This window comes from Streptomyces sp. NRRL S-31 (genome assembly GCF_000718775.1).
In the GTDB taxonomy this organism is placed as follows: Bacteria; Actinomycetota; Actinomycetes; order Streptomycetales; family Streptomycetaceae; genus Streptomyces.
This window is the reverse complement of the sequence record NZ_JOCB01000006.1, coordinates 1-57,671: the sequence shown is the minus strand read 5'-3', so window position 1 is coordinate 57,671 and position 57,671 is coordinate 1. Positions and strand designations below refer to the sequence as shown.

Genomic DNA, 57,671 nt, shown 5'->3' with positions numbered 1-57,671 from the left:
ATCGACCCGTGCGAGAACGAACCGATGATCCGGCGGCGGCCGTTGGGCGAGAGGTACCGGGCGGCCCACACGTTGCACATGCCGGTGTCCACCGTGAACACGGCGTCGTCGTCGGCGACCTCGTCCAGGACGGCGGCCACGTACTCGGGGTGGATCGGGATGTGCTTGTCCACCTTGCGGGTGTAGGCCCTGACCACACCCTCCAGCGCGTCGGCGTGCTTCTTCAGCATCCGGTCGAGGAAGCGCCGGTCCGTCTTCTCCCGCACCCGCGGGATCAGGCACCGCAGGGTCTCGCGCACATCACCCCAGACGGCGAGGTCGAGCCGGGAGCGGCGGCCCAGCACCTCGGGCCGCACGTCGACCTGGGCGATCCGCACGTCGTCCGGCAGGAAGGCGTTGTACGGGAAGTCGGTGCCGAGCAGGATCAGCAGGTCGCACTCGTGGGTCGCCTCGTAGGCGGCGCCGTAGCCGAGCAGTCCGCTCATGCCGACGTCGTAGGGGTTGTCGTACTGGATGAACTCCTTGCCGCGCAGCGCGTGCCCCACCGGGGACTTGACCTTCCCGGCGAACTCCATCACCTCGGCGTGCGCCCCGGCCGTGCCGCTGCCGCAGAACAGGGTGACCTTGCCGGCCGTGTCGATCATCTCCACGAGCCGGTCGATCTCGGCGTCGCCGGGACGCACGGTGGGCCGGGAGGTGACGAGCGCGCTCTGCGGGGCCTTGTCCGGGGCGGGCTCGCCGGCGATGTCACCGGGCAGGGAGACCACGCTCACCCCGCGCTGCCCGACCGCGTGCTGGATGGCCGTCCGGAGCAGCCGGGGCATCTGCCGGGGACTGGAGATCAGCTCGCTGTAGTGGCTGCACTCCAGGAACAGGCGGTCCGGGTGGGTCTCCTGGAAGTAGCCGAGGCCGATCTCGCTGGACGGGATGTGCGAGGCGAGCGCGAGCACCGGGGCCATGGAGCGGTGGGCGTCGTACAGGCCGTTGATCAGGTGCAGGTTGCCGGGGCCGCAGGAGCCCGCGCAGGCGGCCAGCCGCCCGGTGATCTGGGCCTCGGCACCGGCCGCGAACGCGGCGGTCTCCTCGTGGCGCACGTGGATCCAGTCGATGGCGGCGTTGCGGCGGACGGCGTCCACGACCGGGTTGAGGCTGTCGCCGACGACCCCGTAGAGACGGCGTACCCCGGCCCGGACGAGGATGTCGACGAACTGCTCGGCTACGTTCTGTTTGCCCATACCCCCATGGAGTCACAGGGGCCGCGATCACGCCTCCCACACGGCCGCCGCCGTACGGTCGTCGGCGTAGCCCTTCACCCGCACCTGGGCGTCGGCGAGGAAGGCGGCGAGACCGGGCGGGGTACGGCCGGACCAGCGGCGGGCCAGATAGGCGCCGAGGCCGGGTTCGCCGCGCAGCGGGTCGGCGAGGCCCTCCGTGCACAGCACCAGCGCATCACCCGGCCGGGCTAGCGAGGCCCGGAACCGGAACGGCTCGCGAGGTGGTCCCGGCGCCGGCCCGGACGGCTCCGGCGGGGCCGGGGCACCGGGTGACGCGGCCGGCCGGTCGCGCCCGGCGGTCCCGTCCGGTGGCGGGCCGGAGCCGGTGGCGGGGGCGTCCCCGGTGCCGTCGGTGCCGTCGGAGGGCACGCGCGGCTCGATGTCCTGCCAGTCGCCGTCCCGCAGCCGGAACAGCCCGCCGGCGCCGACGCCGAAGAACACCCGGGTGCGGCACTCCGGGTCGGCGGGCAGCAGCAGGCAGCGCAGGTCCGCCGGGTACCCGCCGGTGCCGGGGTCCGGTCCTGCGGCGCCGGTCCGGAGCCTGCCGAGGCTGTGCTCGGTGAGCCGGTGCAGACCCGACTTCAGGTCGTCGCGCCGGGCCGCCCGGAGGTCCTCCACGAGCCGCCGGTGGCTGCGGCCCACGGCCCGCGCGATCGACCGGCACGCCTCGGCCGCCGCCAGGTGCGCGCCCGGCACGGCCCGGGCGCCGGTCGCCATCGCGACCAGCACCAGCGCCTGCTCCCCCGCTCCGAACCGCACGGTGAGCAGCGAGTCCCGGCGGGGCTCGCCCCGGTACCGCGCCGAGTCACCGCGCAGCGACACGGCCCGCAGCGTGCACGCCCCGCACCGGGCGCCGTCCAGCACGGTGTCCGCGACCAGCTCCCCCAGCCCGTCCGGGTCGGCGGGCGGCAGCGCGGTGGGCTCGGGGTCGTAGGTGGGCGGCCGGGTGCCGACGTACTCGACGGCGTCGGCCCCCGCCCCGGCGCCCTGCGGGGCCCCGTCCGCCGGCGGGGTCCGCTGCGCCGGCACCGCCGCTCTCGACGGCGCCGGATCCGGTTCCGGCTCCGGGGTCCGCGGTGGTTCCCCCGTCACCGCCTTCCGGGCCGAGGCGAACCGGTCGTCCAGGGAATCGGACGCCACCGTGGCACCCGTGTCCTGCGGGGAGTCGTCGTACAACTCCCCCCACCAGTCGTCCTCATGACGGGCGGGTCGTCCCCCCTGCTGGCTCATGCCCCCGATTGTCCACCGCACGGGCCGTGGGCGGACGGGGCATCGGGAAAACGCGGCGCATCGGCGCCGTAGCACGGCGTGTCGGGTGAGCGGCCGAACGGCCGTACGGAGAACGGTTGATGGCCGCCGGGCGGCCCCACCCCCCACGGGAGGACCGCCCGGCGACGTTCGAGGCGGCCGGCTGCGGCCGGACCGCGGGGCTGTCCACGGGTTCCCCGGGACGCGCCCGTGAACCGTGCCACCGGCCGCGCGCCCCGCGGTACGGCCACCTTGGCAGACCCGCCCCCGGTACGGCGATGATGTGCGGCGGCGGGTTTGTGCCGTGGCCGACATCCGCCACGCCGTCCCGCTTCCACCGGTGGTGCGCGGGGAAGGACACGGGGCGATGCTGGCAGCGATAGGCCTGGACGAGACGCACGAGGCGGCGTACCGGGCGCTGGTGTCCGTGGGCGCGGCCGACGTGGCCGATCTGGCGCGGCGCCTGACGCTGGCCGAGCGGGACACCGAGCGGGCGCTGCGCCGGCTGGAGCGGCGGGGTCTCGCCGCCCAGTCCCCGGCGCGGCCGGGCCGCTGGGTCGCGGCGCCGCCCGGGGTGGCGCTGGGCGCCCTGCTGACCCAGCGGCGGCACGAGCTGGAGACGGCGGAGCTGGCGGCGGCGCTGCTCGCCGAGGAGTACCGGGCGGCGGCGGCCGAACCGGCCGTGCACGACCTGGTGGAGGTGGTGACCGGTGCGTCGGCGGTCGCCCAGCGCTTCCTCCAGCTCCAGCTGGGCGCGACGGAGGAGGTGTGCGCGCTGGTGACCGCCGGCCCGACGGTGGTGTCCGGGATGGAGAACGAGGCGGAGGCGCGGGCGGTCGCGCGCGGGGTGCGCTACCGGGTGGTGATGGAGCGCGCGGTGCTGGACCTGCCGCACGGGCTGACCGAGCTGACGGCGGCGCTCGGCCGGAGCGAGCGGGTCCGGGTGGTGGACCGGGTGCCGACGAAGCTGGTGGTGGCCGACCGCTCGCTCGCGATGGTGCCGCTGACCGCGAGGTCCGTGGCGCCGGCCGCGCTGGTGGTGCACTCCAGCGGGCTGCTGGAGCTGCTCGCCGGGCTGTTCGAGTCGGTGTGGCGGGAGGCGCTGCCGCTGCGGCTGGGCGCCTCGGGGGTGACCGAGGAGCGGCCGGACGGCCCGGACGCCACCGATCTGGAGGTGCTCTCCCTGCTGCTGGCGGGCCTGACCGACGCGAGCGTGGCCAAGCAGCTCGACATCGGCCTGCGGACCGTACAGCGCCGGGTGCGGCGCCTGATGGAGCTGGCGGGGGTGTCGACCCGGATGCAACTGGGCTGGCACGCCTGGGAACGGGGCTGGCTGACACGGGAGGAACACCCCTGACGGAACACCGCCGCCTACCGGGAAGCACGGACGACACCGGCTCGGCACGGGTGCGGGGCGGGCGGAGGGACGGGGGCGCGGGTGCGGTGGCGCGCGGGCAGCCGGGATGCGCGGGTACCTGGCAGGACGCGAGGCCGGGGGCGGGGCGCGCGTGCGCGCGACGGGGCGCGAGGCCGGGCAGGCGACCGGGACGCGCGCGGCTACGTGGCGGGGCGCAGGGCTCGGCGGGCGACCAGGTCACACGGGTGCCCGACGGTGCGCGAGGCCGGCGAACGACCAGATCGCGCGGGCGCACAGCGGGGTGCAAGGCCGGGCAGGCGACCGGGACGCGCGCGAGCGCGGCGCTGCGCAGGGCTCGGCGGGCGACCAGGTCAACGGGTGCCCGACGGTGCGCGAGGCCGGCGAACGACCAGATCGCGCGGGCGCACAGCGGGGTGCAAGGCCGGGCAGGCGGCCAGGGCGCGCGGCTACGTGGCGGGGCGCAAGGCCAGCGGCTGATCGGGACGCGCGCGTGCCCGGCGGGGCGCGGAGCCCGGCGAACAGCCAGGTCACGCGGGTACCTGGCGGGGCCGCGAGGCCGAGCGGGAGCCGAGACGCACGCGTGCCCGTCGGCGCCCAAGGCCAGGCGGGAGGCCGGGGCGCGCGGCCACGTGGCGGGGCGTGAGGTCCGGCGGGCGGCCAGGTCACGCGGGTGCGCGGCGGGGCGTGAGGCCAGGCGGACAACCGGCCCGCACGTACCCGGCGGGGCGCAAGGCCAGGCGGGCGGCCAGGTCACGCGGGTGCGCGGCGGGGCGTGAGGCCCGGCGGGCGGCCGGCGTGTGCGTGCCCGGTGGGGCGCGAGGTCGGGTGGGCGGTCGGGGTGCGTGGCTGCGTGGCGGGGTGCGAGGCCCGGTGGATGGGCAGGGCGCGGTGGACGGTGTCGGCCACGACGGTCATGCCGGTGTCGTTGAAGTGCAGGTGGTCGCCGGGGTCGTAGGCGGGCAGCAGGCGGGTGGGGGCGGCCGGGTCGCGGACGGCGGCGTCCGCGTCGGCGACGGCGTCGAAGGCGCCGCCGGTGCGGATGAAGGCGTTCACCCGCTGCCGTACCGCCTCCCCGGCGGCGGTCCAGGCGGGGTACCCGCCGTACGGGGTGAGGGTGACGCCGACGACCGGGATGCCGCGGGCGTGGGCGCGCGCCACCAGGGCGCGGTACGCGTCCGCGTAGGCGGCGGCGTCGCTCACCTCCGGGGTGCCCTTGATGTCGTTGATGCCCTCGAACACCACCAGGGCCCGCACCCCGGCCCGGTCCAGGGCGTCGGCGTCCAGGCGGGCGAGGGCGCTCGGCCCGGTGCCGTCGCGCAGCAGGCGGTTGCCGGCGATACCGGCGTTGAGGACGCCGAGCCGCCGATCGAGCAGCCGGTGCGCGAGCCGGTCGGGCCAGCGATGGTTGGTGTCGGGGGTGGAGCCGTTGCCGTCGGTGAGCGAGTCCCCGAACGCGACGACGCTGCCGGCGGCCGGGCCGCGGACGTCGACTCCGGTGACGTAGTACCAGCGGCCGGTGGTCGCCGAGTACGCGCCGCCCGTCTCGTCGGCGGCGCGGCCGGCGCCGTCCGGGGCCAGGTAGCTGGTCTGGAGGGCGGTGCGGTGGTAGGTGGCGGGCCCGGAGTCGTCCGGGGTGTACACGGTGACGAGCAGGTCGGCGGCGGAGGGAACGGCCAGCGGCACCGGATCGGTGAGCGTGTCCGCGCCCGGCGGGACGGTCGCCTCGGGGGCGCCGTGGAAGGTGGCCGTGCGCAGGGTGCCGGGTACGGCGTCGGGGCCGGCCGCCCGGCGCAGCGCGACGGTGACCGCGCCGAGCCGCAGCGGCCGGGTGCCGAGCCGGTTGCTGAGCCGGACCCGGACGGCCGTGCCGCCGACGCTGAGGTGGACGACGTTGCGGACGGCGGCACCGGGCAGCGCGGCGGCGGTGCCGGAGGGCGCGGTCTCCCAGCTGCCCGTCCAGGGCGGCGGGGCCGGCAGCGCGGCGGCGGGTGCGGTCAGTCCCGTCGGCAGCGTGGGGATCGTCAGCAGCGCGGGGAGGAGGACCGCGAGGAGCCGTGCCGGCCTGCCCATGTGTGCCCGCCCTTCCAGGAGGCCGTCGGGGACGTCCCGATGCCCCGTCGCAGGCACCGTGCCACACGGCCGGTCCGCGCGACCGCAGCGCCGACGCCGGTCCACCCGGTCGGCGTAAGACGCGCCGCGCCGCCGAAGGCCCCCGCCCGGGGGCACTTGAGGGGTGGACCGGGGTGATCCGGCCCGGTCCGCCCCGGCCGTTCGTCACGCCCCCGGTTCCACCAGCGGTTCCGCCTCCGGTTCCCGCGCCGTGCGCGGCCGGGGCGCGAGGACGCCCTCCAGGGTGAGCAGCCACACCTTGCGCTCAAGTCCCCCCGCGTATCCGGTCATCGCCCCGTTCGCGCCGATCACCCGGTGGCAAGGGCGCACGATCAGCAGGGGGTTGGCGCCGATCGCCCCGCCGACGGCGCGAACGGCCGCGCGGGGCGCGCCGATCCGGGCGGCGATCTCCCCGTAGGTGGCGGTGACGCCGTAGGGCACCTCGTCGAGCGCGGCCCACACACGCTGCCGGAACGCGGTGCCGCTGGCGCGCAGCGGCAGCCGGAACGCGGTGAGTTCGCCCGCGAAGTAGGCGGCGAGCTGTCCGGCGGCGGCGCGGAACGGCCCCGGGTCGTCCCGCCAGCCGTCCCGCACGGTCCGCCCGCCCTTCTGCCCGGGCACGGACAGCGAGGTGAGCGCGCCGTCCGCGTCCGCGGTGAGCAGCAGGGGCCCGACGGGGGAGTCCAGGTGGGTGCAGTAGACGGTGCTCATCGGACCGGCTCCCCCGCGACGCTCAGGTGCCGCACGGCGTACGACCGCCAGGGCCGCCAGTCGTCGGGTACGCCGGTGCCGGGCGGGGCGACGTCCGGATCGCCGAGGGCGCGGACGCGGAGGGTGGCGACGGTGTCCGGGTCCATGCCGGGCAGGACGAGCAGGGCCTCCTCGGCGCGCTGCCGGTCGGCGCCCGGGTCCAGGCGTACCGTGCCGTCGGCGAGGGCGGCGGCCAACGCGCCCAGCGGTCCGCCGGGCGCGGCGCCGGCGAGCGCGGCGGGCTCCGGGAAGAGGCGGGTGAGACCGCCGTGGGGCGCGTCGAGCGGCTTGCCGTACCGGCGCACCAGTTCCCCGGCGCCGCGGCGGCCGGCCAGGGCGCGTACGGCGGGTTCCAGCGGGTCCACGGCGCCGGGCGAGCGCAGTCCGGGCCGGGCGGCGACCAGCGGGGCCAGCCGGGGGTCGGCGCCGAGCCGCTCGTCGACGGCGTACGGGTCGGCGTCCAGGTCGAACAGCCGGCGCAGCCGCTGCACGGCGGTGGTCAGGTCCCGGGGGTCGGTGAGGTGCAGCCGGGCCTCGAGCCAGCCGCCCGGACGGGTGCCGGTGCGGGTGCGCGGGGACCGGGTGCGTTCCCGGACGGCGGCGATCCCGGTGCCGTAGGGCAGTCTCAGGGTGCGCCGGTAGGTGCGGGCGCCGGGGGCGCCGGTCACCTCCTCGACGCCCGGGACGGCTTCCCGGGCGAGCTGGTCGAAGACGTCGGCGGCCTGGTAGGGGCCGCGGTGGGCGAGCCGGAGCGGGATGCCGGCGCCGGGCGCGGCCCGGTGGGCGGCCCGGCCCCGGGGGGCGGTGGCCCGTACCTCGGTGGGTGTCGCGGCGTACACCTCGCGGACGGTGTCGTTGAACTGCCGGACGCTGGCGAACCCGGAGGCGAACGCGATCTCGGTGACCGGCAGGTCGGTGGTGCGCAGCAGCACGCGCGCGGTGTGGGCGCGCTGGGCCCGGGCGAGCGCCACGGGTCCGGCGCCCAGCTCGGTGGTGAGCTGCCGCTGCACCTGCCGGGCGCTGTAGCCGAGCCGCGCGGCGAGTCCGGCGACGCCTTCGCGGTCCACGACGCCGTCGGCGATCAGGCGCACGGCCCGGCCGACGACGTCCGCGCGGACGTTCCACTCGGCCGAGCCGGGCACGGCGTCCGGCCGGCACCGCCGGCAGGCCCGGAACCCGGAGCCCTGCGCGGCGGCGGCCGTCGCGAAGAACCGCACGTTGTGCCGTTTCGGCGTCACGGCCGGGCAGCTCGGGCGGCAGTAGATGCCGGTGGTCTCGACGGCGAAGAAGAACACGCCGTCGAACCGCCCGTCCCGGCTGCGCACGGCCTCGTACCTGCTGTCCTCGTCGTTCACGGGGTCCAGTGTGAGCCGGTCGAGGGCAGCCGGGCCAGCGGAAATCGGACCTGGCGTTCCCCACCGCTGGCGGCCGGCGACGCCCCGCGGCCGGGCCGGGGGGCGTTACGACCAGTGGCCGCGCTTCGCCTCCATCGCCGCCTTGCCCTCCGCTCCCCTGCGTTTGAAGGTCTTCTTGAGTTCGGCCCGCAGGCGCGCGTCCGTCTTGGCCACGATCCACTGGTTCTCCCGCATGAGCTTGCGGTAGCTCTCCAGCCGTCGGTCGGCGAGTTCCCCGCTCTCCACGGCGGAGCGCACCGCGCAGCCCGGCTCGCTCTCGTGGGCGCAGTCGTGGAAGCGGCACCGCTCGGCCAGTTCCTCGATCTCGGCGAACACCTGTCCGACGCCGGTCCCGGCGTCGTAGAGGCCGACGCCCCGCAGCCCGGGGGTGTCGATGAGCACCCCGCCGGAGGGCAAGGCGAGCAGGTTGCGGGTGGTCGTGGTGTGCCGGCCCTTGCCGTCGACGTCACGGGCGGCCCGCACGTCCATGACGTCGGCGCCGACGAGCGCGTTGGCGAGGGTGGACTTGCCCGCGCCGGACTGGCCGAGCAGCACGCTGGTACCGGAGCCGACGAGCGCGACGAGCACGTCGAGTCCGTCGCCGTGCAGGGCGCTGACGGTGAGCACGGGCACTCCGGGCGCGCTGCCCTCCACGTCCTGCACGAGGTGGGCCAGGGTGACCGGGTCGGGCACGAGGTCGGCCTTGGTGAGGACGACGACGGGCTGGGCGCCGGACTCCCAGGCGAGGGCGACAAAGCGTTCGACGCGGCCGAGGTCGAGTTCCAGGGCGAGGGACACGGCGACGACGGCGTGGTCGACGTTGGCGGCGAGGATCTGCCCCTCGGACCGCTTGGAGGAGGTGGAGCGGACGAAGGCGGTGCGGCGCGGCAGCCAGGCGCGCACGTACCGCGGGTCGCCGTCGGCGTCGAGGGCGACCCAGTCCCCCGTGCACACGACCTTCGTCGGATCGCGGTCCACGACGAACTCGGTGTCGGCGCGGACGGTGCCGTCCGCGGTGACGACGTCGCACCGGCCGCGGTCGACGCGGATCACCCGGCCGGGCAGCAGCCCGTCGGCGGCGTACGGGGTGAACGCGTCGGCCCAGGCATCGTCCCAGCCGTAGGGGGCCAGCGCGGAGAACACATGAGAGGTGGAAGTCAAGGGAGACCCTTCACAGGGTGGCCCCGGGCAGGCGCGTACGTGCGCGGTCGGTTCAGCCGGTGGCCACGGAGGTGGACTTGAGGAGTTCCTGGAAGAGGGCAGCGCCCAGCACAGTGACAGCCATCGGTCGACACCTCCTCGTCCTCGCTCGCGTCCGCGCACACCACCTCGGTGTGTGCGGCAACTCTAGCCCGCGGGCGGGGCGGTACGTCAACGCGTTTTCCGCGCCCCCGGTCGCCCCTCCTTCTCCGCCCGGTGCCGCGTTCAACCGGCGGCGCAGGGCGTCCCGTTGAGGCGGAAGTCGTCCGGCGGCCGGTTCCCCTCCCGCCTGGTGCCGAGGAAGCCGAAGGTCAGGGCGGTGTGCGCGGCGACCGTCCCGTTGTAGTCGACGGCGGTGGCGGTGACCCGGGAGCCGTCCTGCCGGACCGAGGCGTCCCACGCCCGGCCGGCCCGCTGGCCGTCGCGGAAGGTCCAGGAGACCTGCCAGCCGGCGAGCGCCCGGTCGGTGGTGACGGTGACGGTGGCCTGGAAGCCCTCGGGCCACTGGCTGTCCAGGTGGTAGGCGACCCGGCAGCCGGCCGTCCGGGCGGTGAAGGGCGGGCGGGCCGGGTCCGCTCGCCGGGTGGTGGAGGTGCCCTCGGGCTCGGGGTCGAGGCCGGGGTCGGCTTCGGGGCCGGGGCCGGGGTCCTTGCCGGCGGGCACCGGCACGGTGGCGGTCGCGGCAGGCGGGGCGGTCACGGAGGGCGGGGCGGCGGGTACATCGCCCCGCGTGGGACGGGCCTTGGTGCGGGGGGCGTCCGGGTCGGCGACCGGCCACCGGTCGTCGTGGGCGGCGGCGGTGTCACCGCCGGAGCCGTCGAACGGCATCATCGACACCCCGAGCGCCAGCACCGACAGCAGCACGGCGGTGGCGAGCAGCCCGCCGCGCAGCACCCGGCCGCCGCCGGCGTCCTCCTCGGGGCCGGTGGGGGCGGCACGCCTGGCGTCGGGGACGCCCACGCCGAGCCGGACCCTGGTGGCGCGCCGCCGCCGCTCCAGGTAGGCGAGGCCGCCCCAGCCGATGACCCCGTCGGCCAGCGCGGCCGGCAGTCCGCCGCCGCGCGGGCGCAGGCAGGCGGCGGCCTCGGCGCAGCCCGCACAGGTGTCGAGGTGGCGGGAGAGGTCGGCGGGGGCCTCGGCGGCCGGCGAGCGGGTGACCGCGTCCAGCAGCCGGGCGTAGCCGCGGCACCCCGGGTCCAGCGGGGACTCCAGGTGGGCGCGGTGGCAGCGGTCCCGGAACAGGGCGCGGACCTGCTCCAGTTCACCGGCGACGGTGGCCGGGTCCAGGCCGAGCCGGCGGGCCGCGGTGGGCAGCGGGAGCGCTTCCACCTCGGCCAGCCACAGCAGTGCCGCGTCCGTCTCCGGCAGGTCGCGCAGGCCGCGCAGCGCGACCGGGCGCCGCGGCGGCGGCCCGGCGAACCGGGCGGCGCCCTCGGAGTGGAGCCACAGCCGCAGGTCGGGGTCGAGCCGCTGCCCTCGGCCGTCGGCCTCCCAGGCGGCGGCGGTGTCGCGTACGGCGGTGAGCAGCGCCGGGATCGACGGCTGCCGGGTGGGCGGGGGCGGTCCCGCCTGTGCGCGCTGCCGGGCGTGCGGGAGGCCGGCGGCGTGCACCCCGGTGCGGGCGGCCTCGCGCAGGCCGAGCGCGAACGCCTCGGTCGCCAGGCGATGGGCCGCCGCCGACCCGGAGGTGCACAGGTCCGCGTACGAGAGCACCGCGTCCCAGCACTCCGGGAACAGCGCGGCCTCGGTGTCGTCCTGGGGGGTCGGCAGGTCGGGCATGGGACTCCTGCATCCACGAGCGAGGTCAACTCACCAAGGGCAAAGGGGGAGTTGCGGGAACCCCGCGGGAGGCACCGAGCCTTTCACGTCCTCGACACGACTGACAAGCGGCCTGTTCACTTCCGGTTACCCACGGTGGCGGCCCGGGCCGGGCCCGGGTACCCCACGACTTCCGCCCTCCGGTACGGACGCGGACGCCGTCGTGTTCAAGGGGTCCTACGCCGGTGTCCCGGCCGTCTCCCCGGCGGTCTCGTCCGCCGGGAGGCTGTCCATGAAGGAGCTGACGGAGAACACGGCACGGCCGGGGCCGGGCGGGCCGTAGCCGGGCGGGGAGGAGAGGCCGAAGTCGTCCATGGTCTGCCGGTAGGCCTGGAGCAGCCGGATGTGGTACTCCAGCGGGGCGCCCTGCGGGTTGGCCTTGCCGAGCGGGGTGGTGGGCTCGGGGCACCAGGTGGTGAAGCGGGGCGTGATGCCGTGCGACATGAAGAAGCGCAGGCCCTCGGTGGTGGAGGCGATGGCCTCGTCGACGGTGGTGAAGCCGAACGGCTCGGCCATCTCCACGCCCGCCACGAAGTTCGGGATCACGTTGCGCGCCCCGAACACCTCGGCGGAGTCCAGGATGCGGCGGTGCCACTCGTCCCGGCCGACGTAGCGCTCCTTGCCGGGGCAGTACAGCTCGAACAGCCGGCGGTCCCACACCTCGAAGTTGGGGTGGTAGATCTGCACGCCGTAGTCCTTGAAGCGCTGCACGTCCGCCTTGGGCAGCGCCTGGGCGACGACCTTGCCGATCCAGCGGCCCGGGAAGCGCTCCTCGATGGCCTTGGCGTAGTGGCCGTAGAAGTCGGCCTCGTCCCGGCCGGCCACCTTGGAGGTGATCGCGCCGCCGGTGAGGGTGTAGGCGGTGGACGCCTTCTGGGTGTCGTACCGGTCGATGATCTCCAGGGCCTCGAGGACCTCCTCGACGTCCTTCACCCCGGTGTACGGCCGCCCGGCCGCCTTGTGCTGGCGCCAGTTGTGGTTGATGTCGCAGTACTGGCACTCCTCCTTGGCGCCGAAGTACTGGCAGACCCGGAAGACGGTGAGGTAGATCAGGTAGCCCCACTGGATGGTCGGCGCGACCTCCATCACGGACTTCCCGTTGGAGAGGGTGTGCCGGTAGTACTCGGGCATCGGCGGCACCCCGACGTCGGCGATGCGCCGGCCGTCCAGGTACAGCCCGAGCAGTCCCTCCTCGTCGGCGGCGACCCGGTACGGCGAGGCGGGGTTCACCCGGACGGAGACGACCGTGCGCCGCAGGTCGTAGGGGCCGCCGGTCAGGATGATCTCCTCCGGGGGCCGGCGCAGCGCGGCCTCGCCCAGCTCGGGCAGGGTGCCGTGGTCGAAGGAGAAGATGAAGTACGACTTCGGCTTGACGTCACCGGCCGCCTCGTTGGCGGTGTCGCTCAGGGCGGACTTGTCGAAGGCGACACCGCCCCGCAGCAGGTCCTCCTTGAAGACGGCCTCCCGCGGTACCCCCGGGAACCGCTCCATCAGATCCTCGACCAGCGCGGTACGACTGCCCATCCGTCTGTCTCCTCCCGGTTCAGGCGTACGTCTCTCACCGTATGCCCCCGCCGCCGGGGAGGCCGTGCCGGGTCCCCGCACGCCGCGCGGGGTCGCCGGTACGGCGGTGCCGGCGGGCGGGGGACCGTCCCGCGGCGGCGCCCTCAGGCCGTCCGCTCCAGTGCCGCGTGGTCGACGGTGTGCAGCAGCGCGCCGCCGGACGCCAGCCGCTCCGCCTCCTCCACCACCACCCGGCCCAGGCGGGCCAGCTCGTTGCCCTGCGAGCCGGCCAGGTGCGGGGTGACGAAGGCGTTCGGCAGGTCGTACAGCGGGGAGTCGGCGGGCAGCGGCTCGGGTTCGGTCACGTCCAGCACGGCGCTGAGGCGTCCCGCGCGCACCTGGTCGACCAGCGCCCCGTGGTCGACCAGGGCGCCGCGCGCGGTGTTGACCAGCACCGCGCCGTCGGGCATCAGCGCGAGTTCGCGGGCGCCGATCAGCCGGCGGGTCTCGGGGGTCTGCGGGGCGTGCAGGCTGACCACGTCGCTGGTGCCGAGCAGCTCGTCCAGCGGCAGCAGCGGTACGCCGAGGCGGGCGGCCTCCGCCGCATCCACGTACGGGTCGGCGAGCGTGACCGCGAGGTCGTGCGGACGGAGCAGTTCGATCAGGCGGCGGCCGACCCGGGAGGCGCCGACGACACCGACCCGGCGGCCGTGGTTGCCGACGCCGGTGAGGATGCCGTCGTAGGGGAAGGCGCGTCGCTCGCGCAGCCGGTCGCGGAGGGCGAAGACGTCCTTGCCGGCGAGCAGGATCACGGCGAGGGCGTACTCGGCGACGGGCAGGGCGTTGGCCTCGGCGGCCGAGGAGACGGCGATGCCCCGCCGCCACACCTCGGGGGTGGCGAAGCCCTTGACCGAGCCGGCCGCGTGCAGCACGGCGCGCAGGCGCGGGGCCGCGTCCAGGGCGGGCGCGTCCAGGCGGGGACAGCCCCAGCCGGTGATGAGCACCTCGGCGCGGGCGAGGGCCGCGCGCGCCCGGGGGCCGGTGAAGTCGTCCGCGACCAGGGAGCGGTCGATGTCCACGCAGGCCCCCAGCCGGGCCAGCAGTTCCGCCGGGAAGACGAGCGGCAGGTTGCGCGGTGTCATGGCGAACAGGGCCTGGGGACGCTCGGGCAAGGTCGTGACCTTCCGGGCTCGGTGACGCACGGCGGCGGCCGTTCTCTACGGTAGGCGGCGGCGGATGAGAGGGTCAACGCACACACTCGCGGTGGGAGGCGGGATGACAGACGCGGCGCGGAAGGTCACCAACTGGGCGCGGAGCATCACCTACGCGGTCGGGGAGTTCCACCGTCCGGACACGTTCGACGCGCTCCGGAGCGTGGTGGCCGGCAGCGCGAAGGTGCGGGTCCTGGGCAGCGGGCACTCCTTCAACCGGATCACCGATCCCGGTCCCGAGGGGGTGCTCGTGTCGCTCGCCGGTCTGTCGCCGCTGATCGACGTGGACACCGCGGCGCGTACGGTCCGGGTCTCCGGCGGTGTCCGGTACGCGGAACTCGCCCGCGCGGTCGACGCGCGGGGTCTGGCCCTGTCCAACATGGCGTCGCTGCCGCACATCTCGGTGGCGGGCTCGCTGGCGACCGGCACCCACGGCTCCGGGGTGGGCAACGCGCCGCTGGCGGCGGCGGTGCGGGAGGTCGAGCTGCTCACCGCCGACGGCTCGACGGTGTCGATCGGCCGCGGGGACGCCGGGTTCGACGGGGCCGTCACCTCGCTGGGCGCGCTCGGCGTGGTCACCGCACTCACCCTGGACCTGGAGCCGGCGTACCGGGTCGAGCAGTACGTGTTCACCGAACTCCCGCTGGAGGGACTGGACTTCACGGCGGTGGCGGGGGCTGCGTACAGCGTGAGCCTGTTCACCGACTGGCGGCGCCCGGGGTTCCGGCAGGTGTGGGTCAAGCGCCGGACCGACCAGGCGCCCGTGGACTTCCCGTGGGCCGCGCCGGCCACCGAGGCCATGCATCCGGTGCCGGGGATGCCCGCGGCCCACTGCACCGCGCAGTCCGGTGTGCCGGGGCCGTGGCACGAGCGGCTGCCGCACTTCCGGGCGGAGTTCACGCCCAGCAGCGGCGCGGAGATCCAGTCGGAGTACCTGCTGCCGCGCTCGGCGGCGACGGCAGCGCTGCACGCGGTCGACGGCGTGCGGGAGACGGTCGCCGGGGTGCTCCAGATCTGTGAGGTGCGGACGGTCGCCGCCGACGCGCAGTGGCTCAGCCCGGCCCACGCACGGGACTCGGTGGCGCTGCACTTCACCTGGGTGCGGGACGAGGCGGCGGTGCTGCCGGTGGTGCGCCGGCTGGAGGAGGCGCTGGCCCCGTTCGAGCCGCGCCCGCACTGGGGGAAGGTGTTCGGCATCCCGGCCGCGCGGCTGCGCGACCGGTATCCGCGGCTCGCCGGCTTCCGGGACCTGGCCCGTTCCCTGGACCCGGCCGGGACGTTCACCAACGCCTTCGTGCGGGACCTCCTCGACGGGTGACAGCCGTGCCACGACGGCTCCGTCCGGCCGGCGGCGCCGGAGTCCGCCCGGCCCGGGGCCGTCCGGGGGTTTCACCCGCCTCCCGTTCCGGCAGTACTTCCTCGGGTTCCCCGAGGGGCCGGAGGGTGCGGCGCGGGGCCGAAGGGAGCGGCCCGAGAGCGAAAGGGGGCGGCGCGGTACGGGGAACCAGCGGACCGGCACCACGGGATGAGCGAGGAGATGCATGTCGTTGCGCACGACCACCGAGTACGTCGAGGACGTCTCACCGGGTTCCGGGGCGCTGCCGCCCCGCGCCCGGTACGCCTCCTCCGACGCCCTGTCCCTCTCCCTCAACGGCAGTTGGCGCTTCCGGCTGTCGGACACGGCCGACGCCGAGGACGACTCGTTCGCGGCGACCGGGTACGACGCCGGTGGCTGGGCCGAGCTCCCGGTCCCCGGCCACTGGGTGCTCCAGGGCCATGGCTCGCCCGTCTACACCAACCACCGCTACCCGTTCCCGGTCGACCCGCCCCGGGTGCCCACCGAGAACCCGACCGGTGACCACCTGCGCGCCTTCGACCTGCCCGGCGACTGGCCCGCGGACGGCGGCGCCGTGCTGCGCTTCGACGGTGTGGAGTCCTGCGCCCGGGTCTGGCTGAACGGCACGGAACTCGGCGAGTTCAAGGGCTCCCGGCTGCCGCACGAGTTCGCCGTCGGGCACCTGCTCAGGCCGCGCGGGAACGTCCTGGCGGTCCGCGTCCACCAGTGGTCGGCGGGCTCGTACCTGGAGGACCAGGACCAGTGGTGGCTGCCGGGCATCTTCCGGGACGTCACCCTGCTGCACCGGCCGCCGGGCAGCGTCCTCGACTTCTTCGTGCACGCCTCCTACGACCACACCACGGGCGAGGGCACGCTGCGGGTCGACTCCGACGTGGACGGCCGGGTGACCGTCCCGGACCTGGGCGTCGACATCGCCACCGGCGAGCCGGTGACGGTGCCGGTCCGGCCGTGGTCGGCGGAGACGCCGAGGCTGTACGATGGGGTGCTGGCCACCGCGGGCGAGCGGGTGCGGCTGCGCATCGGCTTCCGCACGGTGGATCTGGCCGACGGCCTGATCAAGGTCAACGGCAGGGCCGTGCTGTTCAAGGGCGTCAACCGGCACGAGTGGCACCCCGAGCGCGGCCGGGCGCTGGACGTCGACACGATGCGCGAGGACGTGCTGCTGATGAAGCGGCACAACATCAACGCGGTCCGCACCTCCCACTACCCGCCGCACCCGGCCTTCCTCGACCTCTGCGACGAGCTGGGCCTGTGGGTGATCGACGAGTGCGACCTGGAGACGCACGGCTTCACCGAGCAGGACTGGCGGGACAACCCCGTCGACGACGACCGCTGGACCCCGGCCCTGCTCGACCGGGCGGCCCGGATGGTCGAGCGGGACAAGAACCACCCGTCGGTCGTCCTCTGGTCGCTGGGCAACGAGGCCGGCACCGGCCGGGGCCTGACCGCGATGGCCGACTGGATCCGTGGCCGGGACCCCTCGCGGCTGCTGCACTACGAGGGCGACCGCGGCTGCCGGGACACGGACGTGTACGCGCGCATGTACGCCGGCCATGCCGAGGTCGACCGGATCGGCCGGGGGCTGGACGGCGGGCCGCGCAGGCGCCGCGAACTCCCCTTCATCCTCTGCGAGTACGCCCACGCCATGGGCAACGGCCCCGGCGGACTCGCCGACTACCAGTGGCTCTTCGAGTTCCACAACCGGCTCCAGGGCGGCTTCGTCTGGGAGTGGATCGACCACGGCATCGCCCATCCGGAACTGGGCTACGCCTACGGCGGTGACTTCGGCGAGGAGCTGCACGACGGCAACTTCGTCTGCGACGGTCTGCTGTTCCCGGACCGGCGGCCCTCCCCCGGCCTGATCGAGTACAAGAAGGTGATCGAGCCCGTCGCCCTCACCGGCGACGGCACGCCGGGCACCGTCCGCGTCACCAACAAGTACGACTTCGCGGACCTGTCGGCGCTGGCGTTCACCTGTTCCTACGAGGTCGAGGGCGAGCCGGTGGCGTCCGGCGCCCTGCCGGTGCCCGCGCTGGCCCCCGGGGAGTGGGCCGACGTCGCCCTGCCCGCCGTACCCGCCGGGGCACCGGCCGGCGAGGCGCACTGGACGGTCCGGGCCCGGCTCGCCGCCGACACCCCGTGGGCAGCGCGGGACCACGTCGTCGCCTGGGGCCAGATCCCGGTGGCGCCGCGCCGGGTGCCGTACGTCGCCGCGACCGCCCGGCCGGTGACCGGCGACGGCGTGATCACCCTGGGTCCGGCCGTGTTCGACGCCCGGACCGGCGCGCTGCGGGGCGTCGGCGAGGTGCCCGTCACCGGTCTGCGCCTGGACGTGTGGCGGGCGACCACCGACAACGACGACGGCGCCGCCTGGCAGGACGACCCGCGCCACGGGCTGCTCTGGCGCGAGCTGGGCCTGCACCGGATGCGGCACCGCCTGGACGCGGTGGAGGCGGGCGGGCACGACCTGACGGTCCGCACCCGGGTGGCTCCGGCCGCCCGGGAGCTGGGGCTGTCGGCGGTGTACCGGTGGACGTCGGACGGCGACCGGCTCCGGCTGACGGTGTCCACGGTCCCGGACGGCGACTGGACCGTCCCGCTGCCCCGGCTCGGCATCCGCTTCGGCCTGCCGGCGGCCGACCGCGTCCGGTGGTACGGCGGCGGCCCGGGCGAGGCGTACCCGGACACCAGGGCGGCGGCGCTGACCGGCCGCTGGCAGTCGACCGTGGACGAGCTCCAGACGCCGTACGTGCGCCCGCAGGAGAACGGCGCCCGGATCGACGTCCGCTGGGCGGAGCTGGGCGGTCTGCGCGTCGAGGGCGACCCGGTGTTCCACCTCACCGCCCGCCGCTGGACCACCGAGCGGCTGGACGCCGCGACGCACCGCACCGACCTGGTGCCGGGCGACACGGTGTGGGTCAACCTCGACCACGGGCAGCACGGCATCGGTTCCCAGTCCTGCGGACCCGGCCCGCTGCCCCGGTACCACCTGCGGGCCGAACCGGCCCAGTTCTCGTTCGTCTTCTCCGTCCCCGCCGGGTAGGCGCCGGGGGGCCGCGCGTCCGCCGGCCGGACCACCTGCCCACTTCCTAGATGGCCTAGGATCTCGCCTGGACATCCAAGGAGGTGGGCGGGTGGCCCGTGCGGGACTGAGCGCGCCGCGGCTGGTGGCGGCCGCCGCCGAGATGGCGGACGAGGTCGGGCTCGACAACGTCAGCGTCTCCGCGCTGGCCCGCCGCTTCGGCGTGAAGGACGCGAGCCTGTACTCGCACGTCCGCAACCTCCAGGACCTGCGCACCCGGCTCGCGCTGCACGCGGGCGGCGAACTGATCGACCGGATCGCGGCGGCCGTGGCGGGCCGGGCGGGCAAGGAGGCGCTGACGGCGTTCGCCGGCGCCTACCGGGAGTACGCCCTGGAGCACCCGGGCCGGTACGCGGCCACCCAGCTCCCCATCGACCAGGCCCTGATCGCTGATTCCCCCGCGCTGCGCCGCACCGCCGAGATCACCTACGGCATGCTGCGCGCCTACGGCCTCGGGGAGCCGGACCTGACCGACGCGGTGCGCCTGCTGCGCAGCACCTTCCACGGCTACTGCGTGCTGGAGGGCGCGGGCGGCTTCGGCGCGGAGCGGGACGTGCGCGCCTCCTGGGACAAGGCCGTCGACGCCCTGCACATCGCCCTGACCCACTGGCCCCGGGAGCGCGGCGACGCCGACTGACACCCCGTACCACGAGGGCCACGGGCAGCGGTCCGGTGCCGCCGCTCGCACGGGCGGAGCCGCGCCGCCCGGGGCCCGTCCCCCGATCGGCGGGGCGCCACCGGCACCACCGACCACGCGGAAGGCGGCGACCGGGCCGCCCGCCCGAGGCCACCCGCACCTCCCCGTCCCCCGGCGGGCCGCCGGCCTCCCGTTCCGCCACGGACACCGGCTCCCCGTCCCCGACCGCCAGGGAGCGGGCCACCACCGGCAGGTCCGCTTCGACTAGCGTCGTGACATGACCAGCGACATCTCCCCCAGCCTCGCCGACGCCCTCGCCGCCGGGACCGTCGTGCTCGACGGCGGCCTGTCCAACCAACTGGAGTCGGCCGGGCACGACCTGAGCGACGCGCTCTGGTCGGCGCGGCTGCTCGCCGAGCGGCCAGAGGCGGTCACCGAGGCCCACCTCGCGTACTTCCTGGCGGGCGCGAGCGTGGCGATCACCGCCAGCTACCAGGCCACCTTCGAGGGCTTCGCCCGGCGCGGCATCGGTCGCGCGGAGGCCGCGCGGCTGCTCGCCCTCAGCGTGGAACTGGCCCGCACGGCGGCCCGGCGGGCGGCGGACGCGGGCGTCGGGCGCCCGCTGTGGGTGGCGGCTTCCGTCGGCCCGTACGGGGCGATGCTCGCGGACGGCTCCGAGTACCGGGGCCGGTACGGGCTGAGCGTGGCGGAGCTGGAGCGGTTCCACCGGCCCCGCGTCGAAGCGCTGGCCGCCGCCGCGCCCGATGTGCTGGCGCTGGAGACCGTCCCGGACACCGACGAGGCCGCCGCGCTGCTGCGGGCGGTACGGGGTGCGGGGGTGCCGGCCTGGCTGTCGTACACGGTCGACGGCGCGCGGACCCGGGCCGGGCAGGGGCTGGAGGAGGCGTTCGCCCTCGCCGCCGACGCGGACGAGGTGATCGCGGTCGGGGTGAACTGCTGCGCGCCGGCGGATGTCGAGCCCGCCGCGCGGATCGCGGCGCGGGTCACCGGCAAACCGGTCGTCGTCTACCCCAACAGCGGCGAGGGCTGGGACGCCGGGACACGGACCTGGCAGGGGCGTACGACGTTCAGCGCGGCGCAGGTCACGGCGTGGCGGCAAGCGGGGGCCCGCCTGATCGGAGGCTGCTGCCGGGTGGGTCCCGAGGCGATCACGACGATCGCGTCGCACGCGACGTGAGGTCCGTGGGCGCGCCGGGGGGCCGGGGCGCCGTGCGGGAGCGTCCGGTTCAGGACGCTCGGGTGCGCGGGCGCGGGCGTCGGCAGGCGTGTGGGGTGCGCGCGGTGGCGATGGCCGCCGATGCCGGGCTGCCGGGGCGTCCGTGCGGGGCTCAGCGGCGCAAGGCGCCCACCGAGCGGCGGAGGCGGCGCATCGCGGCGGCGAGTTCCGCGCCGGGGGCGCGGGGCACCGTGTGCGGCGGCCGGGGCGGCGGCGGAACGGTGGCGGCGGTCGTCCACAGGGCGACCTCCGCGTCCCGGGGGCCGTACGCGATGTGCGGATCGCCGTCGCCGAACACCTGGACCGGGTGGGTGGCGTCCCACACCGCCCAGCCGGGGTCCCCGGTCGTCGCGAACCGCACCCACGCGGCGTGCATCGCGTCGCACAGTTCCTGCGGCGCCCCCTCACCGGCCAGCTTCCTCGACTCGGGCAAGTCCCCGGTGGCGAAGACGAAGCCCAGCTCCAGGGCGTGGCAGGCGCCCAGGCCGGGCAGCAGGGAAGGCCACGCGAACTCGTACACGTAGGCCGCCCCCGTGCGGGCGTCGGCGAGCCGGTGCAGCGGTACCCGCAGCAGGTGGTCGGTGACCATCTGGCCCACGGTCTCGGCGGCCCCGGCCTCCGGGTGCAGGACGCGGTAGCCGCGCGGTATCTCGTGGCCCGCGTGGCAGCGGGCCATCGCCCCGGCCAGGGCCACCGCGCCGAGCCGGTCCACGCGCTCCACCAGCCCGCCGGGCACCAGCCACAGCCGGTACTCGTCCCGGGTCCAGCCCATGAGCAGGTCGACGTCCCGGGCGGCGGTGCCCTCGGTCAGCGCCTTCAGCGGGTCGCCGGGCACCACGTCCCCGTCCACGACGATGCCGAACGCGGGGCCGCCCAGTACCGGACTGCCGAGCCGGCCGACCTCGGCCTGGGTGCGCAGCAGGAGGTCGCGGTCGACGGCGGCGAACGCCTCGGCGGTGGCGGGGATCCTCAGCCGGGCCGCCATCCGCCGCACCATCCGCCGTACCTTGTCGCGGTCCGACACCTCGGGCGGTCCGCTCTGGAGCACCGCCCGCCGGACCAGGCCCTGGGTCTGGGGCGCGGCGAGCAGGACGCCGGCACTGATGGCACCGGCCGACTGACCGCACAGGGTGATCCGGCCGGGGTCGCCGCCGAACGCCTCGATCGTGTCGTAGACCCAGCGCAGCGCGGCGAGTTGGTCGCGCAGGCCGGGGTTGGGCGGCGCGTCCGGGAACAGCCCGTAGCCCTCCACCCCCAGCCGGTAGTTCAGCGAGACGCAGACGACGCCGTCCCGCGCGAAGGCCCCGCCGCCGTACACCGGTACGGCCGAGGAACCCCTGGTCAGCGCTCCTCCGTGTAGCCAGACCAGCACCGGCAGCCGGGCGCCGGGCCCGGGCTCGGGGGTCCACACGTTGAGGTTCAGGCAGTCGTCGCCGGGGATGTCCGGGTCGGAGAGGTACTGGGCGAACGCCTCGGAGTACGGCGGCTTCGGCGCGGTGGGCCCGAAGGCACCGGCGTCCCGCACCCCGTCCCAGGGATCGGGCGGCTGTGGCGGACGGAACCGCCAGGGGCCGACGGGCGGCGCGGCGTACGGGATGCCCCGGAAGACCGCGATCCCCCGCTCGTACCGGCCGCGCACGGCCCCGTGGGGCGTTCTGACCACGGGGTCCGTCTGGTCTGCCGTCATCGCCCACCAGCCCTTCGTCGCACTCGCGCACCTGGACAGCGGTGTCGTGCACCGTTCACATCAGAGCACCACACCGCCCTGATGTATTCCCGCGCACGGAACGGATATGGGCCGTTCGGCGGACGTCCCGGCGCCGGGCCCGGTGGGCGGAGCACGGTGACAGCCGGGCTCGGTGACGGCCGGGCACCTCCCGCACGGGGTGTCCGGCCGTCGCCCTGGTCGTTTCCTTGCCCTCGTTCCGTTGTCCCTGAGGCCCTCAGTGCCTCAGTTCCTCAGTTCCTCACTCCTCCTCGCCTCGGCCGTCGGCGGCGACCAGGGCCTCCACCACGTCCACGGCGCTGCCGTCGTGATCGCTGCCGGCGGTGCCGCTGCCGTTCTGGACGTTGGCCGCGCGGTCGATCTCCAGCCAGGAGTCGGCATGGGAGTTGTCGACCACGGTGATCAGGCTCTCGGCGACGGCGGGTACGGCACCGGCTCCGAGGAGCGCGGCGGCGACCGCCGTGGCCATGCCGAGCCGAGGTACGGCACGGGTCACACGCCCACGCCCTCGGGGGCGAGCCGCTCACGGGCGATGTTGCGCTCCAGCAGGGTGGTGGCGGCCTGCACGCCGATCCCGCTCGCGGGGTCCACCTCCGGCAGCCGGCCGTCGGCCTCCTTCAGACCGGAGAGCGCGGAGTCCATCGCCTCGTGCGCGGCGAACAGGCACGGGGTGCTGTAGATGGCGACGTCCACACCGAGGTCGGACAGTTCGCCGAGGGACAGCCGGGGCGACTTGCCGCCGGCGATCTGGTTGAACAGCAGCGGCTTGTCCCCGACGACCTCGCGGATCCGCTTGATCCACTCGACGCTGCGGACCCCGTCGACCAGCACCACGTCGGCTTCGGTGGCGGCCAGCGTCTCGGCCCGGTGCAGGATGTCGTGCTCGTCGGTGGCGTCCGTCCGGGCGACGACGACCAGGTCCTTGCGGGTCTCCAGGACCTTGTGCAGCTTCTCCAGGTACTCCTCCAGGGGCAGCACCTGCTTGCCGTCGGCGTGACCGCAGCGGCGGGGCCGCTTCTGGTCCTCCAGGATCACGCCGGAGGCGCCGATGCGCTCCAGCCCCTCGACGACGTGACAGGCGACCTCCGGGTCGACGTACCCGTCGTCGATGTCGACCAGCAGGTGGTGGTGCGGGAACGCGCCCCGCAGCCGCTGGACGAAGGCCACCATGTCGGGCCAGGCGATGAATCCGATGTCGGGCAGTCCGTAGTACGAGGCCGCGAAGCCGAACCCCGAGACGAACATGCCGTCGTAGTGCTTGGCCGCGATCGACGCGGAGTACATGTCGTACACGCCGATCAGCGGTGTGGTCCCGGGCCCGGCGATCCGGTCGCGCAGCTTCTTCCCGTAAGTCAAGGTCCGGCTCCTCGTGTGGGTGGGTGACACGCGGCGGGATGGGCCGCGCGTCTCGACGCCCTTTGCCAAGACAAGAGCTTCTCTTAATGATCGCGTGACCTTCTGCCTACGCGAGCTTTACTCACCCCAACGGGGGAACCGGTTCACCGCAGAAACGTCACTGGTCGCTCCCGGCGGCCCAGCCGAGCCCGCCGTTCAGGTGAGCCAGGAAGTCCGGATCGCGGTAGGCGTCGGTCGCGTGACCGAGGGCCGTGTAGAACACGCGTCCGCCGGCCGGGCCCCGCTCGCGGCACCAGGAGAGCGGGTGGTCGGCACCCATTCCGCCACCGTCGTACGACGTCTCGTCGGCGCGCAGCAGCACCCGTGCCCGGCCGCCGGGCACCCGGTCGAAGTCGTACCACTCGTCGGTGAACTCCCAGACGGCCGGCAGGTGCCGGGTGGCGGGGTGGCCGGGGTCGGCGACCAGGGCCCGGCCCGGCTGGTGGGCGGGGTGCCGGGTGAAGCGGGCGCCGAGGAGGGTGCCGTAGTACGGCCACCCGTACTCGGTGCAGGCCGCCGCGTGCACACCGGCGAAGCCGCCGCCCGACCCCGTGTACCGCGCGAGCCGCTCGCGTCCGGCCGGGGTGAGCACCTCCCCGCTGGTGGACAGGAAGACCACGGCCGCGAAGGCGTCCAGCGGACGTTCCAGGTCCGCCGGGTCCTCGGTGTGCTCGACGGCGAACCGGCCCAGTGCCCGGACGGCGGCGACGGCGTCCGGGATGGAGTCGTGGCGGTAGTCGGCGGTGCGGGTGAGGACGAGCAGACGAGGTGCCATGCCCCCGGACTGTAGGCACGGGGGGCGAGGCGGTCACCCGCCCTGGCGCACGCCGTTGTCGGGCGCTCCGTCGCCGTACGGCGGGAGGTCGCCGCGCTCGACGAAGCCGGCGCCGTGGGAGCGGGCGGCAGCGGGCCGGCGGGCTCCGCCTGCGTGGGGCGGCGCACGGCGGCCGCGGCCTCGCGCAGGACCCCGGCCGCCACCTTCCGTCAGCCGACCGCGCCCCGGTCCGGGAGCGAGCCCGGCCCGCCACGCGTCACGGCTACGGACGCGCCGGTCCCCCAGGCCCCCCACCGCTCCGGTCACGCCCACCGCTCGGGCCGGTCCCACCGTTCGGGCCCACCCCACCACTCGGACCCGCCCCACCGCTCGGGCCGGTCCCACCGTTCGGGCCGCCCCCAGCGCCGCCGTTTCCGCCGTTTCCGTCGTTTCCGCCCTCGCCGGTGTCGTCCGCGCCGTCCCCGGTGCCGCGACCGCCCGCCTCCGACCCGTGCGCCTTGTGCGGGTGGTGGGGGTTCTTCGCATGGGTGCGCAGCCGGGCCGTGACGTCCTCGGGGGGCAGGAACCGGGACCAGCGTTCGGGGTACTCGGAGGGCATGTCGGGGTCGTCGGGGTCGGTCTCGCGGACCGCCGCCGCGCGCGCCACGTACTCGGCGACCTGCACCTCCCGCATCCGCTCGTTGACCTCGCGTGCGGCGGCCGTGGCGGCGGCCGGCCAGACCCGGTCGATCGCCGCGTTCACCGCGGCGCCCACGAGCACGGCGAAGGCGGACACGCCGATCCACAGCAGGACGGCGACGCTTGCGGCGAGGGAGCCGTAGATCGTGGCGCCCTCGATGGTGTGCGTGAGGTAGATCCGCAGGAGGAAGCTGCCCAGCACCCACATGGCGAGGGCGACCAGGGCGCCGGGCACGTCCTCGATCCACGGGGAGCGGACCGGCACCGAGACGTGGTACAGGGTCGTCAGGAAGACGATCGACAGGACGATCACGACCGGCCAGTACAGGACTTGGACGACCGTCGCCGACCAGGGCACGATCCGCACCACCGCGTCCGGCCCGGCCACCATCAGCGGCAGCGCCACCGAGCCGATCAGCAGCGCCACGATGAACAGCAGGAACGCCATGATCCGGGTCTTCACGATGCCCCGGACGCCGTCCAGGCCGTACATCACGGTGATGGTGTCGATGAAGACGTTCACCGCGCGCGAGCCCGACCACAGGGCGAACAGGAAGCCTATGGAGATGACGTCGGGCCGGCCGCCCCTCATCACGTCGTGCAGGATCGGCTCGGCGATCTCCTTGACGCCCTTGTCGGACAGGACCGTCCGGGAGGCCTCCAGCAGGTTGGTCTCCAGGCTGGAGATGGTGTCGGCGCCGGTCCAGTCGTCGACGTAGCCGAGGAGTCCGATCAGGCTCAGCAGCAGCGGGGGCACGGAGAGCAGCGTGAAGAACGCCGCCTCCGCCGCCAGGCCCAGGATGCGGTACTCCATGCAGGAGTTGACGGTGTCCTTGAGCAACAGCCAGGCGATCCTGCGCTTGGAGACGTTCCGATAGAGGGCTCTGGCCCGGTGGAGCCGGCCGGCCGGCCGCTCGGGGGGTTCACTCGCTGGCTGCACGAGCCAAAGGTATCCGCAGCACGGGACCGCCCTCACCTCCCGGCCCCCACGACCGGCGTCCCGGGGCCCCGGGGACCCGGTCAGGTGCGCCCCGGGGAGCGGCTGTGCCACTCTGAAGGCCATCACCGCGGCCTTCCCGGGTAGGTTCCCACCATGGCAGGCACCCCCACCCACACCGTGACGAACCAGCCGCCCCCGCTGGTCGGCTACGACGTCTTCACCGCGGACCGGGCCCTCGTCGAGGCCGTCGACCGGTACACCGGCCCGGACGTCCGCAAGGAGGTGCGCGCGGAGCTGTCCGCGCTCGGCCGGGCGGCCGGCTCGGCACAGCTCCAGGAGTGGGCGGTGCAGGCGAACGAGCAGCCGCCCCGGCTGCGCACCCACGACCGGTACGGCCATCGGATCGACGAGGTCGAGTTCCACCCGGCCTGGCACCGGCTGCTCGGCAAGGGCGTCTCGGCCGGGCTGACCGGTGCCTGGACGCGGCCCTCCGGGCATGTGCGCCGGGCCGCCGGGTTCCTCGTGTGGACACAGGTCGAGGCGGGCAACTGCTGTCCGCTGTCGATGACGCACGCGGCGGTGCCGGCCCTGCGCGACGCCCCGGAGCTGGCCGCCGAGTGGGAGCCCCGGCTGGCGTCCACCGTCTACGACCGGGAGCTGCGGCCCGCCGGACGGAAGCCCGGCGCGCTGTTCGGGATGGGCATGACCGAGAAGCAGGGCGGCAGCGACGTCCGCGCCAACACCACCCGGGCGCAGCCGCTCGCGGAGGCGGGCACGTACCTGCTGACCGGGCACAAGTGGTTCTGCTCGGCGCCGATGTCCGACGCCTTCCTGGTGCTCGCGCAGGCCCCGGGCGGGCCGACCTGCTTCCTGGTCCCGCGGGTCCTGCCCGACGGCGCCCGCAACGTCTTCCTGATCCAGCGGCTGAAGGACAAGCTGGGCAACCGCTCCAACGCCTCCGCCGAGGTGGAGTTCGACGGCACCTGGGCGCGCCGGGTCGGCGAGGAGGGCGGCGGGGTGCGGACGATCATCGGGATGGTCGCCGCGACCCGGCTGGACTGCGCGCTGGGCTCGGCGGGCCTGATGCGGCAGGCGGTGGCGCAGGCGGTCCACCACTGCGCGCACCGGGAGGCGTTCGGCGGGAAGCTGATCGACAAGCCGCTGATGCGCAACGTCCTCGCCGACCTCGCGCTGGAGTCGGAGGCCGCGACCGCGCTGGCGCTGCGGCTCGCCGCCGCGTACGACGACGGCGGCGAGCAGGAGCGCGCCTTCCTGCGGCTGGCGGTGCCGGCCGCGAAGTACTGGATCACCAAGCGGTGCGCGCCGGTGGCCGTGGAGGCCGCCGAGTGCCTGGGCGGCAACGGGTACGTGGAGGAGTCCGGCCTGCCCCGGCTGGTGCGGGAGTCGCCGCTGAACTCCGTCTGGGAGGGCGCGGGCAACGTGCAGGCGCTGGACGTGCTGCGGGCGTTGCGGCGGGAGCCGGGCGCGCTGGACGCGTGCCTCACCGAGATCGGCCGGGCGCACGGCGCCGACCACCGGCTGGACCGCGCGGTGAAGGACCTGTTCACCGAACTCGCGGATCTGGAGGGCGTCGAGGGGCGGGCCCGGCGGCTGGTGGAGCGGCTCGCGCTGGTGCTCCAGGGCTCCCTGCTGGTGCGGTACGCGCCGTCGGAGGTCGCCGACGCCTTCTGTGCCTCGCGGCTGGGCGGCGACCACGGCGCGTCCTTCGGCACGCTGCCGGCCGGCCTGGATCTCGCGGCGGTGGTGGAGCGCGCCCGGCCCGTCCACTGAGCGACCCGGAGGCCCCGCCCGGGCACGCGTCGTTCAAGCACGCGCCGCCCGAACAGGCACCGCACCCGTGGCTCGTCGGCGCGCCGCGGAGACCGGACCGGTCGCGCCGACCGGCCGCGTATGAACGGCGGTTCCGGCCCGTCCGTCGCCCACGCCCACCGGGCGCGCGCGGCCGTACGGCCGGAGGCAGGGGGGTGGTGCCGCGCCGACACGGCACCACCCCACCTCATGGGCCGGTTGAAGCCCGCGGACGCGTGGCGCGTCGTCGCCAAGTCTCGGCCGCCTCCGGGTGCTTCACCAGGGTTGCGGGGGGTTGCAACTTGTGGAGGCAGGTGTGCGGAGTCTGTGCTTCCGCCGTGCCCGGAACGGCAGTATGAGAGGCACAGTCGGACCGGAAACAGCCGCCCGGACGGCTTGACAAGCGTGTTCGACATCCTTTTCCGGGAGGGCCGCAGTGGGGAACCCGCCGATGAACGTGGCGCGCCTGGCCGCCGTGGACGCGGCGCAGGCGGCGCGAGTGCTGCGTGAGGTGCGCGAGGCCACGCTCGCCGGACGACGTGCGCGGATCGCACCCCGGCCGGTGATCGAGCAGTCCTGGGGACGGATGCTGCGCCGCGGCCTCGACCCGGAACGGGACCGCCGGTCCGGGCTGTTGCCCTCCGAGGAGGTGCGGCGCCGGCGGGAGGAATCTCCGCTGCGGCATGTGCTGCCGGTGTTGCGGCAGGGGCTTCTTTCGGTCGCGGACGTCGCCCAGCACATCATGGTCGTCGCGGACGCCGACGGGCGCGTGCTGTGGCGGGAGGGGGCGCCCCCGGTGCTGCGCAAGGCCGACGGGCTGGGGTTCGAACTGGGCGCGGACTGGCGGGAAGACGTCGTCGGCACCAACGGGGTGGGCACCCCGGCGGTGGTGCGGCGGCCGGTGCAGGTGTTCGCCGCCGAGCACTTCGTACGGTCGCAGCTGTCGTGGACCTGTTCGGGGGCCCCGGTCTCCGATCCGCGGGACGGACGGCTGCTCGGCGTGGTGGACGTCAGCGGTCCGCTGGAGACCATGCACCCGGCCACCCTGGCGTGGGTGGACTCGGTGGCCAAGCTGGCCGAGGCCCGGTTGCGGGAGCTGCACCTGTCGTCGCTGGAGCGGCTGCGGACGGTGGCGGCGCCGGTGCTGGCCCGGCTGTCCGGGCCGGCCGTGGCGGTGGACCGTGACGGCTGGGCGGCGGCGGTGACCGGGATGCCGTACGTGCGGCGCGTGACGCTGCCCGGGACGCTGGCACCGGGCCACCGCTGGCTGCCCTCGCTCGGCTGGTGCGCGGTGGAGCCGCTGGCCGGGGGCTGGCTGCTGCGGGTGGCGGCCGAGCCGGTCGCCACGGCCGCCCGCCGGATCGTGCTGGACCTGGCCCGGCCGGAGCGCGGCACGGTGACGGTCACGGATGCGACGGGTTCCTGGTCGCGGGAGCTGAGCCCGCGCCACGCCGAACTGCTGTTCCTGCTCGCCGAGCACCGCCCGGGGCGCGGGGCGGCGGCGCTGGCCGAGGACCTGTTCGGCGATCCGTCCAGGACGGTCACCGTGCGGGCGGAGATGTCGAGGATCAGGCGGTACCTCGGGGGGCTCCTCCAGCATCGACCGTATCGTTTCTGCGGTGATACGGAAGTGGAAGTAATCCTTCCGGACAATCCCCTTGTCCTGCTGCCGCATTCGACGGCACCGGCGGTGGCCCGGAAGCGGAACGCCAAGCGGGACGACCGGGCCCTGGCCCCCTGAGCAGGGGCGACCATCCGCGCGGGACGACCGGGCCCTGGCCCCCTGAGCAGGGGCGACCATCCGCGCGCACCGGCCCCGCTGGCCCGCCGTCCGCCCATCTGTGAGGTCCGGGCCCTGCCCGGTCCGTTCCTGCCGTAGCATCCGGTACGGGCCTCCCCACCTGCTCCCCCCGTCAACGTACGGATCACCGGGCGCAGTTGGCCCCGCCTCTGGAGGAGAGATGAAGCATCGCGGCAGACACCGCCGACGCAGACGGGGCGCGGCGCTGCGCGCCGCCCTGACCGGGACCGCGCTGGCCCTCACCGCCGCCGCCACCCTGATCAGCACGTCCCAGGCCGAGGTCGGCGAGGATCCGGGCGGGCTCAAGCCGCTGACCTCGGCGGCGGACACCGGACGGCTCCGGCTCCAGGAGCACCTGGTCCCCGCCCGCACGCTGGACCGGCTCGCCGCCGGGATGGGCCGTCCGGTCGGTGTGGACGCCGTACTCCGGGACGCCGACCGCGGCCTGCGCGAGGCGGCCGACTGCTCCGCCGACGACCGGGAGTCCCTGCCGGTCGCACCGGCCGCCGGCCGCGCCTACTGCTGGGACCCGGCCGACACCGCGGGCGCCTGGCGGCCGGCCGCGGTGACCACCTCCGGGGACGCCGACGACGACGGGGCCTACGGTTCGCACCGGGTCGTCCTCGCGGGGTGGTCCCACAGCCCCACGTCCGGCCGCCCCGGTGAGCGGGGCCTCGCCCGGGTCGCCTTCGTCGACGCCGACGACCCCGCGCACCTCGCCTACCGCTGGGCGCTGCTGGTGCTGCCGGTCGACGGCGGCCGGGACTACCGGGGCCTGGCCTCCGGCGTCTCCGGCATGGTCTGGTACGGGAACAAGCTGCTGGTGACCGCCGAGTCCGGCGGCGCCGACGCGCTCTACGTCTACGACCTCGACCGCATCCAGCGCACCACGGTCGACGGACCCGCGATCGGCCGGGTGCCCGGCGGCTGGTCCGCCGACGGCTACCGCTACGTGCTGCCCGCGATCGGCTCCTACCGGTTCGCCGCCGGCCGCTGCGCCCCTTCCGGCCCGCCCTGTCCCGGCACGCTCGCCCTGGACCGCGGTACGGCGCCCGACAGCCTGGTCGCCGCGGAGCGGACCGCGCCCGGCGGCGACCGGCGTGCCCGGCTGTGGCGGTACGCGTTCAGCGGCGACCCGGCGCGCGCCGGACTGCTCGCCACGGACGCCGCCGGACGGGCGAGCGCCGCGGAGGCGTACCGGACCCGGGCCTCCGGCATCCGGGGCGTGCTGGTCTACCGGAAGCCCGGGGCGGATCGGGCGTCCTGGTATGTGGGACGGCTGCCCGGTACGCGGGACGGGCACGGCGAGCTGTGGCGGCAGGACACCGCGGGCGCCCGGGCGGCCCACTGCGGTGCCGACGCCTCGGACCGCTGCTGGGCCCGGGAGGCGGGCTCCTTCTCCTACTGGCCGCAGACGGGTGAACTGTGGTCGCTGTCGGACCGCATGCTGTTCGCCCTGCCGCTGGCCGGCCTCGACCGCTCCCTGGACTGACCCCGGCACCGTCCCGCCGTCCCGCCGTTCGATCGACACGGCGGGCGGCGGGATGGTTCCCTGGCCCGCATGAGCAGCGTTCCTGTCACCACCTGGTCCCTGGAGCAGAACTCCCCGGCCGAGCTCCTGCCCGCCGCCGCCCCCGACGGCGACGTCCGGATCGTCCGCGCCGAGGTGCCCTCCCCCGAGTTCAGCCGCTTCCTGTACGCCTCGGTCGGCGGCGACATCCGCTGGACCGACCGGCTCGGCTGGACGTACGCGCGCTGGCGGGAGTACCTGGAGCGACCCGGCGTGGAGACCTGGGTGGCCTACGACCGGGGCACCCCGGCCGGCTACGTCGAACTGGAGCCGCAGGACGAGGGCGTGGTCGAGATCGTCTACTTCGGACTGCTCCCCGCCTTCCGCGGCCGGCGGATCGGCGGCCACCTGCTGTCGTACGGCACGGCCCGCGCCTGGGACCTGGCCGAGCGGTGGCCGGAGCGGACACCGACCAAGCGGGTGTGGCTGCACACGTGCAGCAAGGACGGCGAGCACGCGATGGACAACTACCAGCGGCGGGGCTTCACTCTGTTCGACACCGTGGTCGAGCTGGAGCCGGAGGTCACCACGCCGGGCCCGTGGCCCGGCGCATACCCCGTCTGACCTGCCAGGACAACCCTTTCGACACGGCATGTGAGCGACAACACCCCCGGTCCATCATCCGAGACACAGATGTCCGGATGACGGACGAAGCTGGACTGTGTCCAGAACGCCGTGACACGCTTCCGTCATGTCCGGAACTGGAATTGCCTTGGTGAGTCGGCGGCACGTCGACCTCGGCCGCATGTCCAGCGCCATCTGTCCGGCGAGCTGACGCCCCAGCACCGCCGCGAACACCCGCACTCCCCACTCCTTGCGCAAGGATGCGCACGCCTGCCCGCGTGCGCGCATCCGTGCAGGTCAGACCTGTTCCCACCGGTCCCGAAGGACGTAGAACCATGGCCGCCAGCCCACAGAACCCCGCTGCCTCAGCGCCCCGCCGCAAGGTGAGCCGTCATCGTGGCGAGGGCCAGTGGGCCGTGGGCCACTTCACGCCCCTCAACGGCAACGAGCAGTTCAAGAAGGACGATGACGGTCTCAATGTGCGGACACGCATTGAGACGATCTACTCCAAGCGCGGCTTCGACTCGATCGATCCGAACGACCTGCGCGGCCGGATGCGCTGGTGGGGGCTGTACACCCAGCGCAAGCCCGGGATCGACGGCGGCAAGACCGCGATCCTGGAGCCGGAGGAGCTGGACGACGAGTACTTCATGCTGCGCGTGCGCATCGACGGCGGCGCGCTCACCACGCGCCAGCTGCGGGTGATCGGCGAGATCTCGCAGGAGTACGCGCGCGGCACCGCGGACGTCACCGACCGGCAGAACGTCCAGTACCACTGGATCCGGATCGAGGACGTGCCCGCGATCTGGGAACGGCTGGAGGGCGTGGGCCTGTCCACGGTCACCGCGTGCGGTGACACCCCGCGCGTGATGATCGGCTCCCCGGTGGCGGGCATCGCCGAGGACGAGATCATCGACGCCACGCCGGCGCTGGAGGAGATGAAGCGCCGCGTCCTGAACAACAAGGCGTACTCGAACCTGCCGCGGAAGTTCAAGACGGCCATCTCGGGCTCACCGCTGCTGGACGTCGTGCACGAGATCAACGACGTGGCGTTCGTCGGCGTACGGCACCCCGAGCACGGTCCGGGCTTCGACGTCTGGGTCGGCGGCGGGCTGTCCACCAACCCGAAGCTGGGCGTGCGGCTCGGCGCCTGGGTGCCGATCGACGAGGTCCCGGACGTCTACGAGGGCGTCCTGTCGATCTTCCGTGACTACGGCTACCGCCGGCTGCGCAACCGCGCCCGGCTGAAGTTCCTCGTCGCCGACTGGGGCGCGGAGAAGTTCCGCCGGGTCCTTGAGGAGGAATACCTGGGGCGCCCGCTGGTCGACGGGCCCGCCCCCGAGCAGCCGGTGGCGCGCTGGCGCGACCACATCGGTGTGCACCGGCAGAAGGACGGCAGGTTCTACGTCGGTTTCGCGCCGCGCGTCGGCCGGATCGACGGCGCCACCCTCACCAAGGTCGCCGACCTCGCCGAGGCGCACGGCTCGGGCCGGGTGCGCACCACGGTCGAGCAGAAGATGATCGTCCTCGACGTCCCGCAGGACAAGGTCGACTCGCTGGTGGAGGGCCTGGAGGCGCTGGACCTCACCGCGCGGCCGTCCTCCTTCCGGCGCGGCACCATGGCCTGCACCGGCATCGAGTTCTGCAAGCTCGCCATCGTGGAGACCAAGCAGCGCGGCTCCCAGCTGATCGACGAACTGGAGCGCCGGCTGCCGGACTTCGACGAGCCGCTCACCATCAACCTCAACGGCTGCCCGAACGCCTGCGCCCGTATCCAGGTGGCGGACATCGGTCTCAAGGGCCAGCTGGTCCTCGACGACCGGGGCGAGCAGGTCGAGGGCTACCAGGTGCACCTCGGCGGCGCGCTCGGCCTGGAGCCGGGCTTCGGCCGCAAGGTCCGCGGCCTGAAGGTCACCTCGGACGAACTGCCCGACTACATCGAGCGGGTGCTGAAGCGGTTCCAGGCGGAGCGCACCGACGGCGAGCGGTTCGCCGCCTGGGCCGCGCGGGCTTCCGAGGAGGCGCTGTCGTGAGCGAGCGGGCCGCACCGTTCCACTGCCCCTACTGCGGTGACGAGGACCTGCGTCCGGGCGAGCAGGGCCACGGCGCCTGGGAGTGCGGGGCCTGCAACCGCGCATTCCAGCTGAAGTTCCTCGGGCTGCTGGCCCGGGGGCTGAGGCGAGCCGACAACGGAGGGGACGACCGGATATGACGACGGCTCGGGAAGGCCGTACGACCGAGGAGCTGAAGGCGCTCGCCGAGCGGGCGGGCCGCGAGCTGGAGGACGCCTCCGCGCCGGAGATCCTCCGGTGGGCGGTGGACACCTTCGGCAGCGGGTTCTGCGTCACCTCCTCCATGGAGGACGCCGTGGTCGCCCATCTCGCCTCGCGCGTGCGGAAGGGCGTGGACGTGGTCTTCCTGGACACCGGCTACCACTTCCCGGAGACCATCGGCACCCGGGACGCGGTCGAGGCCGTGATGGACGTCAACGTCATCACCCTCACGCCCCGGCAGACGGTGGCCGAGCAGGACGCGGAGTACGGCCCGAGGCTGCACGACCGCGACCCCGACCTGTGCTGCGAGCTGCGCAAGGTACGGCCGCTGGAAGCGGGCCTGGAGAACTACCAGGCGTGGGCGACGGGTCTGCGCCGCGACGAGTCCCCGACCCGGGCGAACACCCCGGTCGTCGGCTGGGACGAGAAGCGGCGGAAGGTCAAGGTCTCGCCGATAGCCCGCTGGACCCAGGACGACGTGGACGCCTACGTCGCCGAACACGGCGTCCTGACCAACCCGTTGCTGATGGACGGCTACGCCTCCGTCGGCTGCGCCCCCTGCACCCGCAGGGTCCTCCAGGGCGAGGACGCGCGGGCCGGGCGCTGGGCGGGCCGCGCCAAGACCGAGTGCGGGCTGCACGGATGACGGCGCGCACGGCGTCCGGGGCCGCCCTTGTCACCGCCCTCACGGACACGACCACCGCGACACAGGAGAACCACGTGACCACCGGAGCCACCGTCTGGCTCACGGGTCTGCCGAGCGCCGGCAAGACCACCATCGCCCACGAACTGGCCGGCCGGCTACGGGCCGAGGGCCACCGGGTCGAGGTGCTCGACGGCGACGAGATCCGTGAGTTCATCTCGGCGGGGCTCGGCTTCTCCCGGGCGGACCGGCACACCAACGTGCAGCGCATCGGCTTCGTCGCCGAGCTGCTGGCCCGCAACGGCGTCAAGGCGCTGGTGCCGGTGATCGCGCCGTACGCGGACAGCCGGGCGGCGGTGCGCGGCCGGCACGGGGAGAACGGGACGCCGTACCTGGAGATCCATGTGGCGACCCCGGTCGACGTGTGCAGCGTGCGTGATGTGAAGGGGCTGTACGCCAAGCAGGCCGCGGGCGAGCTGACCGGGCTCACCGGGGTCGACGACCCGTACGAGGAGCCGGAGGCGCCCGATCTGCGGATCGAGTCGCAGCACCAGACGGTCCAGGAGTCCGCGGCGTCGGTGTACGCGCTGCTGAGCGAGAGGGGACTGGCATGACCACGGTCGCCAAGGTCGAGGACGGCACCGAGAGCCCGTACGCGCTGTCGCACCTGGACGCCCTGGAGTCCGAGGCGGTGCACATCTTCCGCGAGGTGGCGGGCGAGTTCGAGAACCCGGTGATCCTTTTCTCCGGGGGCAAGGACTCCATCGTCATGCTGCACCTGGCGCTGAAGGCGTTCGCCCCGGCGGCGATCCCCTTCTCCCTGCTGCATGTGGACACCGGACACAACTTCCCCGAGGTGCTGGAGTACCGGGACCGTGTGGTGACCGCACATGGGCTGCGCCTCCATGTGGCCTCCGTCCAGGACTACATCGACCGCGGTGTGCTCAAGGAGCGTCCCGACGGCACCCGCAATCCGCTCCAGACGCTCCCGCTGACGGAGAAGATCCAGAGCGAGCGGTTCGACGCCGTCTTCGGCGGCGGACGCCGGGACGAGGAGAAGGCGCGGGCCAAGGAGCGCGTGTTCTCCCTGCGGGACGAGTTCTCCCAGTGGGACCCGCGCCGCCAGCGCCCCGAGCTGTGGAACCTGTACAACGGCCGGCACGCCCCCGGCGAGCACGTCCGTGTCTTCCCGCTGTCCAACTGGACCGAGCTGGACGTCTGGCAGTACATCGCCCGCGAGGGGATCGAGCTGCCGGAGATCTACTACGCGCACGAGCGCGAGGTGTTCCGGCGCGGCGGGATGTGGCTGACCGGCGGCGAGTGGGGCGGCGCGAAGGACGGCGAGACCGTCGAACGGCGGCGGGTGCGCTACCGCACCGTCGGCGACATGTCCTGCACCGGAGCCGTCGACTCCGACGCCGACACGATCGAGAAGGTCATCGCCGAGATCGCCGCGTCCCGGCTGACCGAGCGGGGCGCGACCCGCGCCGACGACAAGATGTCCGAGGCCGCGATGGAAGACCGCAAGCGCGAGGGGTACTTCTAGGCATGAGCACCAGCACGACCGAGGCACTCTCGGCCACCACCCTGCTGCGGTTCGCCACCGCCGGTTCCGTGGACGACGGCAAGTCCACGCTCGTCGGGCGGCTGCTGCACGACTCCAAGTCGGTCCTCACCGACCAGCTGGAGGCCGTGGAGCGGGCCTCCGCGAACCGCGGCCAGGAGGGCCCGGACCTCGCGCTGCTCACCGACGGCCTGCGCGCCGAGCGGGAGCAGGGCATCACCATCGACGTCGCCTACCGCTACTTCGCGACCCCGCGGCGCCGCTTCATCCTCGCCGACACCCCCGGCCATGTGCAGTACACCCGGAACATGGTCACCGGCGCCTCCACCGCCGAGCTGACGGTGATCCTGGTCGACGCCCGCAACGGCGTGGTCGAGCAGACCCGCCGGCACGCGGCCATCGCCGCGCTGCTGCGCGTCCCGCACGTCGTGCTGGCCGTGAACAAGATGGACCTGGTCGACTACGCGGAGCGGTCGTTCGCGGCGATCGCCGAGGAGTTCACGGCGTACGCGACCGAGCTGGGCGTCCCCGAGGTGACCGCGATCCCGATCTCGGCGCTGGCCGGCGACAACGTGGTGGAGCCGTCGGCGAACATGGACTGGTACGGCGGTCCCACCGTGCTGGAGCACCTGGAGACCGTACCGGTCAGCCACGACCTGGCGCACTGCCACGCGCGACTGCCCGTGCAGTACGTGATCCGGCCGCAGACCGCCGAGCACCCCGACTACCGGGGCTACGCGGGCCAGATCGCGGCCGGCACCTTCCGGGTCGGCGAGGCGGTCACGGTGCTGCCGTCCGGGCGGACCTCGCGGATCTCCGGCATCGACCTGCTCGGCGAGCCGGTCGGCGTCGCCTGGACGACGCAGTCGGTGACGGTCCTGCTGGAGGACGACATCGACGTCTCGCGCGGCGACCTGATCGTGCCGACGAAGGACGCTCCGGCCACCACGCAGGACGTGGAGGCGACCGTCTGCCACGTCGCCGACGCCCCGCTCACCGTCGGGCACCGGGTGCTGCTCAAGCACGGCACCCGCACGGTCAAGGCGATCGTGAAGGACATCCCGTCCCGGCTGACGCTCGACGACCTGTCCCTGCACCCGCACCCGGGGCAGCTCGCCGCCAACGACATCGGCCGGGTGAAGATCCGTACCGCCGAGCCGCTGCCGGTCGACTCCTACGCGGACTCGCGCCGCACGGGCTCCTTCATCCTGATCGATCCGAACGACGGCACCACGCTCACCGCGGGCATGGTCGGCGAGTCGTTCGCCTCCCCGGAGCCGGTCAAGGACGAGACCGACGGCGACGGCTGGGACTTCTGACATGAGGACGACCGACGTCTACTCGACGTTCGCGAAGGAGGGCGGCCGCGTCGGCAGCGGCGCCCTCGGCAGCGGGCAGGGCGGGGTGGCGCGATGTGTGCGCTGACGTACGCGCACCGCTCGCGCGCCCTCTCCCCCCACCCTCCCCCACATGCTCGACTTCGCTCGCAGGCGGGGGGACCCGCACCCCGGATGCGACGAAGACCTTCTGCCGAACTCCCGGCCACGACCTGAGAGACCGTGACCGCCGGGCCAACGAGAGGAACCCCTCCCGTGCCTGCCAACCGCTCGATGTTCCCGCGCCGCACCGCCGCCGCGATCGCCGCTCTCCCCCTGCTCACGCTGGCCGCCTGCGGCTACGGGTCCGAGGCCAAGGACGACGGCACCGCCAAGGTGGCCGCCGGGGCGAAGAAGACCGACGGACTCGACTCCGTCAAGATCGGCTATTTCGGCAACCTGACCCACGCCACCGCGCTGGTCGGGGTGCAGAAGGGCTTCTTCCAGAAGGAGCTGGGCGCCACCGCGGTCAAGCCCGCCATCTTCAACGCCGGCCCGTCCGAGATCGAGGCCCTCAACTCCGGCTCCATCGACATCGGCTGGATCGGCCCGTCGCCCTCCATCAACGGCTACACCAAGTCGAACGGCAAGAGCCTGAAGATCATCGGTGGTTCGGCCTCCGGTGGGGTGAAGCTGGTCGTCAACCCGAAGAAGATCAAGTCCCTGAAGGACGTCGAGGGCAAGAGGATAGCCACGCCCCAGCTGGGCAACACGCAGGACGTCGCGTTCCTCAACTGGGCCGCCGACCAGGGCTGGAAGGTGGACGCGCAGAGCGGCAAGGGTGACGTCACGGTCGTCCGCACCGACAACAAGATCACGCCGGACGCCTACAAGTCCGGTTCCGTCGACGGCGCCTGGGTGCCGGAGCCGACCGCGTCGAAGCTGGTCGCCGAGGGCGCCAAGGTGCTGCTGGACGAGTCGACGCTCTGGCCGGAGAAGAAGTTCGTGATCACGAACATCATCGTGCGGCAGGCGTTCCTCAAGGAGCACCCGAAGGCGGTCGAGGCCGTGCTGAAGGCGGCGGTCGACACCAACAAGTGGATCAACGCCAACCCGGACGAGGCGAAGGCCGCCGCGAACAAGCAGTTGGCGGCGGACTCCGGCAAGGCGCTGCCGGCACCGGTGCTGGACCCGGCGTGGAAGTCCATCCAGTTCACCGACGACCCGCTGGCCGCCACCCTCGGCACCGAGGCGGAGCACGCGGTCAAGGCCGGCCTGCTGGAGAAGCCGAACCTGAAGGGGATCTACGACCTGACGATCCTCAACAAGGTCCTCAAGGCCGAGGGCCGGCCCACGGTCGACGCCGCCGGTCTCGGCACCAGCTGACGCCGGTCCCCGATGAGTCCCCAGGAGGTGACGACCATGGCCACGACCCTCGCCAAGGCCGACGAGACCGTCGAGTACGCGGCACGCCTTGAGCACGTCTCGAAGTCCTTCGCGACACCCGGTGGGCAGCAGCTCGTCCTGGACGACATCAGCATCGATGTCGCACCGGGCGAGTTCGTCACCCTCCTGGGGGCCTCGGGCTGCGGCAAGTCCACGCTGCTGAACCTGGTGGCCGGCCTGGACCGGCCGACCGCCGGCGCCATCACCACGGGCGGCCGGCCGGCCCTGATGTTCCAGGAGCACGCCCTGTTCCCGTGGCTGACCGCCGGCAAGAACATCGAACTCGCCCTGAGACTGCGGGGGGTTCCCAAGCCCGAGCGGCGCGGGAAGACCGAGGAACTGCTCGAACTGGTCCGGCTGAAGGGCGCGTACGGCAAGCGTGTCCACGAGCTGTCCGGCGGTATGCGCCAGCGGGTGGCGATGGCCCGGGCACTGGCGCAGGAGAGCAACCTGCTGCTGATGGACGAGCCGTTCGCGGCGCTCGACGCCATCACCCGCGATGTGCTGCACGACGAGCTGACGCGGATCTGGGCGGAGACCGGCCTGTCCGTGCTGTTCGTGACGCACAACGTGCGCGAGGCGGTACGGCTCGCCCAGCGGGTGATCCTGCTGTCCTCCCGTCCGGGCCGGATCGCGCGCGAGTGGCGGGTGGAGATCCCGCAGCCGCGCCGCATCGAGGACGCGCCCGTGGCCGAGCTGTCCGTCCAGATCACCGATGTACTGCGTGGGGAGATCCGCCGCCATGGCCAGCACTGAGACGACACCGGTCCAGGACGCCGGGAGCGTCGAGGCGGGCCTGGACGCGCTGGAGACCACGGCCACCGGCCGCCCGACCCTGCGGCAGACCCTCGTCAACAAGATCCTGCCGCCGGTCATCGCGATAGCGGTCGTCCTCGTGGTCTGGTACATCCTGTACCCGGTCGTCGACGACCCGACGAAACTGCCCTCGCCGGGCGCCGTGGGCAGCGCGTTCCAGGACGCCTGGCTCAAGGGTGACCTGATCGGTTACATCTGGACCAGCGTCTCGCGCGGTCTGCTGGGCTTCGGTTTCGCGCTGCTCATCGGCACCCCGCTGGGTCTGCTGGTGGCCCGGGTGAAGTTCGTGCGCGCGGCCATCGGGCCGATCCTGTCCGGCCTCCAGTCGCTGCCGTCGGTGGCGTGGGTGCCGCCGGCCGTGATCTGGCTCGGCCTGGACAACTCCATGATGTACGCGGTGATCCTGCTCGGCGCCGTCCCCTCCATCGCCAACGGCCTGGTGTCCGGCGTGGACCAGGTGCCGCCGCTGTTCCTGCGGGCCGGCCGCACGCTGGGCGCGACGGGCGCGAAGGGCGTGTGGCACATCACCCTGCCGGCCGCGCTGCCCGGGTACGTGGCCGGTCTGAAGCAGGGCTGGGCCTTCTCCTGGCGTTCGCTGATGGCCGCGGAGATCATCGCCCAGTTCCCCGACCTCGGCGTGGGCCTCGGCCAGTTGCTGGAGAACGGCCGTACCGCCAGCGACATGGCGATGGTGTTCGAGGCGATCCTGCTCATCCTGTTCGTCGGCATCGCCATCGACCTGCTGATCTTCAGTCCGCTGGAGCGGTGGGTGCTGCGCAGCCGCGGCCTGCTGGTGAAGAGCTGATCCGGCATGCGTGATCCGGTGCTCCTCGTCATCGCCCACGGCAGCCGTGACCCGCGGCACGCCACGACCGTGCACGCCCTCGTGGAGCGGGTGCGGTCGCTGCGGCCCGGCCTGCGCGTGGAGACCGGCTTCCTGGACTTCAACGTGCCCGCCGTGCCGGGCGTGCTGGAGTCGCTGGCGGCGGAGGGGGTCCGGGACGTCGTCGCGCTGCCCCTGCTGCTGACCCGCGCGTTCCACGCCAAGGCAGACATCCCGGCCGTGCTGCGGGACGCCCCGGCGCGGCTGCGGATCCGGCAGACGGAGGTGCTCGGCCCCTCCCCGCTGCTGCTGTCCGCGCTGGAACGCCGCCTGTACGAGGCGGGGCTGAGGCCCGCCGACAAGTCCTCGACCGGGGTGGTACTGGCCTCGGCGGGGTCCTCCGACCCGGAGGCGATCGCGGTGATCGCCGACATCGCGCGGGAGTGGTGGCACACCGGTTGGTGCGCCGTGCGGCCCGCGTTCGCCTCCGCGTCCCTTCCGCGCACCGAGGACGCGGTGCGCGAACTGCGGCGGCTCGGCTGCGAGCGGGTCGCCGTCGCGCCGTACGTCCTGGCCCCCGGCTTCCTGCCGGACCGCATCGCGCGCGGCGCGGCCGGGGCGGACGTACTGGCCGAGGTGCTGGGCGCGGCCCCGGAGGTGGCGCGGGTCCTGCTGGAGCGGTACGACCGGGCCCGGCGACCGGCGCTGGCGGCGCTCGGCGCGTGACGGCACCGGTCGGCGGCGGTCACAGCTCGAGGGCGGTCACAGGTCGAGGGCGTGCAGGAGAAGCCGGGTGTAGTCCAGGCTGGCGGTGCCGGCCGACGCGCCGATGGCGACGTTCTCCAGCGCGGAGCGGATCCGGCCCCGGTTGGGCGGCAGGCCGTCCTCCGCGGACTGGGCCAGCTCGCCCTGGATGACCTCGCCGTTGCGCACGAGTCCGGGGTACTCGGCGTGCAGTGCCTCCGTGAGTCGCGCGGCGGCCTCCATCAGGGGCTCGAGGTCCGGGGTGGCGTAGGGGTTCCGGGTCCGGCCCGGGTCGCCGTGGCCGGCGGGGTCGTTGACGTTTCCGAAGCTGTAGGTGCTCATGTCTGTCCTCGTTCGGGGGCGGGAGGAGCCGCGGGTGTCCGGGGTGTCCGGCGCGGGGAGGACGGTCGCCCGTGCGGGAAGCGGAGGGAGCGGAGGGAGCGACGAGTGGGCCGAGGGGGCCGAAAACAGCCACCCGTCCGGGTGATCGGTGTCCGTTGACCCGGGCCCGGGCCCGGTGGTGAGCGCCGGGAGCCCGGCAGGGCGGGCGCGCGGGCCCCGGCGGCCGGGGCCCGCCGAAGCGCTCGGACGCCGGGTCGCCCCGGCCTGGCGGTACCGCGGCAACGGCCGTACCGGCCTGCCCGTCGCTCTCATCCGTCCCCCGTCCCCTCCGGTCCTTCCGCGCGCTCCACGCTAGGGACGGCGTGACGGAGTTGTCGCGGGCTTCGGCGAGCCGGGCCACCAAAGGGCGGATGTGTGGTATCGGCGGCCGCGGTCCGGCGTTCCCCTGTGACGTCGGACCGCAGCGGCGTCTGGTTCTGCGTCTGCCGTGGCGTCGATGTCACAGGTGAGCGAGCCGACCGCGCACCGAAGGGTGATTATCAGCCAACTGCCGGGCGAAGCAAGGCCGTTGCCCGGTCAGCGCGCGGTGGAGCCCTCTGCGTCGGCACCGGCCCGATGGCCCGCCAGTTCGGCCTCGATGAGATCGGCCGCCCGCCGGGTGCCGCCCTCCCGGGCCATGCCGGCCTGGATCTCCCGGAGCCGGCGCGCGACCTCCGGGTCGTCGACCAGGGCGAGGGCGGTGGCGCGGAGCCGGTCGGCGGTGGCCTCCTCGGTGGACAGTTGCCGGGCCACACCGAGCCCCTGGAGCAGGTCGGCGTTGCCGAACTGGTCGACGGCCTGCGGTACGGCGATCATCGGTGTCGCGGTGGCCAGCCCCTCCTGGCTGCCGCCGGCGCCCGCGTGGGTGACGAACAGGTCGGCCTGCCGCAGGATCGCGAGCTGCGGCACCCAGTCGCGCACCTCCACGGTGTCCGGCACCTCGCCCAGGTCGGCACGGGTGACATGCCGGCCGACCTGGAGGACGACGTGCCAGCCGGGCAGGTCCCCGAAGGCGCGCACGCACTCCCGGTAGAAGGCGGGCTGCTTGGTGAAGGCCGAGCCGAGCGACACCAGCACGACCTTCCGCGCCCCGTCGGGCCGCTGCCAGTCGCCCTGCTCGCGGCGGTCGCCCTGGCAGGCGCCGACGAAGGTGTGAACGCGTTCGTCCACCCGGTCGGCGTGCGGCTGGAGCACCTTCGGGATGAGCACCAGGGAGCGCTCCGGGCGGCCGGCGAAGGCGTCCGGGTGCAGGGTGACGCCGTTCTCCGCCAGCCACGCCTCGAACTTGGCGTAGTACGCCCGGCCGCGCTCGGTCTGCCGGGGCTCGCGCCACATCGGCTCGGCGACCTCCTCCTCGTACCCGTCCCAGGCGACCAGGTTCGGGGAGAGGGAGATCACCGGCACGCCCCAGCGGTGGGCGAGGACCCGGGCCGGGTACGAGGCGATGTCGTGCAGGACGAGGTCGGGCGTGTCGTCGGCGTAGGCCGCGGCGAGCTGCGGGAGGGCCTGGATCGCGTCGTCCAGGAACGGCTCCACGTTGTCGAGCAGGGTGGTCCCCCATGCGTCGGGGTCCGCGTCGGGGCCGGGCAGGATGGAGGTGTAGGGCACGGGCCGGGCGCCGGTGGCGGCCACCTTGTCGGCGAAGGCCGGCGGAATGGCGTACGTGACCCGATGGCCCCGGGCGACCAGTTCACGGATCACCTCCAGGCCGGGGTTCACATGGCCGTGCGCGGCGATGGAGAACATGGCGATGTGGGCGGGTGCGGTCTTCGGGGTCATGTCCCGGAGACTAGGCGAGACGATACGTATCGTCTAACGCTTTTCTCAGCGCTGGTACCGGGCCAGCACCAGGTTCCCGTCCCGCTCCAGCCGGTCGCGCAGTTCGTCGAGGCCGATCGCGCCGCTGTAGTACTCCTGGTAGGCGGGGGTGGCCACCTTGTCCTTCCACTCCGGGTAGCCGCGCACCGACTGCGCGGGTGCCGGGCGGAGCCGGGACGCGAGGGCGGTGCCGATGGCCCAGCCGTTCTCCGCCGTGTGCAGGGCCGGGTCCGCGAGGGCCCGGGTGGCGGTGGGCAGCATCCAGTCGCCGAGGGCGAGCCGGACCATGTTCCCCGGCCGCAGCAGGTGAGCGAGGAAGGCGACGGCCTCCTTCTTGTGCGGGCAGTCCGCGGAGACGGACAGCGTCTGCGGGCTGACGCCCTGGGTGAGCCCGTCGGCGCCCGCCGGGGCCGGCAGCACCTGCCAGCGGAAGCCCTCGGGGGCCTGCCGCACGATCTGCTGACGGTAGGAGAAACCCAGCGGGACCATCGCGTACCGGCCGTCGAAGAAGCCGGGCAGGGTGTCCGCACCGCCGCTGCCGAGCGTCGAGGCGGGGGCGCTGTGGTCGACGGCGACCTGGTCGTGGACCGTACGGGGCACCACCGCGTCGGCCTCGGTGAAGCGCACGGCGACCTTGCCGTCCGGGTCCGGGTGGAAGAGCCGCCCGCCGGCGGACAGGGACAGGTTGAGCGTGGCGGACACGGGCTCCTTCAGCGGCCAGGCCACGCCGTACCTCCCGGGACCACTGAGCTTTCCGGCGACCTCCCGGAACTCCGGCCAGCTCCACGGGCGCCCGGGGGTCGGCACGCGCACGTGCGCCGCGCGCAGCCGGTCGGAGTTCGCGATCAGCACCCGGGGCTCCTGGAGGAACGGCACGCCGTAGACACCGCGCCCGAAGGTGGTCGTCCGCCAGGTGTCGCGCGGGATGCCGGAGGCGAGCCCGGCGGGCAGCAGGCCGGTCAGGTCGGCGAGGTAGCCGCCGTGGGCGAAGTCGGCGAGGTCGTCGGAGGCGTCGTGGATGATGTCCGGGGCCTCACCGCCCTCGAAGGAGGTGAGCAACTGGTCGTGCACGCTGTCCCAACTCCCCTGCATGTACTCGACCTTGACGTCCGGGTGGGTGGCGTTCCACTCCGCCACCAGTTCCCTGGTGACGGCGACGGACTCCGGCTGCCAGGCGAGGGACTGGAAGCGCAGGACGACCGGGCCGCCGTCGCGGTGCCCCGGTGCGGAGCAGCCCGCGAGGAGCAGCAGTGCCGCGAGCACCGCGGCGAGGACCCGCGTCGGCATCAGCTCTTCACCGCCCCGGCGAGCAGGCCGCCCGTGATCCGCCGCTGGACCAGCGCGAAGACGGCCACGGAGGGCAGGGTGGAGAGGAGCGCGGCGGCGGCCAGCGGGCCGAGGTCGGCCACGCCCTCCGCGCCGATGAAGTGGGTGAGGACGACCGGGAGGGTCTGTCTCTCCGGGCTCTTGAGCAGGACCAGCGCGAAGAAGAACTCGTTCCACGCGGTGACGAAGGCGAACAGACCCGTCGCCGCGATGCCCGGCGCGAGCAGCGGTGCCGTCACCGACACCAGTGTCCTCAGCCGCCCGGCGCCGTCGACGGCCGCCGCCTCCTCCAGCTCGGCGGGGACCGCGCGGGCGTGACCGGTGAGCATCCACAGGGCGAACGGCAGCGACCACACCACGTACACCAGCACCAGCCCGGTCAGGGAGTCGATCAGCCGCAGCTCCTTCAGCACCAGGAACAGCGGGATGATCACGAGGACGAAGGGGAACGCCTGACTGACCACCACCCAGCCCGTGGCGGCCCGGGCCAGCAGGGTGCGGTGCCTGGCCATGACGTAGGCCATCGGGGTGGCGAGCAGCACGGTGACGACGGCGGTGCCGAGCGCCACCAGTGCGGAGTTGGCGGCGGCGTGCGCCAGGGGCTGCTCCGCGAACGCCTGGCGGACGTTGGCCAGGGTGGGGTGGCGCGGGATCCAGGCGGGGTGCGCGCTCGCCAGCTCGCGCGGGGACTTCAGCGCGGTGGACAGCAGCCAGAGCAGGGGAAAGGCCAGGAACAGCAGGTACCCGAGCAGGGCTGTGTACCGGCCGGCGCGGGCGGCGCGGCGGGGGCGCCGGGGCCGTGGGGCCGTCATGCCTCGTCACCGCCTCGCAGCCGGCCGGCCAGGAACACCGCGAGCAGGACCGAGACCACCGCGACGAGCACACAGCCCATCGCCGCCGCGTAGCCGAACTGGCCGTAGCGGAAGGCTTCCTCGTAGGCGAAGAGCATCGGCAGCCGGGTCTTCCCGCCGGGGCCGCCGCTGGTGAGCACATAGACCAGGGCGAAGGAGTTGAGGTTCCAGATGAGGTTGAGCGCGGTGACGGCGAGGGCCACCGGTCTGAGCGCCGGCCAGGTCACCGTGCAAAAGCGGCGCCAGGCGCCCGCGCCGTCGACCGCCGCCGCCTCGTTCAGTTCGCGCGGGACGTTCTGGACTCCGGCGAGCAGGGCGACCGTGGTCTGCGGCAGACCCGCCCAGACGCCGACGACGACCACCGCGGGCAGGGCGGTGGCCAGGCCGCCGAGCCAGTCCCGGCCGTCGCCCAGTCCGAGGTCGCGCAGGGTCTCGTTGAGGACGCCCGCGTCCGGGTTGTAGACGAGCCGCCACATGACGCCGACGACCACCTCGGGCATCGCCCAGGGCACGATCGCGAGGGCCCGGGCCAGGCCGCGCAGGCGCAGGTCCTGGTCGAGGAGGAGGGCCAGGCCGAGCGCCAGCAGGAACTGCGGGACGGTCACGGCGGCCGCCCAGACGAGTCCGATCCGGAACGACTCCCAGAACAGGGTGTCGTGCAGCAGGTCGCGGAAGTTGAGGGCGCCGGTCCACCGGGTGGCGGCCGTCCGGCCGGACTGGGCGTCGGTGAAGGCGAGCAGGATGCCGTAGAGCAGCGGGCCGACGCTGAGCAGGAGGATCGGGACGAGAGCCGGCAGCACCAGGAACCAGGTGCCGTGGTCGGCGATCCGCCGCCCTCCCGCCGTCGGCGTCCGCGCTCCGGCCACCGCTGTCACGGAATCACCCCCTCGCCGCCCGGTTGGCGTGTTCATGGTCGTGAAGGGCCGGTGGCCCGTCAAGGGACCGCGGCCCTCGGCCGGTCCGCGCGAATGCGAGACTGGCCGGGCACGGCCCGTACCGCGCGCACGCGGTGGGCCCACGGACGGCACGGGAAGACGGCACGGAGGCAGCACGATGGACGAGGCACGCGCGCGGGACGTACTGGCCGCGGCGGGGGTGCTACCGGGCCCGGCCGGCCGGGCGCGGCTCCTGGCCCTCGGCGAGAACGCGGTGTTCACCGCCGGTGACCTGGTGGTCAAGGTCGGCCGGGACGCCGAACTGCTGCCCCGGGCCCGGCGCGAGCTGGCCGTCGCCGGCTGGCTGGCCGCGGCGGGCGTGCCCGCGGTGCGGGCGGCCGGGCCGGAACCGCTGCTGGTCGACGGCCACCCGGTGACCGTGTGGCACCGGCTGCCGGAACCCGTACGGCCCGCCGAGCCGCGGGACCTGGCCGCGCTGCTGCGCATCGTGCACGCCCTCCCCTCCCCTCCGTTCGCGCTGCCGCCCCGCGAGCTGCTGGGCGGTGTGGAGCGCTGGCTGCGGCTCGCGGGCGACGCGATCGACCCGGAGGACGCGGCCTATCTGCGGGCCCGGCGCGACGGCTTCGCGGCGCGGGCGGCGGCGCTGACGCCGCGTCTGGCGCCGGGGCCGATCCACGGTGACGCGCTGCCCCGCAATGTGCACATCGGGCCGGACGGGCCGGTCCTGGTCGACCTGGAGACCTTCTCCGCGGATCTGCGCGAGCACGATCTGGTGGTCATGGCGCTCTCCCGGGACCGGTACGGGCTGCCCGCCGAGGCGTACGACTCCTTCACCGAGGTGTACGGCTGGGACGTGCGGGAGTGGGACGGCTGCGGGGTGCTGCGCGGGGCGCGCGAGACGGCCAGCTGCGCGTGGGTGGCCCAGCACGCCCCCGGCAACCCGAAGGCGTCGGCCGAGTTCCGCCGCCGGGTGGCGTCGCTGCGGGACGGGGACGAGACGGTGCGCTGGTACCCGTTCTGAGCCGGGGCGCCGGTGACCGTCCCAGGCCGGGGCGCCGCTGACCGTTCCGGGCCCGGCGTCCCAGGGGAGGCGGCGCCCGACCGCCCGGCCTCCCGGCCGGTTCCTAGGCGGGCTGACTCTCGGTCAGTCCGCGCAGCGGCCAGGTGCCGTCCACCACCGCCGACTCGTCCCCCTTGCGCCGCAGGAACGCCTGGAAGTCCGCCGCCCACGCCGCGTACCACTCGATCTGCCGTCGGTGGAGCTCCGCGGCGCCCAGTGCGGCGACCTTCGGGTGGCGGCCGGCTATCGCGGAGGCGAGCCGGGCCGCGGCGAGGGCGTCTGCGGTGGCGTCGTGGGCCGCGTCGAGCACGACGCCGTACTCGGCGCAGACCGCCTCCAGGTTCCGCTTGCCGCGGCGGTAGCGGTCGACCCAGCGGTCGATGGTGTACGGGTCGATGACCGGGGCCGGGTGGGTGCCGCCCAGCCGGTCGGCCAGCGACGGCAGCGCGTACCGGTGCAGTTCCGCGGAGAGCAGGGTGAGGTCGAAGGCCGCGTTGTAGGCCACGACCGGGACGCCCGTCCTCCAGTAGGACACCAGGACGTCGGCGATGGCGTCGGCGACCTGGTCGGCCGGGCGGCCCTCGGCCGCCGCGCGTTCGTTGCTGATGCCGTGCACCGCGACCGCGTCGGCCGGGATCGGCACGCCCGGATCGGCCAGCCATTCCCGGCGCCCCAGGGGCTCACCGGCCCTGACCTCGATCACGGCACCCGTGACGATGCGTGCCTCGCGCGGATCGGTCCCGGTGGTCTCCAGGTCGAAGCCGATCAGCAGCTCCCGGTGCCAGCCCATGGCGGCCCCCCTTCTCGGTGGTGCTTTCCCCCAGTGGCCTCCACCATCGCACGGGGCACTGACAATCCGAGGAGGGGCTTCCGGTTCCCGGTCCCGACGGTCAGGACACAGGCCGTGAATCCGCCCAAGCCAGCTCGAACTCCTCGCGGTATGTCGGGAAGAGTCCACCTTCACCCACATCGTCCGACTTGACCAGCTTGCTGCCGTTGCGCAACACCAGGACCGGCGACTCCATCCCGCGCGCCCCGCGCAGATAGGACTGCACCACGGCGATGCCGTCGGCGCCGTCGCCGTCCACCAGGTAGGCGGTGAAGCGGGGCGTCTCGTCGTACACCTGGATCTCGAACGCGCCGGGGTCGCGCAGCCGGGACCGCACACGGCGCATGTGCAGGATGTTCATCTCCACCGAGCGGCTCAGTTCGCCCCGTTTCATCCCCAGTTCGCGCTCACGCCGCTTGACCGAGCTGGAGGCCGGGTTGAGGAAGAGCAGCCGCACCCGGCAGCCGGACTCGGCGAGCCGGACCAGGCGCCGTCCGGAGAAGTTCTGCACCAGCAGGTTGAGTCCGATGCCGGTGGCGTCGAGCCGGCGGGCGCCGCCGAAGATGTCCTCGGCCGGGAACTGGCGCAGCAGCCGCACCCGGTCGGAGTGGACGGCGACGACGTCGGCGTATCGGTCGCCGACCAGGTCCTCGACCGCGTCCACGGGCAGCCGGCGCGCCGAGGGCACGTCGCCGCCCGCGCCGAGCATCTCCAGCAGCCGCGCGGAGGCCCGTTCGGCCTGGCTGAGCACCGCCTCGGACAGCGCCCGGTTGCGGGAGACGACGTTGCGGGTCACCTCCAGCTCGTCCAGGGCGAGTTCGAGATCCCGGCGTTCGTCGAAGTACGGCTCGAAGCACGGCCAGTGCTGCACCACCAGCTCGCGCAGCTGTGGCAGGGTGAGGAAGCTGAGCACGTTGTCGTCGGCCGGGTCGAGCAGGTAGCCCTTGCGGCGGCTGACCTCGCGCACGGCGACCGCGCGGTGCACCCACTCCTGTCCGGCCGGACCGGCCGCGGCCACCACCCACTCGTCGCCGTGCACCGGTTCGTAGACGGGGCGCAGCACGGCCGCCACGACCGAGCGCAGCCGCTGTTCGACGAGGTTCAGCCAGATGTAGGCCCGGCCGGCCCGCTGGGCGCGGGTGCGCACCTCGCGCCAGGCGTCGGCGTCCCAGTCCAGCTCCGGCCCGATGGAACCCGCGTCCATCGGCCGGGCCAGGGACACCGCGCCGGGCGGGACGTCTGTGGAGTTCCCCTCGTGACCCTCGTCACCAGGAGGCAGCTCCAGCCCTCCCGAGCCCACCCGTGCACCGCCTTCCGCCCCCGGGGCCTTTCCCGTCTCAACGATCAAGGAAGGGTACTCCGCGAGCGGTCGGCGGTGCAGCCGGATGGACAGGTCGGTTTCCCGACCGATGCCCTCAACTACGCCATTCCCAGTGTCCGTTCTGCCATGCCAGGTCCTTCGGAGTGAGCGGATTCATAGCCGTGACGTCGCGCGGGGCGATGGCGAAGCCCTGCCAGTGCACGGGCATGGGCTGCTGGTCCTCGTCCCGGGCGATGTGGTGGAAGCCCACGTTCACCCAGACCACGGGATGGGTGAGGGGCTGCCCGTCGGTCCACTTGTCGACGGAGTCCGGGTGGCCGCCGGCGCACATCGGGTTGTGGCTGGCGAACAGCTCGCACTTGTCGTACTCGGTGACGTAGAGGTCGTGCCTGGTGAAGGCGCGGCCCGGGTACTTGGTGGTGGGGCCGGGGACCAGCTCGTAGGAACGGGCGTGCCCGTCCTTGTTCCTTCCCCTCGCGCTGACCATCCGCCACCAGCGGTAGGTCTTGTAGTCGCCCGCGAACTCCTTGGCGAGCCTGGTGCGGGTGGTCCTGGCGGTCGGGCCCTCCTGCCGGCCGGAGGGGGCGCTGACGGTGGAGTCGTACTGCTCGACCTTCGTCTTCGAGGACCCGTCGAGGCCGAAGTCGAGCCGCCAGAAGACGTTGTGGCTGTGGCTGGTGGAGTAGTCCCGGGCGCCCTTGCCGATGGGCCAGCCGCGTCCGTCCTGGGCGTTGTAGTCGTCGAAGGAGAGGCTGCCGGTCGCGCCGACGTTCATGCTGATCGTGCCGTCGTCCTGGAAGCGCCACTCGGTGATGTACTCGTACCAGCCGACCTGGTTGACCGTGTAGACCAGCAGGTCCTTGCCCTGCTGCTGGTAGGTCTTCTCCACCGCCTGGAAGAGGTCGTGCATCCGGTAGGCGTGACCACGCGAACGGGTGGCCGTGCACAGGCCCTTGACGTTCGGGTGGCTCGGGTCGCCGTCCGGGACCTTGACGCTCCTGATGGTGCCGCCGGGGCACTCGCCGGGTGCCAGCTCCATCAGTTCCTGGGCGTAGTTCTGGCCCGTCAGGTCGTAGTACTCGTGCCGGCCGTCGTCGTACGGCACGTGGATCTGGGCGAGCCGGGCACTGTTGAGGACCTTGATCGGCTTGGTCTCGCCCCGGGGCTGGTAGGAGACGTCCTCCAGCACGAGGCCGGCCTTGCTGTCGTAGCGCCAGCACATCCGCCAGGTCGTGCCGGTGGTCAGCTTCTGTTCGATGGTGTGGGCGGCGCCGCAACCGGCGGCCTCGGCGGGCGCGGTCCGCGGCCGGGCGGCCGCCGGACCGGCCGCGGTCGTCACGCCGGCGGCCAGCGCGGCCAGACAGGCCGCGACGGCCGCGCAGCCACGGGCGGCTCGGCTGACGGTTCGCGTCCGGACGCCACCGGAGTGGTACGGGCCGACGGTTCGCGTCCGAACGCCGCCGGAGGGGTGCTTTTCGGGCATGAAGGAACGACTCCCTTGCCGGAGGTACGGGTGGGAAGGCGGGCGGCGGCCGGTCAGCCGCGGTCGAGGGCAGCCACCTCGCGGGCGCTCAGGTCGATCACCAGGTCCCTGGTGTCGATCCACGGCCCGTTCCTGACCTTGGAGAACAGGCGCACGCACCGGTGCGCTCCGCAGTCGTCGAGCGCCGCGGACCGGGCGCCCGGCGCGGCCTGGTAGATCCCGCCGCTCAGCTCCAGCTGGCCGGGCGAGGTGAGGTCCCGGCCGGTGGCGTCCTTGTAATCCGCCTTCAGACCCGCGCCCAGCGGGGCGGCGATCAGTATGCGGGCCGCCTCGGCGTTCTCCGCGCGGCTCGGCGGCGGCTGGACGCCGCGCCGGCTGCCGGTGTGCTCCACCTTCCCGCCGTCCAGGTCGACGGTCCTGGTGACGAGGGTGTCGGTCGCGTAGTCGTAGAAGGTCACGTCGGCCCGGCGCGGGGCGTCCGGGGCGTCCGCCTCGGCGGCCTCGGGCTCGGCCAGGTCGACGCTCAGCCGCTCGGGTCCGCGGCCTCCGCCGGCGCTCCGGCCCGCGGCCGACAGCCGCCCGGCCACGGCGATCTTCTCCGCCCGCCGGATCTCGTCGTCGGTGAGCGGGTCCCGGCCGGTGCCCCGCTTCCCCTCGGCGGGCGGCCGCTCCACCACGCCGGGCGGCGCGGCGTCCGGGTCCTGTCCGGCCCGCCCCGCGGCCCGGGGGCCGCCGCCGGTCCCGCCGGTCCCGCCGGTCTCGTCCGCGCCCGCCGTGCCCGGCAGGGTGACCGCGACCATGACGGCGGTCCCCACCGCCGCCAGCGCCGCACCGGTCAGTACTTTGCCCAGATGGCGGTGGACTCTCTCGCGCACAGCTTCCCCCTGCTCCCCCTGGTCCTCCGGGAGTACGTGTCTGCCCCGCTGTTTCGGCGCTCGGCGGGTACCAGAACCGCCGTGCGCACTGGTCGGTGGGGAAGAGGCGGGTAAGGCACCGCGGGTTGCGTCACTTTCGGACAAGACGCGGGGCCGACGCGGCCCCAGGCGGACGACACACCTGGGAGAGTCGTATCCATGCAGGTCTGGCCTGGAGAGGCGTATCCGCTCGGCGCCACCTATGACGGCGCCGGCACCAACTTCGCGGTCTTCACGGAGGCCGCGGACCGAGTAGAGCTGTGTCTGCTGCACGACGACGGCTCGGAGACGGCGGTGGAACTGCGCGAGAGCGACGCGTTCGTCCGGCACGCGTACGTGCCGGGCGTGATGCCCGGACAGCGGTACGGGTTCCGGGTGCACGGCCCGTACGACCCCGGGCGCGGGCTGCGCTGCAACTCGGCGAAGCTGCTGCTCGACCCGTACGCCAAGGCGGTCAGCGGGTCGGTCCGCTGGGGAGAGGAGGTGTACGGCTACCACTTCGGCGCGCCCGACGAGCGCAACGACCTGGACTCGGCGCCGCACACCATGACCTCGGTGGTGATCAACCCGTACTTCGACTGGGGCGACGACCGCCCGCCGCGCACCGGCTACCACCACACCGTGATCTACGAGGCCCACGTCAAGGGCCTGACCATGCGTCACCCGGGACTCCCCGAGGAACTGCGCGGCACCTACGCGGCGCTCGCCCACCCGGCGATCATCGACCACCTGACCAAGCTCGGGGTGACGGCGCTGGAGCTGATGCCCGTGCACCAGTTCGTCAACGACCACCGGCTGGTCGACATGGGCCTGAACAACTACTGGGGCTACAACACCATCGGCTTCTTCGCCCCGCACAACGCGTACGCCTCCTGGGGCGACCGCGGCCAGCAGGTGCTGGAGTTCAAGTCGGCGGTCCGGGCGCTGCACGAGGCCGGGATCGAGGTCATCCTGGACGTGGTCTACAACCACACCGCCGAGGGCAACCACCTGGGACCGACGCTCTCCTTCAAGGGCCTCGACAACCCGTCGTACTACCGGCTCACGGACGACCCCCGCTACTACATGGACACCACCGGCACCGGGAACTCGCTGCTCATGCGGTCCCCGCACGTCCTCCAGCTGATCATGGACTCGCTGCGGTACTGGGTGACCGAGATGCACGTCGACGGCTTCCGCTTCGACCTGGCGGCCACCCTGGCCCGGCAGTTCCACGAGGTGGACCGGCTGTCGTCGTTCTTCGACCTGGTCCAGCAGGACCCGGTGGTCTCCCAGGTGAAGCTGATCGCCGAGCCGTGGGACGTGGGCGAGGGCGGCTACCAGGTGGGGAACTTCCCGCCGCTGTGGACCGAGTGGAACGGCAAGTACCGGGACACGGTCCGCGACCTGTGGCGGGGCGAGCCGCGGGCGCTGGCCGAGTTCGCCTCCCGGCTGACCGGCTCCTCCGACCTCTACCAGGACGACGGCCGGCGCCCGCTGGCCTCGATCAACTTCGTCACCTGCCACGACGGCTTCACCCTGCACGACCTGGTGGCGTACAACGACAAGCACAACGAGGCCAACGGCGAGGAGAACCGGGACGGCGAGAGCCACAACCGGTCCTGGAACTGCGGGACGGAGGGCGACACCGAGGACCCGGAGGTGCTGCGGCTGCGCGCCCGGCAGATGCGGAACTTCATCGCCACGCTGATGCTGTCCCAGGGCGTGCCGATGATCAGCCACGGGGACGAGTTCGCCCGCACCCAGCGCGGCAACAACAACGCCTACTGCCAGGACAACGAGCTGTCGTGGATCCGGTGGCCCGAGGAACGGAGCGAACTGCTGGAGTTCACCCGCGCGATGGTGTGGCTCCGCCGCGACCACCCCGTCCTCCGGCGGCGCCGCTTCTTCCACGGGCGTCCGGTGGAGGGCACCCACGACGAGCTGTCCGACATCGCCTGGTTCACCCCGGAGGGCAGTGAGATGACCCAGGACGACTGGAACGCGGCGCAGGTGTCCGGGCTGACGGTGTTCCTCAACGGCAACGCCATCTCCGAGCCGGGGCCGCGCGGCGAACGCGTCTGCGACGACTCCTTCCTGCTGATGTTCAACGCCTCGCCCGAGCCGCTGGACTTCGTGGTGCCGGTCGACCACGGCCGGCAGTGGCAGGTGGTGGTCGACACGGCCCGCCCGGAGGGGGTGCCGCCGGGGACGGGCGAGAAGGTGGCGGCCGGCGACCGGGTCACCCTGCCGGACCGCAGCCTGACGGTGCTCCAGCGACCGGCGCGCTGAGGCGGGCGGCACCCGCGTCTCGCCGCACGCGCGCGTAGGGGGCGCGTACTGGGTCCGGGGGCCCGGGGCGTACGTCGTCGGGCGTACCGTCACGGCGAGGGCGAAGTCCGGACCGGCCGCCGTGCCCGCCGCCGCGGGACCGTGCGCCTCGGCCGGGCGCCCGGTGCCGGCGACCGCCAGCGCCCTGGCCGCCGACCAGGACGCCGGCGGCGATCCCCGTCGCGCGCTCATCACCCCCGTGGCGGCGTACACGATCCCCTCCTGCTCCTCCCGCCCGAGCCCCACGGTCAACGCGGTGACCCCGGCCTGGCAGGCACCGCCCATCGCCCCTGGAGGGCGAACGCGGCGAGCGGCGCGGGGACGCGGCGGGGCACCGGGGGGGCGGGGCGCACGGACCGCACCCCCACGCGCGCGGGACGGCGCGGCAGCCGGGACCGGGACCGGGATCGGGCCGTGGCCAAGGCCGGGGCCGTGGCCGGGACCGCAGCCGGGACCGGGGCCAGGGCCGGGACCGGGGCCGGGGCCGGGACCGGGGCCGAGGCAGGGGCCAGGACCAAGGCCAGGGCCGAGGCCAAGGCCGTGTGGGCGGGAGCCGGCGCGCGGGGCGTCGGGTGGGGGCCAGGGCGCTGCCGTGGAGCGGCATCGGCGCCGCCGCGACCGTGGCGTAGGCCGGATGGGCGAGCACCGCGGGCCAGGCCGACGAGCGCCGGACCGGGCACGACCGACAGTTCGTCCGGGGTGCTCTCGAAGCAGAGCGCGGCGGCACGCCGCCGACCAGCACGGCCGCCGCCGAGCGAACCGCTGCGTGCGGCGCCGCGCCGGCTTCCCCGGGGCCCCCATCGCCCGGAATCGCTCGGGACCAGACACGCGCGCGTGATCCGGGCGGCGGTCGATGACACGAAAGACGGTGAGCGGGGTACGTAGGTTCCCATGACTTCAGCGCGACCCGGACCGGGGGTGCCCACGGCCACCTACCGGCTACAGCTCCAGCCCGCGTTCCCGTTCGCCGCCGCCGAAGCGGCCGTGCCGTACCTGGCGTCGCTCGGCGTCTCGCACCTGCATCTGTCGCCGGTCCTGGAGGCCGTTCCGGGCTCCGCGCACGGCTACGACGTGGTGGACCACGCGCGCGTACGCGCGGAGCTGGGCGGCGAGGACGGCCTGCGGGCACTGGCGCGCACCGCGCGGGAGCACGGTCTCGGCCTGGTGGCGGACATCGTGCCGAACCACATGGCGATGGCGCCCCGGCACAACCACGCCCTGTGGGAGGTGCTGCGCGAGGGCCCGGAATCGCCGTACGGGCGCTGGTTCGACATCGACTGGGAGGCGCAGGACGGCCGGGTGCTGCTGCCGGTGCTCGGCGGCCCCGTCGGCTCGGAGCTGGAACACCTGGTGGTCGACGGCGACGTACTGCGCTACCACGACCACGTCTTCCCGTTGCGGGCCGGCACCGGGCACCTGCCGCTGCCCGAGCTGCTGGACGCGCAGTGGTACCGCCCGGTGTGGTGGCGGCTCGCCCGCACCGAGCTGAACTACCGGCGGTTCTTCAGCATCTCGGAGCTGATCGGGCTGCGGGTGGAGGACCCGGAGGTGTTCGACGCCACCCACGCCAAGATCCTCCAGCTGCTCGGGGAGGGCGTGCTCGACGGGCTGCGGGTCGACCACCCCGACGGGCTCGCCGACCCCGACGGCTACCTGGCGCGGCTGCACGAGGCGACCGGCGGACGCTGGACGGTGGTGGAGAAGATCCTCGCCGACGGCGAACGGCTGCCGGCCTCCTGGCCCGTCGCGGGCACCACGGGCTACGACGCCCTGCGGCACGTCGACGGCCTGTTCACGGACCGCACCGGGGCGTACGAACTGCAGGGGCGCTACCGGGCGTTCGCCGCGCCGCAGACGGACCGGGGCGGCAACTGGGAGGCCACGGTCCGGCGGGCCGCGTACAAGGTGCTCACGCATGAACTGGCCACCGAGACGGAGCGGCTCACCCGGGTGGCCGCCCGGCTGTGTGCCGCCTCGCCCGACCTCTCGCTGCGCGACCGCGCCCCCTGGGCGCTGCGCACGGCCGTGGAGGAGCTGCTGGTCCGGCTGCGGGTCTACCGGCCGTACGCGTCCGGCGACGCCTCCGCCGTGATCACCGAGGAGGCGGCCGAGGAGGCCCGGCTGGCCTTCGTCGTGCCGGAGGAGGCCGAGGCGGTCGGCATCGTGCGCCGGCTGCTGGTCGAGCCGCCCGTCGACCCGTCGGCGCCTGACCACGCCGACCGGGTGGAGTTCCGCACCCGGTTCGCGCAGACCGCGTCGGCGCTGCGCGCCAAGGCCGTCGAAGACACCGCCTTCTACCGCTACGTGCCGCTGCTGCCGGCGGCCGAGGTGGGCGGCGACCCGGGCAACCCGGGCGTGCTCCCGGAGGACTTCCACGCGTACTGCGCGCGCGTGCAGCGCGACTGGCCGCTCACCGGCACGGTCGTCACCACGCACGACACCAAGCGCAGCGCGGACGTGCGCGCGGCGCTCGCGGTGCTCACCGAGTGCCCCGGCCGGTGGGCGCGGCTGCTGGCCGAGGCGAACCGGCCCGAGGAGGGCGTGGGCGTGCCCGACGGACAGCTGGCCTGGGCCGCCTGGCAGACGGCGTTCGGGCTGGGCCCGGCGGCTGAGGAGCGGGTCCGCGAGGCGCTGCTGAAGCACGTCCGCGAGGCGGGTATGTACACCAGCTGGACGGAGCGGGAGCCGCCGTACGAGGAGGCGGTCGGGGCCTTCGTCGCGGCGGGCCCGTGCGGGCCGCCCGGCGAGCGCGTGGCGGCCTTCCGCAAGGCGCTGGAGCCGCACATCCGGGCCAATGTCCTCGGCACCGCGCTGGTCCACCTGACGATGCCGGGGGTGCCGGACGTGTACCAGGGCACGGAGGGCGAGTACCGGGCGCTGGTGGACCCGGACAACCGGCGTCCGGTGGCGTTCCCGCCGACGGCGCCGGGTGAGAAGGAGGCGCTGACGGCGGCGGCGCTGCGGCTGCGCGCCCGGCGCCCGGACGCCTTCGGCCCGGACGCGTCGTACGACCCTTTGCCGGCCGGGGGCCCGGCGGCCGAGCACTGTCTGGCGTTCGCGCGCTCCGGTGCGGTGGTCACGGCGGTGACCCGGCTGTCGCTGCGGCTCGCGGAGACGGGCGGCTGGCGCGAGACCTCGCTGGCGTTGCCACCCGGCCGCTGGGCGGACGCGCTCGCCCCGGAGCGGGAGTTCACCGGCGAGGTACGCCTGAGCGAACTCTTCGACCGCCTGCCGGTGGCCTTGCTGGAGCGGGTCACGGAGGACTGAGGACGGGAGGGTGAGGAGGACGGCGAGGACGGGGGTTGGACCGGGAGCGGGGAGTGCGGGCGCGACGCACGGGCGTGGGCCTCCGGCGCCGGGTGGTGCGGGCCCCGCGCCCGCCCTCCGCCACCACACACGCC

46 protein-coding genes (1 of these 46 running past the window's edge) are annotated in these 57,671 nt (G+C 74.2%); 23 read left to right on the top strand and 23 right to left on the bottom strand.

Annotated features, from left to right (window positions below; translation table 11 throughout):
• A protein-coding gene (locus tag IF37_RS0104215) for a pyruvate dehydrogenase (protein WP_030736303.1) crosses the window boundary here: on the bottom strand, nucleotides 1-1,235 show its 5' portion. 508 nt of this gene lie to the left of the window's left edge; 1,235 of the gene's 1,743 nt are visible here — the first part of the coding sequence; the start codon lies at nucleotides 1,233-1,235; its stop codon lies beyond the left edge, outside the window.
• Nucleotides 1,236-1,262: 27 nt separating this feature from the next.
• The gene (locus IF37_RS0104210) at nucleotides 1,263-2,504 is read right to left on the bottom strand and encodes a protein phosphatase 2C domain-containing protein (RefSeq protein ID WP_030736300.1); all 1,242 of its coding nucleotides are present in this window, start codon (nucleotides 2,502-2,504) and stop codon (nucleotides 1,263-1,265) included.
• 385 nt (nucleotides 2,505-2,889) lie between these two features.
• On the opposite strand from IF37_RS0104210, the gene IF37_RS0104205 reads away from it, so the two are divergent.
• Nucleotides 2,890-3,879, top strand: a complete 990-nt coding sequence (locus IF37_RS0104205; protein ID WP_030736297.1) for a helix-turn-helix domain-containing protein — start codon at nucleotides 2,890-2,892, stop codon at nucleotides 3,877-3,879.
• 771 nt (nucleotides 3,880-4,650) lie between these two features.
• On the opposite strand, the gene IF37_RS0104200 is transcribed toward IF37_RS0104205, so the two are convergent.
• The 7 genes from IF37_RS0104200 to IF37_RS0104170 form a co-directional block, all read right to left on the bottom strand.
• A complete protein-coding gene (locus IF37_RS0104200; protein WP_052844965.1) occupies nucleotides 4,651-5,970 on the bottom strand; it encodes a GDSL-type esterase/lipase family protein in 1,320 nt (439 codons plus the stop codon).
• A gap of 204 nt (nucleotides 5,971-6,174) precedes the next feature.
• On the bottom strand, nucleotides 6,175-6,720 hold the full coding sequence (locus IF37_RS0104195) for a methylated-DNA--[protein]-cysteine S-methyltransferase (protein WP_052844964.1): 546 nt from the start codon (nucleotides 6,718-6,720) through the stop codon (nucleotides 6,175-6,177).
• Complete coding sequence (locus IF37_RS0104190) at nucleotides 6,717-8,114, bottom strand: bifunctional transcriptional activator/DNA repair enzyme AdaA (protein WP_030736288.1); 1,398 nt, start codon at nucleotides 8,112-8,114, stop codon at nucleotides 6,717-6,719. The genes IF37_RS0104195 and IF37_RS0104190 overlap by 4 nt, the downstream gene beginning before the upstream one ends.
• Before the next feature lie 105 nt (nucleotides 8,115-8,219).
• Nucleotides 8,220-9,314: a ribosome small subunit-dependent GTPase A gene (gene rsgA / locus IF37_RS0104185; protein WP_030736285.1), complete on the bottom strand. Its 1,095-nt coding sequence runs from the start codon at nucleotides 9,312-9,314 to the stop codon at nucleotides 8,220-8,222.
• Between the two features lie 264 nt (nucleotides 9,315-9,578).
• A complete protein-coding gene (locus tag IF37_RS0104180) occupies nucleotides 9,579-11,132 on the bottom strand; it encodes a cellulose-binding domain-containing protein (RefSeq protein WP_030736282.1) in 1,554 nt (517 codons plus the stop codon).
• Between the two features lie 216 nt (nucleotides 11,133-11,348).
• The gene (locus tag IF37_RS0104175) at nucleotides 11,349-12,695 is read right to left on the bottom strand and encodes a radical SAM protein (protein ID WP_030736279.1); all 1,347 of its coding nucleotides are present in this window, start codon (nucleotides 12,693-12,695) and stop codon (nucleotides 11,349-11,351) included.
• A gap of 143 nt (nucleotides 12,696-12,838) precedes the next feature.
• Nucleotides 12,839-13,846, bottom strand: a complete 1,008-nt coding sequence (locus tag IF37_RS0104170; protein WP_030736276.1) for a hydroxyacid dehydrogenase — start codon at nucleotides 13,844-13,846, stop codon at nucleotides 12,839-12,841.
• 103 nt (nucleotides 13,847-13,949) lie between these two features.
• Here IF37_RS0104170 and IF37_RS0104165 point away from each other — a divergent pair, with 103 nt between their 5' ends.
• The 4 genes from IF37_RS0104165 to mmuM all read left to right on the top strand — a co-directional run bounded on the left by IF37_RS0104165 (nucleotide 13,950) and on the right by mmuM (nucleotide 20,159).
• Nucleotides 13,950-15,203, top strand: a complete 1,254-nt coding sequence (locus IF37_RS0104165) for an FAD-binding protein (RefSeq protein WP_030736268.1) — start codon at nucleotides 13,950-13,952, stop codon at nucleotides 15,201-15,203.
• 223 nt (nucleotides 15,204-15,426) lie between these two features.
• Entirely contained in the window at nucleotides 15,427-18,285 is a 2,859-nt protein-coding gene (locus IF37_RS0104160) for a glycoside hydrolase family 2 TIM barrel-domain containing protein (RefSeq protein WP_030736266.1), read from the top strand.
• A gap of 91 nt (nucleotides 18,286-18,376) precedes the next feature.
• Complete coding sequence (locus tag IF37_RS0104155; protein ID WP_030736263.1) at nucleotides 18,377-18,961, top strand: TetR/AcrR family transcriptional regulator; 585 nt, start codon at nucleotides 18,377-18,379, stop codon at nucleotides 18,959-18,961.
• 277 nt (nucleotides 18,962-19,238) lie between these two features.
• A complete protein-coding gene (mmuM, locus tag IF37_RS0104150) occupies nucleotides 19,239-20,159 on the top strand; it encodes a homocysteine S-methyltransferase (protein WP_030736260.1) in 921 nt (306 codons plus the stop codon).
• Between the two features lie 151 nt (nucleotides 20,160-20,310).
• Here mmuM and IF37_RS0104145 read toward each other — a convergent pair whose 3' ends face one another.
• The 5 genes from IF37_RS0104145 to IF37_RS0104125 all read right to left on the bottom strand — a co-directional run bounded on the left by IF37_RS0104145 (nucleotide 20,311) and on the right by IF37_RS0104125 (nucleotide 25,712).
• Entirely contained in the window at nucleotides 20,311-21,885 is a 1,575-nt protein-coding gene (locus IF37_RS0104145; RefSeq protein WP_030736257.1) for a carboxylesterase/lipase family protein, read from the bottom strand.
• Between the two features lie 280 nt (nucleotides 21,886-22,165).
• The gene (locus IF37_RS0104140; protein ID WP_030736255.1) at nucleotides 22,166-22,393 is read right to left on the bottom strand and encodes a hypothetical protein; all 228 of its coding nucleotides are present in this window, start codon (nucleotides 22,391-22,393) and stop codon (nucleotides 22,166-22,168) included.
• 23 nt (nucleotides 22,394-22,416) lie between these two features.
• A complete protein-coding gene (locus IF37_RS0104135; protein WP_030736251.1) occupies nucleotides 22,417-23,280 on the bottom strand; it encodes an oxaloacetate decarboxylase in 864 nt (287 codons plus the stop codon).
• Between the two features lie 157 nt (nucleotides 23,281-23,437).
• Complete coding sequence (locus tag IF37_RS0104130) at nucleotides 23,438-24,094, bottom strand: ThuA domain-containing protein (RefSeq protein ID WP_030736249.1); 657 nt, start codon at nucleotides 24,092-24,094, stop codon at nucleotides 23,438-23,440.
• A gap of 262 nt (nucleotides 24,095-24,356) precedes the next feature.
• A complete protein-coding gene (locus IF37_RS0104125; RefSeq protein ID WP_253915638.1) occupies nucleotides 24,357-25,712 on the bottom strand; it encodes a YihY/virulence factor BrkB family protein in 1,356 nt (451 codons plus the stop codon).
• Nucleotides 25,713-25,865: 153 nt separating this feature from the next.
• Here IF37_RS0104125 and IF37_RS0104120 point away from each other — a divergent pair, with 153 nt between their 5' ends.
• The 15 genes from IF37_RS0104120 to IF37_RS0104050 all read left to right on the top strand — a co-directional run bounded on the left by IF37_RS0104120 (nucleotide 25,866) and on the right by IF37_RS0104050 (nucleotide 41,063).
• On the top strand, nucleotides 25,866-27,503 hold the full coding sequence (locus IF37_RS0104120; protein WP_030736243.1) for an acyl-CoA dehydrogenase family protein: 1,638 nt from the start codon (nucleotides 25,866-25,868) through the stop codon (nucleotides 27,501-27,503).
• Between the two features lie 469 nt (nucleotides 27,504-27,972).
• Complete coding sequence (locus IF37_RS0104115; protein ID WP_173456717.1) at nucleotides 27,973-29,262, top strand: GAF domain-containing protein; 1,290 nt, start codon at nucleotides 27,973-27,975, stop codon at nucleotides 29,260-29,262.
• Between the two features lie 220 nt (nucleotides 29,263-29,482).
• Nucleotides 29,483-30,814, top strand: coding sequence for a hypothetical protein (locus tag IF37_RS0104110; RefSeq protein WP_030736238.1), 1,332 nt, complete (start codon nucleotides 29,483-29,485; stop codon nucleotides 30,812-30,814).
• Between the two features lie 69 nt (nucleotides 30,815-30,883).
• Nucleotides 30,884-31,456: a GNAT family N-acetyltransferase gene (locus IF37_RS0104105; RefSeq protein WP_030736235.1), complete on the top strand. Its 573-nt coding sequence runs from the start codon at nucleotides 30,884-30,886 to the stop codon at nucleotides 31,454-31,456.
• Between the two features lie 127 nt (nucleotides 31,457-31,583).
• A complete protein-coding gene (locus IF37_RS46550; protein WP_309486338.1) occupies nucleotides 31,584-31,667 on the top strand; it encodes a putative leader peptide in 84 nt (27 codons plus the stop codon).
• Nucleotides 31,668-31,791: 124 nt separating this feature from the next.
• Nucleotides 31,792-33,489 carry a nitrite/sulfite reductase gene (locus IF37_RS0104100; protein ID WP_030736232.1) on the top strand — a complete coding sequence of 566 codons (1,698 nt, stop codon included), beginning with the start codon at nucleotides 31,792-31,794 and terminating at the stop codon, nucleotides 33,487-33,489.
• Nucleotides 33,486-33,668 carry a hypothetical protein gene (locus IF37_RS0104095; protein ID WP_030736229.1) on the top strand — a complete coding sequence of 61 codons (183 nt, stop codon included), beginning with the start codon at nucleotides 33,486-33,488 and terminating at the stop codon, nucleotides 33,666-33,668. Before IF37_RS0104100 ends, IF37_RS0104095 begins: the two co-directional genes overlap by 4 nt.
• Nucleotides 33,665-34,375: a phosphoadenylyl-sulfate reductase gene (locus IF37_RS0104090; RefSeq protein ID WP_030736227.1), complete on the top strand. Its 711-nt coding sequence runs from the start codon at nucleotides 33,665-33,667 to the stop codon at nucleotides 34,373-34,375. The genes IF37_RS0104095 and IF37_RS0104090 overlap by 4 nt, the downstream gene beginning before the upstream one ends.
• A gap of 74 nt (nucleotides 34,376-34,449) precedes the next feature.
• Nucleotides 34,450-34,986 carry an adenylyl-sulfate kinase gene (cysC, locus tag IF37_RS0104085; RefSeq protein WP_030736225.1) on the top strand — a complete coding sequence of 179 codons (537 nt, stop codon included), beginning with the start codon at nucleotides 34,450-34,452 and terminating at the stop codon, nucleotides 34,984-34,986.
• Nucleotides 34,983-35,918, top strand: a complete 936-nt coding sequence (gene cysD / locus IF37_RS0104080) for a sulfate adenylyltransferase subunit CysD (RefSeq protein WP_030736223.1) — start codon at nucleotides 34,983-34,985, stop codon at nucleotides 35,916-35,918. The genes cysC and cysD overlap by 4 nt, the downstream gene beginning before the upstream one ends.
• Before the next feature lie 2 nt (nucleotides 35,919-35,920).
• Nucleotides 35,921-37,255: a sulfate adenylyltransferase subunit 1 gene (locus tag IF37_RS0104075; RefSeq protein WP_030736220.1), complete on the top strand. Its 1,335-nt coding sequence runs from the start codon at nucleotides 35,921-35,923 to the stop codon at nucleotides 37,253-37,255.
• Nucleotides 37,256-37,528: 273 nt separating this feature from the next.
• The gene (locus IF37_RS0104065) at nucleotides 37,529-38,638 is read left to right on the top strand and encodes an aliphatic sulfonate ABC transporter substrate-binding protein (protein ID WP_030736215.1); all 1,110 of its coding nucleotides are present in this window, start codon (nucleotides 37,529-37,531) and stop codon (nucleotides 38,636-38,638) included.
• Nucleotides 38,639-38,650: 12 nt separating this feature from the next.
• Entirely contained in the window at nucleotides 38,651-39,454 is an 804-nt protein-coding gene (locus tag IF37_RS0104060; protein WP_079165541.1) for an ABC transporter ATP-binding protein, read from the top strand.
• Nucleotides 39,441-40,319: an ABC transporter permease gene (locus IF37_RS0104055; protein ID WP_030736209.1), complete on the top strand. Its 879-nt coding sequence runs from the start codon at nucleotides 39,441-39,443 to the stop codon at nucleotides 40,317-40,319. Before IF37_RS0104060 ends, IF37_RS0104055 begins: the two co-directional genes overlap by 14 nt.
• Nucleotides 40,320-40,325: 6 nt before the next feature.
• Nucleotides 40,326-41,063, top strand: a complete 738-nt coding sequence (locus IF37_RS0104050) for a sirohydrochlorin chelatase (protein ID WP_030736207.1) — start codon at nucleotides 40,326-40,328, stop codon at nucleotides 41,061-41,063.
• Between the two features lie 36 nt (nucleotides 41,064-41,099).
• Here IF37_RS0104050 and IF37_RS0104045 read toward each other — a convergent pair whose 3' ends face one another.
• From IF37_RS0104045 to IF37_RS0104025, 5 genes are all read right to left on the bottom strand, one after another.
• On the bottom strand, nucleotides 41,100-41,423 hold the full coding sequence (locus tag IF37_RS0104045; protein WP_030736204.1) for a hypothetical protein: 324 nt from the start codon (nucleotides 41,421-41,423) through the stop codon (nucleotides 41,100-41,102).
• A 576-nt stretch (nucleotides 41,424-41,999) separates the two neighbouring features.
• On the bottom strand, nucleotides 42,000-43,241 hold the full coding sequence (gene mgt, locus IF37_RS0104040; protein WP_037855610.1) for a macrolide-inactivating glycosyltransferase: 1,242 nt from the start codon (nucleotides 43,239-43,241) through the stop codon (nucleotides 42,000-42,002).
• A gap of 45 nt (nucleotides 43,242-43,286) precedes the next feature.
• Nucleotides 43,287-44,567, bottom strand: coding sequence for an ABC transporter substrate-binding protein (locus tag IF37_RS0104035; RefSeq protein ID WP_030736198.1), 1,281 nt, complete (start codon nucleotides 44,565-44,567; stop codon nucleotides 43,287-43,289).
• Entirely contained in the window at nucleotides 44,567-45,418 is an 852-nt protein-coding gene (locus tag IF37_RS0104030; protein ID WP_030736195.1) for a carbohydrate ABC transporter permease, read from the bottom strand. Before IF37_RS0104030 ends, IF37_RS0104035 begins: the two co-directional genes overlap by 1 nt.
• Entirely contained in the window at nucleotides 45,415-46,323 is a 909-nt protein-coding gene (locus IF37_RS0104025; RefSeq protein WP_030736186.1) for a carbohydrate ABC transporter permease, read from the bottom strand. Before IF37_RS0104025 ends, IF37_RS0104030 begins: the two co-directional genes overlap by 4 nt.
• A 187-nt stretch (nucleotides 46,324-46,510) precedes the next feature.
• On the opposite strand from IF37_RS0104025, the gene IF37_RS0104020 reads away from it, so the two are divergent.
• Nucleotides 46,511-47,374 carry a phosphotransferase enzyme family protein gene (locus IF37_RS0104020; RefSeq protein WP_030736184.1) on the top strand — a complete coding sequence of 288 codons (864 nt, stop codon included), beginning with the start codon at nucleotides 46,511-46,513 and terminating at the stop codon, nucleotides 47,372-47,374.
• 103 nt (nucleotides 47,375-47,477) lie between these two features.
• On the opposite strand, the gene IF37_RS0104015 is transcribed toward IF37_RS0104020, so the two are convergent.
• From IF37_RS0104015 to IF37_RS0104000, 4 genes are all read right to left on the bottom strand, one after another.
• Nucleotides 47,478-48,203: a 3'-5' exonuclease gene (locus tag IF37_RS0104015; protein ID WP_030736177.1), complete on the bottom strand. Its 726-nt coding sequence runs from the start codon at nucleotides 48,201-48,203 to the stop codon at nucleotides 47,478-47,480.
• Between the two features lie 100 nt (nucleotides 48,204-48,303).
• On the bottom strand, nucleotides 48,304-49,542 hold the full coding sequence (locus tag IF37_RS0104010; protein WP_030736174.1) for an SAV2148 family HEPN domain-containing protein: 1,239 nt from the start codon (nucleotides 49,540-49,542) through the stop codon (nucleotides 48,304-48,306).
• A gap of 115 nt (nucleotides 49,543-49,657) precedes the next feature.
• Nucleotides 49,658-51,046 carry a copper amine oxidase gene (locus IF37_RS0104005; protein ID WP_079165545.1) on the bottom strand — a complete coding sequence of 463 codons (1,389 nt, stop codon included), beginning with the start codon at nucleotides 51,044-51,046 and terminating at the stop codon, nucleotides 49,658-49,660.
• Nucleotides 51,047-51,099: 53 nt separating this feature from the next.
• Entirely contained in the window at nucleotides 51,100-51,921 is an 822-nt protein-coding gene (locus tag IF37_RS0104000) for a hypothetical protein (protein ID WP_030736168.1), read from the bottom strand.
• A 198-nt stretch (nucleotides 51,922-52,119) separates the two neighbouring features.
• Here IF37_RS0104000 and glgX point away from each other — a divergent pair, with 198 nt between their 5' ends.
• Entirely contained in the window at nucleotides 52,120-54,231 is a 2,112-nt protein-coding gene (glgX, locus tag IF37_RS0103995; RefSeq protein WP_030736165.1) for a glycogen debranching protein GlgX, read from the top strand.
• 930 nt (nucleotides 54,232-55,161) lie between these two features.
• The gene (gene treY, locus IF37_RS0103990; protein ID WP_173456715.1) at nucleotides 55,162-57,537 is read left to right on the top strand and encodes a malto-oligosyltrehalose synthase; all 2,376 of its coding nucleotides are present in this window, start codon (nucleotides 55,162-55,164) and stop codon (nucleotides 57,535-57,537) included.
• Nucleotides 57,538-57,671 lie beyond the last annotated feature (134 nt).

Bases quoted from the DNA above. Each gene is read 5' to 3' on its own strand.
- IF37_RS0104115 (WP_173456717.1), top strand. From the start codon at position 27,973: ATGAACGTGGCGCGCCTGGCCGCCGTGGACGCGGCGCAGGCGGCGCGA.
- IF37_RS0104210 (WP_030736300.1), bottom strand. From the start codon at position 2,504: ATGAGCCAGCAGGGGGGACGACCCGCCCGTCATGAGGACGACTGGTGG.
- mgt (WP_037855610.1), bottom strand. From the start codon at position 43,241: ATGACCCCGAAGACCGCACCCGCCCACATCGCCATGTTCTCCATCGCC.
- IF37_RS46550 (WP_309486338.1), top strand. From the start codon at position 31,584: ATGTCCGGAACTGGAATTGCCTTGGTGAGTCGGCGGCACGTCGACCTC.
- IF37_RS0104200 (WP_052844965.1), bottom strand. From the start codon at position 5,970: ATGGGCAGGCCGGCACGGCTCCTCGCGGTCCTCCTCCCCGCGCTGCTG.
- IF37_RS0104160 (WP_030736266.1), top strand. From the start codon at position 15,427: ATGTCGTTGCGCACGACCACCGAGTACGTCGAGGACGTCTCACCGGGT.
- IF37_RS0104075 (WP_030736220.1), top strand. From the start codon at position 35,921: ATGAGCACCAGCACGACCGAGGCACTCTCGGCCACCACCCTGCTGCGG.
- IF37_RS0104090 (WP_030736227.1), top strand. From the start codon at position 33,665: ATGACGACGGCTCGGGAAGGCCGTACGACCGAGGAGCTGAAGGCGCTC.
- IF37_RS0104015 (WP_030736177.1), bottom strand. From the start codon at position 48,203: ATGGGCTGGCACCGGGAGCTGCTGATCGGCTTCGACCTGGAGACCACC.
- IF37_RS0104205 (WP_030736297.1), top strand. From the start codon at position 2,890: ATGCTGGCAGCGATAGGCCTGGACGAGACGCACGAGGCGGCGTACCGG.
- IF37_RS0104055 (WP_030736209.1), top strand. From the start codon at position 39,441: ATGGCCAGCACTGAGACGACACCGGTCCAGGACGCCGGGAGCGTCGAG.
- IF37_RS0104035 (WP_030736198.1), bottom strand. From the start codon at position 44,567: ATGCCGACGCGGGTCCTCGCCGCGGTGCTCGCGGCACTGCTGCTCCTC.
- IF37_RS0104110 (WP_030736238.1), top strand. From the start codon at position 29,483: ATGAAGCATCGCGGCAGACACCGCCGACGCAGACGGGGCGCGGCGCTG.
- treY (WP_173456715.1), top strand. From the start codon at position 55,162: ATGACTTCAGCGCGACCCGGACCGGGGGTGCCCACGGCCACCTACCGG.
- cysD (WP_030736223.1), top strand. From the start codon at position 34,983: ATGACCACGGTCGCCAAGGTCGAGGACGGCACCGAGAGCCCGTACGCG.
- IF37_RS0104145 (WP_030736257.1), bottom strand. From the start codon at position 21,885: ATGACGGCAGACCAGACGGACCCCGTGGTCAGAACGCCCCACGGGGCC.
- IF37_RS0104120 (WP_030736243.1), top strand. From the start codon at position 25,866: ATGGCAGGCACCCCCACCCACACCGTGACGAACCAGCCGCCCCCGCTG.
- IF37_RS0104100 (WP_030736232.1), top strand. From the start codon at position 31,792: ATGGCCGCCAGCCCACAGAACCCCGCTGCCTCAGCGCCCCGCCGCAAG.
- IF37_RS0104060 (WP_079165541.1), top strand. From the start codon at position 38,651: ATGAGTCCCCAGGAGGTGACGACCATGGCCACGACCCTCGCCAAGGCC.
- IF37_RS0104180 (WP_030736282.1), bottom strand. From the start codon at position 11,132: ATGCCCGACCTGCCGACCCCCCAGGACGACACCGAGGCCGCGCTGTTC.
- IF37_RS0104105 (WP_030736235.1), top strand. From the start codon at position 30,884: ATGAGCAGCGTTCCTGTCACCACCTGGTCCCTGGAGCAGAACTCCCCG.
- IF37_RS0104045 (WP_030736204.1), bottom strand. From the start codon at position 41,423: ATGAGCACCTACAGCTTCGGAAACGTCAACGACCCCGCCGGCCACGGC.
- IF37_RS0104130 (WP_030736249.1), bottom strand. From the start codon at position 24,094: ATGGCACCTCGTCTGCTCGTCCTCACCCGCACCGCCGACTACCGCCAC.
- IF37_RS0104020 (WP_030736184.1), top strand. From the start codon at position 46,511: ATGGACGAGGCACGCGCGCGGGACGTACTGGCCGCGGCGGGGGTGCTA.
- IF37_RS0104195 (WP_052844964.1), bottom strand. From the start codon at position 6,720: ATGAGCACCGTCTACTGCACCCACCTGGACTCCCCCGTCGGGCCCCTG.
- IF37_RS0104030 (WP_030736195.1), bottom strand. From the start codon at position 45,418: ATGACGGCCCCACGGCCCCGGCGCCCCCGCCGCGCCGCCCGCGCCGGC.
- glgX (WP_030736165.1), top strand. From the start codon at position 52,120: ATGCAGGTCTGGCCTGGAGAGGCGTATCCGCTCGGCGCCACCTATGAC.
- IF37_RS0104165 (WP_030736268.1), top strand. From the start codon at position 13,950: ATGACAGACGCGGCGCGGAAGGTCACCAACTGGGCGCGGAGCATCACC.
- IF37_RS0104050 (WP_030736207.1), top strand. From the start codon at position 40,326: ATGCGTGATCCGGTGCTCCTCGTCATCGCCCACGGCAGCCGTGACCCG.
- mmuM (WP_030736260.1), top strand. From the start codon at position 19,239: ATGACCAGCGACATCTCCCCCAGCCTCGCCGACGCCCTCGCCGCCGGG.
- IF37_RS0104175 (WP_030736279.1), bottom strand. From the start codon at position 12,695: ATGGGCAGTCGTACCGCGCTGGTCGAGGATCTGATGGAGCGGTTCCCG.
- IF37_RS0104140 (WP_030736255.1), bottom strand. From the start codon at position 22,393: ATGGCCACGGCGGTCGCCGCCGCGCTCCTCGGAGCCGGTGCCGTACCC.
- IF37_RS0104005 (WP_079165545.1), bottom strand. From the start codon at position 51,046: ATGCCCGAAAAGCACCCCTCCGGCGGCGTTCGGACGCGAACCGTCGGC.